We start from the raw sequence: 57,671 nt of genomic DNA on the forward strand, positions 1-57,671 counted from the left end.
TATAACGATGAGTGCTCCGCGTGGGCATGCAGCCCGTGACGCTCTGCGTCACATCAGCAGCGGACGCAGAGCTTCCTGGGCGGGGGGTCAAGCGCTGGCCGGGGCAACTTCCAGTTCGGCCACTTCTGGCCGCTTCAGCACCGCATACACCACGCCCGTCACCACGCTGCCTACCGCGATAGCCAACAGATAAAGCAGCGCATGGTTGATGGCGTTGGGGATGAGCATGACGAACAGGCCGCCGTGCGGGGCCATGAGTTTGCAGCCGAAGTACATCGACAGCGCACCGGTCAGCGCTCCGCCAACGACACTTGCCGGGATCACGCGCAACGGGTCCTTGGCCGCGAACGGAATCGCACCCTCGGAGATGAAGCACAGCCCCAGTACGAACGCCGCCTTGCCTGCCTCGCGCTCGCTCTGGGCGAACTTGCGACGCGCCAGAAGCGTGGCGATGCCCATGCCGATTGGCGGGACCATGCCCGCCGCCATCGCGGTGGCCATCGGCGCGTAGCTCTGCGAAGCCAGCAGGCCGACCGAGAACGCGTAAGACGCCTTGTTGATCGGTCCACCCAGGTCGACACACATCATCGCGCCCAGCACCACACCCAACAGGATGGCGTTGGTGGTGCCCATGCTGTCGAGAAACTGAGTCAGGGCTTCGAGCATGCCTGCAACCGGCTTACCGACCACGTAGATCATCACCAGACCGGTGAACAGGCTCGACAGCAACGGGATGATCAGGATCGGCTTGAGCGCTTCGACACTCGCGGGCAGACGTGCGTAACGATTGATCGCTGCGGCGCTGTAACCGGCCAGAAAGCCTGCCACGATACCGCCAATGAAACCGGCACCCAGTGTGCTCGCCAGCAAACCACCGATCATGCCCGGCGCAAGGCCCGGACGGTCAGCGATGGAGTACGCGATGTAACCGGCCAGCAGCGGCACCATCAGTTTGAATGCTGCCTCACCACCGATCTGCATCAACGCAGCCGCCAGCGTGCCCTGCTCCTTGAACGCAGTGATGCCGAACACGAACGACAGCGCAATCAGCAGACCACCGGCCACGACCATCGGCAGCATGAACGACACACCAGTCAACAGATGCTTGTAGACGCCGGTCTTCTCTTGCCTGGCAGGCGACTTGGCCGCCGTTGCATCGGATTCGACCTGACCTTCTGCCAGCGCTTTCTTAAGCGTGGCGTCGGACTGTTTGAGGGCAATGCCGGTGCCGCAACGATAGATTTTCTTGCCGACAAAACGATCGGTGTTGACCTCGATATCCGCAGCCAGCAACACCACATCGGCGTCGGCGATGGCCTGCGGGCTCAATGGATTGCGTGCGCCAACAGAGCCCTGCGTCTCGACCTGCAGGTCATAGTTCAGACGCTTGGCGGCCTGCTGGATGGCTTCGGCGGCCATGAACGTATGCGCCACCCCGGTCGGGCATGCGGTAATCGCGACGATACGCGGCTGACCACCCGCGCTGCCAGCTGCTTCAGGGGCGGCAGCTTCTTGTGCAACATGGACCTGCGCGTCCTTGTTGGCGCGTTGCAGGAAGCCATCGACATCCTGCAAGGCGTGAGACGGAGAATCCTGAAACAGACGCTTGCCGACAAAACGGCTCAGGTCCACAGGTCCGGTGTTGACGACCAGCACCAGATCGGCGGCCTCGATGTCCTGGGCCGACAGTTGGCGATCCGGCTTGTTGGGGTCGATGATCTCGACGCTGGTTTCCCAGCCCTGACGCATCGCCGCCGCTTCGAGCAATCGTGCACTGAGTACGCTGCTGACCTTGCCGTTCGGGCAGGCCGTTACTATGGCTAACTTCATGACGATCCTCTCTTATTGTTCTGTCAGGTTGCGCACGGAGACGCCGCCTTCGAGCCGCTTGAGTTGTGCGGTGTCGGTGATGCCGAAACCGATCTGGGTAACGGCCATGGCAGCGATCGCCGTGGCGGTGCGCAGTGTCGTGTGAGGTCCATCGCCACTGATCAGGCCATGAACCATGCCCGCCAGCAGTGAGTCGCCCGCACCGACGGTACTGGCGACAGTGACCTTGGGCGGCAGCGAGTGCAGCGCCAGCTTCGGGCTGAACCAGTGCACACCTTCCGAACCTTGGGAAATCACCACGTGCTCGATGCCTTGAGTGTGCAGACGCGCCGCCACTTCGGCCTGAGCGGCGATGGAGATGATCGGCGCGTCCAGCGCGTCGGCCAGTTCTTCCGTGTTGGGTTTGATCAGCCAAGGACCTGCCGCCAGACCGGCACGCAAGGCCAGACCGCTGCTGTCCAGCGCCACTTTAAGACCGAGGTCCTTGAGCATCACCAACAGTCTTTGCAGCCACTCAGGCGTCACGCCACGCGGCAGACTGCCTGCAACGACCACCACATCAAAGTCCGAGGCAATCTGCTGCACGCGGGCGAACAGCGCCTGCTGTGCTTCTTCACTGACCTGCGGGCCGGGGCCGTTCAAGTCGGTGATACGACCGCTGCCTTCGGCCAGCTTGATGTTGCTGCGGGTTTCGCCGGGCACGCGCACGAATTCGTCGACGAAGCCACGACGCTCGAACAACGCTTCGAACGCCTGCTGGTTGTCGACGCCCAGAAAACCGGCGACGGTCAGGTCATGCCCGAGGTCAGCCAATACCTGCGCCACGTTCAGGCCCTTGCCTGCCGCGTGAGTCAGCATCGCATTGCTGCGATTGACCTGGCCCAGTTCGATCTGGCCCAACTGCACCGTCAGGTCGAGCGCCGGGTTCATGGTCAGGGTAAGAATCTTCGCCATTACAAGGCCTCCACAAGCGCACGGACTTCAGCGGCGCTGCCTACTGTGAGCGCATTTTGCGCCAGTTGCCGAGCGCTGCTCAGCGTCAGTTCACGAACACAGGCTTTGACCTCACCAATACTGCGCGCTGAAACGCTCAACTCGTCAACGCCAAGGCCGACCAGTACCGGCACTGCCAGCGGATCTGCCGCCAGCTCACCGCAAACGCCCACCCACTTGCCATTGGCATGCGCGGCGCGCACGGTCATGTCGATCAGTTGCAGCACCGAGGGGTGCAAACCATCAGCCTGGGCCGACAGGGTCGGGTGACCGCGGTCGATGGCCATGGTGTATTGCGTCAGGTCGTTGGTGCCGATGCTGAAGAAATCGACTTCTCTGGCCAGTACCGGCGCGATCAGCGCGGCGGAAGGCACTTCGATCATGATCCCCAGCTGCAGGTCGCTGACCGGAATTTCTTCGCGCAGACGCTGGGTCATGTCCCGCGCCTGACGCCATTCTTCAACAGTGCCGACCATCGGGAACATGATTCGCAGCGGCCCGCTGTTGGCGGCTCGCAGCAAGGCACGAAGCTGGCTTTCCATGACGTCCGGACGCTGCAGGGTCAGACGGATGCCTCGCACGCCGAGGAACGGGTTTTCTTCCTTGTCGATGGGCCAGTACGGCAACGGCTTGTCACCGCCGACATCCAGCGTGCGCACCACCAGCGGACGTCCGCCCAAGTCTTCGAGCACGCGGCGGTATTCGGCTTCCTGTGTGGCTTCGTCCGGTGCCTGCGAGTGGGCCATGAACAGCAATTCGGTGCGCAACAGGCCGACGCCTTCCGCGCCCTGCTCCACCGCAGCCGGTGTGCCGGTGCTGTCGCCGATGTTGGCGAACACTTCAACCGCGTGACCATCGCGAGTCACCGCAGGCTCCATGCGCAGCGCAGCGGCTTCCTTGAGGCGCTGCTCGCGGGCATCACGGTCCTGAATCGCACGCTGCATGGTGGCTTCGTCCGGCGCAACCGTCAGACGGCCGCGCTGGCAGTCAAGCAGTAATGCCGTACCCGGCTTGAGCAGCAGCACCTCTTCGCCAGCACCGACCAGCGCGGGAATACCCAGCGCACGGGCAACGATGGCGCTGTGCGCAGTCGCGCCGCCGCGTGCGGTCAGAATGCCCGCGACTTGCGCCGGGTCCAGACGCGCCACGTCAGACGGGCCGACTTCGTCCATCACCAGAATGTAAGGTTCGTCCGGCGCGGCAATGGTTTCGACGCCACAGATCTGTGCCAGCACGCGACGACCGACATCGCGCAGGTCCGCCGCACGTTCGGCCAACAACGCATCCTGCAATTGTTCCTGCTGAACGGCAGCCGCTTCGATCACGCTCGCCCAGGCAGCAGCGGCGCTTTCGTCCTTGTTCAGGCGCAGTTCGACTTCGCTGGTCAGCTCCGGATCATCCAGCATCTCCTGGTGGGTGATGAAGATTTCGCGGATAGCCTTGGATTTGCTGCGCTGGATCAGGTTTTCGATGTCGCGGCGTACTTCGGCCAGCGCTTTATGCAAGCGCTCGCGCTCAGCGGCGACTGATTCGCCTTGCTGTGGGTATTCGAAAGCCTGCAACACTTGAACGTGCGCCGGGCCCATTGCGATGCCGGGCGAGGCAGGAACAGCCTGCAGCACGCTGCCTGCGGCCGGTGCATTGACGGGCTTGGCAACGACGGCGGCGGCTACGGGCGCCGCCTGGGTTTCGGATACGACCGGAAGCGGCTCGACCTCTTCGCCCAACCCCTGCTCCACGGCTGCGAGCAGCGCAGGCAGCGCGTCGGAAGCGATGGTCGGCTCAGCGATGAATTCCAGCGTCTGACCACGGCGTGCGCCCAGGCTGAGCAACTTGCTCAAGCTCTTGGCCGACACGGCGGTGTCGCCGGTTTCCACGATGCGCACACGAATCTCGCCGTCGAACTCCTTGGCCAGTTGCGCGAGGATCTTCGCAGGACGCGCATGCAAACCATGGGCGTTGGCCAGCTTGATCTGCTCGGTTGGCCACTCGGCGGGCAATTCGCCGCCCAGGGCTTGCAACACCACACGACTGTTGGTGGCATGGCCCAATTCGTGGCCGCGACCTTCGATCAACAAAAGGCACAAGCGCTCAAGCAAGGCCTGGTGGGCCTCACCGAGACTCGCCAGACAGAACAGGCCGGTCAGCGGCTGGCCCAGATAGCGAATCGGTTTGTCGGGAGTAACGAATGCAAGTCCAGGACGCTTGACGGTCTGCTCGCTGTGCAGCCACCACAGCCCATCGCCCAGCGACAGGGCTTCGACCTGCTGCAGCACGGCGGCAAAACCGTTACTCACACAATCGGCCTTGCGCAGCAGGCGGGCACCGCGCCAGACCAGTTCTTCGAAATCGTCAGCCGAGACGCCCAGGCTGATCATTTGGGCGTCGAGCGCCAGTTCCTGAGGTGCGCCTTGCAGCAGTTTGAGCAGGTCTTCGGGCGTTTTGGCCTCACGCAGGGCCTGGCCGAGGTCTTCCTCGCCCAATGCGCGGGTCAGCAGTTGCAGCAGGCGCAAATGCTCGTCGGACTTGGCCGCGATACCGATGGCCAGATAGACCATCTGGCCGTCGCCCCAGTCCACCCCTTCGGGGAACTGCATCAGGCGTACGCCAGTGGTCGAGACAAGGTCGCGGGTTTCAGGGGTGCCGTGCGGGATGGCGATGCCCTGACCGAGAAATGTCGAACCTTGCTGTTCGCGGTTCATCAACCCGGTGAGATAGCCTTCTGCAACCAGACCATCAGCGACCAGGTGGTCGGCAATCAATTCAAGTGCGGCATTTTTATCCACAGCCGACTGGGCCATGGATATTTGCTCCAGAGTGAGTTCGAGCATTGCCTTGACTCCTGTGCAGCGCCAAGGCGCCACCTGATTCTTGTTTTAATGACGATCTACGGGATCGACAGCTTGGGGGGATGAAGTGCTATCCATCGGACATCGCTTTCATCTCGATTGCAGCAGACAATGCGACTGCTGAAACGTTTAATCTACAATTGCCCGGCACGTTACTCGATTCTGTGGATTCATTGAAGCCCAGTCGGTCTGATCCTGTAGGAGAAGTCCCAAAATACTTGCAGTAGTTGGGGTTGTGCCACGGTCTCGTGTAAAGATGACCGTCATACAAAAGTTTTTTCGACTGTCGTAAGCCACGCCAATAACAAAAGGAAATTTGCGGTGAAACTGAGCGATATTGCGCGTCTGGCGGGTGTTTCCGTCACCACGGCCAGTTACGTGATCAACGGCAAGGCTGAACAACAGCGCATCAGCCCCGCCACGGTCGAGCGAGTGCGGGCCGTGGTCGAAGAACATGACTTCCGGCCTAACCCTCAGGCGGCAGGCCTGCGCAGTCGGCACAGCAAGACGCTGGGCTTTATCCTGCCGGACCTGGAAAACCCCAGTTACGCACGCATTGCCAAGCTGCTTGAGCAAGGCGCCCGGGCGTTGGGCTATCAGTTGCTGATCGCCAGTTCCGATGATGATCCCGTCAGCGAGCTGCAATTGCTGCAAGTGTTTCGCGCACGCCGCTGCGATGCGTTGCTGGTCGCCAGTTGCCTGCCGCCCAGTGATGACAGCTATCGCGAACTGCAGCTCAAAGGCCTGCCGATCATCGCCATCGACCGGGAAATGAACCCGGAGTTTTTCTGCTCGGTGGTCAGCGACGACCACGACGCCAGTCTGCAACTGACCCATAGCCTGCTGGAAACCAACCCACGGCATATCGCCCTGCTTGGTGCCCGTCCGGAACTGAGCATCAGTCGCGCCCGTGCGGCCGGTTTCGAACATGCCCTCAATGGTTTCGCCGGAACCACTATCGTGGAGCATGGCGAAGCCTTCAGCAGACAGTGCGGCCAACGTCTGATGACGGAACTGCTGCAGCGTCTCGGGCATTTCCCCGACGCCCTCATCACCACGTCGTATGTGTTGCTGCAGGGTGTGTTCGACGTTCTGCAAAGCCAGACGCTGAATTCGACTTCGCTGCATCTGGGGACCTTTGGTGACACCCAGTTGCTGGACTTCCTGCCGCTGCCGGTCAACGCCATGGCCCAGCAGCATCAGCAAATTGCCGAAACCGCCCTGCAACTTGCGCTGGCGGCCATCCAGAAAAACGAATATCAGCCCGGCGTGCATGCCATCGTGCGCACCTTCAAGCAACGCATTCACAAGGAATGAGTATGGCGCTGATCGACACCCACACCCACCTGGACTTCCCGGACTTCGATGCAGATCGCGCGCAGGTTCTGGACAGGTGTCGGTCGCTGGGCGTTCAGCGCATGGTGGTGCTCGGCGTCTATCAACGCAACTGGCAGCGACTGTGGGACCTGACCCTAAAAAATCCTGCGGTGTACGCAGCGTTCGGTCTGCACCCGGTCTACATCGATGAACACGTGCCCGAGCATCTGACGGAATTGAGTGACTGGCTGACGCGCCTCAAGGGTCATCCGCAACTCTGTGCAGTGGGCGAGATCGGCCTGGACTACTACGTCGAGGGTCTGGACAAGGCGCGACAGCAGCAGGTCTTCGAGGCGCAGCTGGAGCTCGCGGCGGAATTCGATCTACCTGCGTTGCTGCATGTGAGGCGCAGCCACGCCGACGTGATCGCGACACTCAAACGCCACAAGCTCAAACGAAGCGGCATCATTCACGCTTTCGCGGGCAGTCGGGAAGAGGCGCGGGAATACATCAAACAGGGGTTCAAGCTGGGTCTCGGTGGCGCAGCAACCTGGCCGCAGGCGTTACGCATGCACCGGGTCATTGCCGAACTGCCGCTGGACAGCGTGGTGCTGGAAACAGACTCACCGGACATGGCGCCTGCCATGTACCCCAACCAGCGCAACAGTCCCGAGCACTTGCCCGATATCTGCAACGCGCTGGCGGCGTTGATGAACGTCAGCCCGGAGCAGTTGGCACAGGCCAGTACGCGCAACGCGCATGACCTGTTTGGCTGGCCGCTTTAAGACAGGATCAGACCAACAGCGTCCACAGTGCAAAGCCCGCGTACCAGACGATGGCCGCACGGATCAGCAACTCCCAGAGCATGTCGAGACTGTTCACCCCTTCGGCACCCAGCACCGGCGACGGCACTTCGCTGGCCGCGCATCCGATACGCGTAATGAGTTGCGCTGCGCTGATGTTCCAGTTGAGCAGCTCGTGCAGCATCAAGCGGCTGACCGCCACGAAATTACCCACCAGAGCGAAGCTGGCTGCCAGCAGCCTGACCGGCACCCAGTCGAAGGCATGACGCAGTTGCGCGGCCCGCTCGACCAGCGCCGGCGTCGCACCGTGCTCGGCAGCCAGCGCCAGCAGCCGGTACGCCAGCGCCGCCACAGGGCCCAACAGGAAATACCAGAAGATGACCGCGAAGAAGCTCTGATGCGCCTGCCAGAGCATGTAGCTCTGCACGCCCTGCAGCAGTTGCTGGCTGTCATCGGCCTGCACGCCCATGTCCCGCTCGGCGACATGCACGGCCGCCTGAGCGTCGCCGCGTCGGCAGGCATCACGAAAGGGTCCCAACGCAGCAATCAGATCGCCGCGTCCCAGGCTGTAGATCAGCACCAGCAGGTGAATCGGCAGGGCCAGCCAGCCGTAGGCCACCGAGCCCACAACGGTCAGCACCAGTTGCAGCACGATAACCGGCAACAGCACCAACAGGGCCAGGATCAGCCAGGGTCGCGACGTGGTCCGCGGGCCCGATTCAAGTCGCGCCAGCTGCTTCAGAAAAGGACCATCACGCTGCACGCGCTGACGCAGCGCAGAAAACTTCTCTACCAAAACGGCCAGCAGTAACACCAGAAAACTCATTGTTCGCCCCTCACTTCAATCCTGCAAAGCCGCTTGAAATCTGCCCCAGTCAAAACAGGGTCCCGGATCGGTCTTGCGTCCCGGCGCGATATCACTGTGGCCACAAATACGCCCAGGGGTGATGGCGGTATAGGCCCGCCGCAGCTGACGTGTCAGCTTGATCAACGCAGCGTACTGCGCATCGGTGAAGGGCTGATCATCGGTCCCTTCCAGCTCGATCCCGATGGAAAAATCATTGCAGCCTTCACGCCCCTGAAAACTGGACACACCTGCGTGCCAAGCCCGATCAAGGCAAGAGACGAACTGAATCACGTCGCCATCACGTTCAATCAGAAAATGCGCCGAAACCGTCAGATGGGCAATGCCTTCGAAGTAGGGATGCTCGGTGGTGTCCAACTGATTCTGAAAGAAGGCCTGGACCTTACCGGTCTTGAACTCGGCAGGTGGGAGGCTGATGTTGTGGATCACCAGCAACGAGATTTCGCCCTCGGGACGCGAATTGAAGTTGGGCGAGGGGCAGTGCTCAACACCCTGGCACCAGCCACTGGCGCAATCGAGCTGCATGAAAGCTCCTTGAGCAGACACATGAATGACGTCAAGTATGCCCGCGATGGAAATGGATGTGGGGATTGAACAGCAGCCTGTGCCGTAAGAAATGGCTGTTTGGCGTGAAGCGCAAAACCTACGGAGAGACACTGTGCCTGCACGGGGCAGACGCCGTCACAAGAATCAGGCGCCCTTCTTGAGTTTGCGCAGGTTGCTGATCACCGACTCCAGCGCCCGATCGAACAGCAGCGCGTCGTCCAGAACACGGACAGCGCCGCGACGGAACTCGACGGCCAGCCCCACCCGGGTCTTCTCCAGCACCTTCATGCCGGTGCGATTGACGAACACATAACGCCCGCTCGGCTCGACAATCGCGGTCAGTTTGCAGCGCAGCTTATGCTCTTCGTCTTCCTGGATCTCGACCCAGCAACCGACGCGCAGCGTGTCCACCATGCGCAGGCCGGCATCATCCTCGGCCAATTGGACGGCAGGCTCTGCAAGGCCGGCTTCCTCGGGCGCGATGAGGACAATTTCTTCCATGACTTCCATCATGCTCGGCCCTTCGGAGACCGTTCCGGACGGCGAGTCGGTCTGAACGTCAGCGTCCTGCAAGCGGGAAAAATGCTGGAACGCCTGAACATGCAGCGTTTCCAGCTGGCTGAAGAATTCGCTGGTGGCGAATGGATCGAACGCCGCACTGGTCAGCCCGTCACGCAACGCCTTGAGCAGGCCGGGCACCAGATCCAGCAGTTGCTGGCGTGCCTCGGGATCGTCGTGCAACTCGACGCTCCAGATCAGCTCATCCATGGTCGCCAGTCCGGCGTGCCATTCGGCCGAGCCGTCACCGTGCTTGAGGCAGGTCAGCAGCAGCACTTTGCTCCAGGCTTCCTGAAGCAGACGCACCACCGCCTCCGGAAGGGTCTTGCCCAGCAGACGCTGATTCAGCTCCTGCTGCACACGCTGACGGGCCAGCTCCGCTCGCGCCCTCCCTTCCTCGGCATCGCGGGTGCGCTGCTCAAGCAGTTCGCTACGGCGCCGCTCGTCGCTGGTAAACGCGAGAAAGTCAGCCAGCAATTCGGAGAAGATCGCCGTGTCATCGACGAAGTCGTTGAGCAGGCGCTGAACAATCTGTTCAACCCGCAGGTAGAGCGAATCGCGCTGATAATCGTCACGTCCACCCCAGCCGAGCGCCGCAGTGGCAATCTCGTTGAGCAGACGACGGGCAGGATGGCTGCCACGACTGAAGAAACTCTTGTCGAGCACTGCCACCTTGAGCATCGGAATCTGCAGACGTCCGATCAGCGCACGCAGGGACGGCGGCAGGTTGCGATCATCGAGGATGAATTCGAACAGCATGGCGATCAGGTTGATCACATCCTCATCGCCCGAGCCCACGCTGCGGGATTTGCCGCTTCTGACACTGACACGCGTCAGTAACTGCTCCAACTGGTTACGCAGATCGAACTCATCGGTGGTTTCCTGGGACGGCACGTACTGCTGCAAATGAGAAAGCAGGCGCAGCAGGTCCTTGCTGGAGATCGGCCTTACCTCGTCATCGTCGAGCTTGTGACGTGGCGCCAGGCTGCCGCGAACCTGCAGCAGCAATTCTTGCAAGGCCGAAAAGACTTCCTGCACGCCCTTGTCGAGCTTGTCGGCGGCCTGTGCCAGAGCGGGATCGGACAACTCCGAGGCTACCGACCTTGCTGCCGGGCGATCCGAAGAGCGACGCGCAGGCAGGGCTTTCATGTCCGGCAGGATACCCGTGGCGATCAGCAACTGGTTGGCCTCGCCGTACAGGTGGTCCGTGTTGCTCAGCACGTAGCGCTCGAACAGCTTGAGGATGATCAGCTTGACCTTGATCTCGACCCCCAGATTGCGCGCAGCCTCAAGAAAGAGACGGCACAGAACCGCCGGGCCAAGCGGATTGGTTTCATCGGTAACCGGCTGAGTCAACAACGCATTGAGACGTGCCGTGAGCTGACCGAGGGCGAGACTGTCGCGACTCATGACCTTGGCGACCATGGCATCCACCGCTACGGTCTTTTCCAGGTCGTCGTTCTGAACCAGCGCCAGCTTGTCGAAAGAAACTGCAGCAGGAAGAACGGGCTCGGTGATCCGATATTGACCAAGAGACAGGAAGGACTCGTAAAACTTGTCGAGAAAGCCGCGTTCTATGCTTTTGCGCTTGAGACGGAGGTCGCGCATCGCTTCGAAAAAGATGCTCTGCTCGGTGTTGCTCCTGGCGCGGTCGGCCATCTCGAAAAGTGTGTCGTCAGCATTGTCGAACAGCGCCTGCAGCGCTTCCTTGAGTTGCTGTGCGGCCTTGTCACGCACTTGCAGCAACACCACAGGCAGCCGAGCCAGAGGTGCATTCGCCCCCAGCGCAGATGACATTTTGCTCAACGGCACTACTTTCTCGTCGTTCGGCATTACACCCTCTACAGGAAACGACCTGAACCTCGAACAGACCTTGATCTGGAAAAAGATTCCGATGGTCAAACGCCACGTCAAAGCTCTGACGTCAAATACTGGTCGGATTATGTTTCAAACCTGTATCCAACGCCAGCAGTCTCTTTTGCCCACGAAAGGGCGAAGCACCTGAACCGCTATGCGTGGGTAGACCGCGTGTTTTGCGTTACATCGCAAAGCTTTTTACAAAACCGACCAACAGCATGTCTCGACAGGCAGACATCGCGCCTGGCACGGGTGGGTTACACGAGAGCCGTGGCTTATACTCGTTCGACTTTGTGAGTGGAGCCCGCTATGCCGAATTTACGCCTTGCCGCCCTGACCGCCGAAATCGAAGCCAATGTGCGTCGCGCATTGCTTGAGGACGTCGGCAGCGGCGACATCACCGCCCAACTGATCCCGGCAGAGCGACTGGCCAAGGCCACGATCATCTCGCGTGATGCTGCCGTCATTGCCGGGACTGCCTGGGTCGATGCGGTCTTCCGTCAACTGGACCCTCGCGTGGCCGTGCATTGGCAGGTCAGCGACGGCGACCGCGTCAGCCCCGATCAGGCGCTGTTTCATCTGGAAGGCCCGGCCCGCTCGCTGCTGACCGGCGAGCGCAGTGCGCTTAATTTTCTGCAACTGTTGTCAGGCGTCGCTACCCGGGCGCAGTACTTTGCCGACATGGTATCGGGCACCCAGGTCAAGCTGCTCGATACGCGCAAGACCCTGCCCGGCCTGCGTCTGGCGCAAAAATATGCAGTCACCTGTGGCGGCTGCCACAACCACCGCATCGGTCTGTACGATGCGTTCCTGATCAAAGAAAACCACATCGCAGCCTGTGGCGGCATCGCCCAGTCCATTGAAGCCGCCCACAAAATCGCCCCCGGCAAGCCGGTGGAAGTCGAGGTGGAAAGCCTGGCCGAACTCAGGCAGGCACTGGATGCCGGAGCGGACATCATCATGCTCGACGAACTGAGTCTGGAAGACATGCGCGAAGCAGTGCGGCTGAACGCTGGCCGCGCCAAACTCGAAGCCAGCGGCGGTATCAACGACGATACGCTGCGGGTCATTGCCGAGACCGGGGTCGACTACATTTCCATCGGTGCGATGACCAAGGATGTAAAAGCCGTAGACCTGTCCATGCGACTGAGCATCTGACAACCTGCGCTGACGACTTCTCATCACTCATCAGGCCGGAAGGAGCAAACGCCTTGGAAGACTGGTATGTCATGAACGCGGGCAAGCAACTCGGCCCGCTGGATTCAGCGGCCGCACGACTCATCGCTCGCGAATCGCCCGGCGCCTGGTGCTGGAAACCAGGCATGGCGGACTGGAAGCCCATCTATCAGGTCGCCGAAGTACGCGCCATGAAGAAGGATGGTGTCACGCCGTTCCCCGCCCCGACACCGGACATGATCCAGCCAAAGCCTTCGGCGCTGCCTGCACAGGCAACGCCCTCCAGCGTCTCGGCACCGTCACAGGGTGGAGCGCCGCTGAAGCGTCCGTCCTTCACCCCCGATCCGAATGCCTCGGGCGGTTACGGCTCGGGGAGCGCAACCGATGGCGTGGACTTCAAGCTGTACGGCACGGAAACCCAGTTCGTCGAACTGGAACTCGATCGCGGGGAAAGCGCTGTCGCCGAGGCCGGAGCACTGATGTACAAGACCTGCGACGTGCAGATGGAAACCATCTTTGGCGACGGCAGCAACCAGTCATCGGGACTGCTGGGGTCGCTGTTTGGCGCAGGCAAACGCATGCTGACCGGCGAAAGCCTGTTCACCACGGTCTTCTCGCAACAAGGCTCCGGCAAGGGCCGCGTCGCGTTCGCCGCGCCCTACCCCGGCACCATTCTGCCGCTGAACCTGGGCGACTTCGGCGGCAGGCTGATTTGCCAGAAAGATAGCTTTCTGGCCGGTGCCAAGGGTGTCTCCATCGGCATCCAGTTTCAGAAGAAAATCCTCACCGGCCTGTTTGGCGGCGAAGGTTTTGTGCTGCAAAAGCTTGAAGGCGACGGCTGGGTTTTCGTGCACATGGGTGGCACCGTGCGCAAGATCGAACTGGCGGCCGGCGAAGGACTGGATGTGGACACCGGCTGCCTGGCGGCCATGACCAAGACGGTCGATTACGACATCCGCATGGTGGGCGGCGGCATCAAGTCGATGCTGTTCGGCGGCGAAGGCATGTTCTTCGCCAGACTCACCGGACCCGGCACCGTGTGGCTGCAAAGCCTGCCATTCTCGCGTCTGGCCGGGCGCATGCTGGCAGCCGGCCCTGCAGGCGTGGGCAGAAGCGAACGATAACCTCGAACATGTCACCCGGGGCGCATAGGCGCCCTCATCGCCAAGGAAGAAACATGCTTATCTCTCAAGGTCAACGCATCCCTCTTTCCACACTGATTCAAGGCACCGACCTCACGCTGTCCATCGCGATCAAGTCGGCGCATGTCATCGACTACGTGTGTTTCGGGGTCGATACCAACGGCAAGCTGTCGGATGACCGCTACATGATTTTCTTCAATCAACCCGCCAGCCCCTGCAACAGCGTCAGGCAGGTGAATGGCGGCGACTTCCAGCTCGCACTGTCCAGCCTGCCCGCTTCCATCGACCGTCTGGTGTTTACCGCCTCCATCGATGGCGCTGGTGCCATGAGCGACATTCAGGCCAGTCAGTTCAGCATCAGGGAAAACGGCACCGAGGTCGCCCGCTGCGAATTCTCCGGTGCGACCTTTGCCGCCGAGAAGGCGATCATGGTTGCGGACATCTACCGCAAGAACGGCGAGTGGCGCATCGCATCGAACCTGCAGGGATACAACGCCGGGCTCGACGCGCTGGTGGTGCATTTCGGAGGCGAAGTTGCTGAAGCACCTGCACCGGCCCCCGCAGCACCCGCGAAAATTTCTTTGGAAAAGAAGATCGCCGCAGCGGCACCTCAACTGGTGAGCCTAGCCAAGAAAGCGCAGGTCAGCCTGGAAAAAGCCAACCTGACCGAGACCAAGGCGCGAGTCGGTCTGGTGCTGGATGCATCGGGCTCCATGAACCCTCAATACACCCGTGGACACGTTCAGGAAGTGGTGGACCGGTTGATCCCGCTCGCCGTGCACTTCGATGACGACGGCGCGCTGGACTGCTGGGCGTTCGGCGCCAAACCCCAGCAGCTGTCGGCCGTCACGCTGGCCAACTTCAAGGACTTCATCAAGACCGATCACGGCGGATGGAAGAACTGGGAACTGGGCGCTCGCGTCAACGATGAGCCCAAGGCAATGCGCAAGGTCATCGACTACTACAAGCAGTCGGGTGACAAGACACCTATCTATATTCTATTCATCAGTGACGGTGGCGTGCATCAGGATCGCGAGATCAGCAAACTGATGGTCGAAGCCGCCAGACTGCCGATCTTCTGGCAGTTCGTGGGCCTTGGCGGACGCGGCTACGGAATTCTGGAGAAGCTGGACGACATGGACGGTCGAGTGGTCGACAACTGCAACTTCTTCGCCCTCGACAGACTGGACGAAGTGCCGGAAGAAAAGCTGTACGACTTGCTGATGGAAGAATTCCCGGACTGGCTCAAGGCAGCCAAGGGTGCGGGTATTCTGTAACGCCTGACAGAACGCCAATAAAAAACCCCCGCCATCGCTGGCGGGGGTTTTTATTGGGCGCGATGTTCGGGTTTAGCCGATCGACACACCGTGTGCTTCTGCCAACGACTTGAGACCGCCTGCGAAGCCTTGGCCGATGGCCTTGAACTTGAACTCTTCACCGTTGCGATACAGCTCGCCGAAGATCATCGCCGTTTCGGTCGATGCGTCTTCCGACAGGTCGTAACGAGCGATTTCCTTGCCGTCAGCCTTGTTCAGAACGCGGATGTAAGCGTTCTGGACCTGACCGAAATTCTGCTTGCGCTCGTCAGCCGAGTGGATGGTCACGGCGAACACCAGCTTCTTCACGGTGGCAGCCAGGCCAGTCAGTTTGACTACAGCAGACTCGTCGTCGCCTTCGCCAGCGCCGGAGCGGTTGTCGCCCAGGTGCTCAACAGAACCGTCGGCCGACTTCTTGTTGTTGTAGAAAATGAAGCCGCTTTCGTCCAGGACCTTACCGTTTTCACCGACGATGAAAATGGAAGCGTCCAGGTCGAACTCAGTACCGTCGGTAACACGTGGATCCCAGCCCAGGCCCACGGTCACTTCTGTCAGACCAGGAGCTTCCTTGGACAGGGAAACATTACCGCCTTTACTCAGACTTACAGCCATGTTCTTGATCCTTTTCTAAAAGAATGGAGGGACGAATCAGAAGTTCATGCCATACGAATTGGCGACGGCCTTGAGGCCACCTGCGTAGCCTTGGCCAATCGCACGGAATTTCCATTCGCCAGCGTTGCGGTAGAGCTCGGCGAAAACCATTGCCGTCTCGGTCGACGCATCTTCGGCCAGGTCGTAGCGAACAACCTCGGCAGAGCTCTTTTCATTCACCACGCGGATGAACGAACCACCTACCTGACCGAAGTTCTGCTTGCGGGCATCGGCTTCATGAATGGTCACGACGAAAACGATCTTATCGACATCGGCAGGTACACGCGTCAGGTCGACCTTGACCACTTCATCGTCGCCGTCGCCAGCGCCGGTGCGGTTATCACCGGTGTGCTCGACTGACCCGTCGGCGCTTTTGAGCTGGTTGTAGAAAATGAAGTCAGCTTCACTGCGGACCTTGCCATTGGCGCCCAACAGGAATGCGCTGGCGTCCAGGTCAAAGTCCTGGCCGTCAGTGGCACGCGGATCCCAGCCCAGACCGATGAGAACATTGGTCAGCGTAGGGTCGGTTTTCGACAGCGAAAGGTTGCCACCTTTTTGCAGAGTCAAAGCCATGATTCGGTTATCTCCTATATCCAGTGTTTTTACGCTTTTTCTTCAGCCGGCTCTTCTTTACCCGGGAACAGCAGGCTGGCGACGATACCAATGACCAGAACAACCACGACAACCAGCAGGCTGGCGTTGGCACTGATCTCGTAACCGTGATGGAAAATGTGGTTGGTTGCGTTCAGACCCAGCTTCAGGGCGATGAAGAACAACAGTGCGATAACTGCTTTCTCCAGGTGCACCAGGTAGCGCTTGAGGGCTTCCAGTACGAAGTACAGGGTACGCAGACCCAGGATCGCGAACAGCATCGCCGAGAACACGATCAGAGGCTCACGGCTGACGGCGATGATGGCCGGCACGGAGTCGAACGCGAACAGTACGTCGGAGATTTCAGCCACGACCAGACACAGGAACAGCGGCGTTGCGAACAGGGCACCCTTGGCAGCCAGGGTAATACCGGCGTTCTCAGGCTTCTTGACCTCTTCCTCCAGCACCGAGCGGCGAACGAAGAAGTTGCTGCCGTGCAGCTTTGGCCATACCGGGAACAGCTTCTTGGCGAAGCGGTAAGCCATGTGCTGGGAGTAGTCGATTTCTTCGTCATCGTCATCACCGGCACGCAGCATCATGATGGCGGTCCAGGCAACGATAATCGCGAACACCACTTCGACCCACGGACCCAGCGCCAACAGGCCGGTACCGATGGCGACGAAGATGCCGCGGAAGACGATGGCACCGATGATGCCCCAATACAGAACACGGTGACGCAGGCCATCCGGGATCTTGAACCAGGTGAACAGGGCCATGAACACGAACAGGTTGTCGACGCTCAGTACTTTTTCCAGCGCGTAACCGGTGACGAACAGCGTGGCGACTTCAGAGCCGTGCTGAACATACAGAAAACCGGCGAATGCCAGCGAAATGGCAACCCAGAAAACCGACCAGGCAGAGGCCTGAGCAAGTGTGATCGGCTTGTTCCCGCGGTGGGAAAACATGTCGATGGCCATGGCCGTAATGGCCAGACCAATGAACACGGCCATCGTGAGTGGAGGGAAGCCTAGAGAGGTGCTTTCCATTTAACTGCGTTCCTTAGGGTAAAAATTACAGGTCGAAATCGGACGGGTTCAGGCCAAGCTCACGACAGATCGTGCGGCAGACTTCCCGCTCTTTCTCGTCGAAGCTGCCATCTGCACCACCGATGGCACAGCAGACACGCACCAGCAGACGGGCGGCATCTTCTTTCTTCTTGATCTTGCCGATGGTTTTCAACGCTTCGGCGCGACCGATTTCAAAGTCGAATTCGAACTTGGAGCACGCTTCCTGAAAACCCTGGATAACGTCCTTCATGTCGAAAACTTTCAGTTCCTGAGAGTTCTGAATGAAGCCCGCCATCTTCTGCTTTTCGCTGGAACTGATATCGCCATCGGCGGCAGATACCAGAGCGCAACCGGAAACCACGGCATCCATGAATTCACGGTTCTTGAATTTCGAGACTTCGGTGGCCAGTTTGTCACGAGCCGCTGTTGCGTTTGTTTTCAACCAGTCCAGCATGTCCATCTCCTGTGAAGCGGCACGGCCAGCTTCAGAAATATCAGAATGTTGTTTACTTGGAACCGGCAGCCCAGCGCATGCCCCAGCCGTAGGCCTTGTCCATGTTGCTGTGACCGTTGTGGAAATCCACACGACGCGTCACCTTGACGGCACCATTGTCATTTTCCAGCAAGGCGATCGCACACATGCCCTGACGACCACCTTCTTCATTGAGGCGGACCTCGATGGGCGGCTGGCCCGGGGCGTGGATAGTGACAACTCCGTCGGTCTCTTTCCAGTTTGGCGCGCCTTCATAGATGAACGCGTAAACCAGAATCCGGCGAATCTTGCTCCAATGAGCGCCGTTGATGTGCAACCACTCGCCATCGCTGACAGAGCCGGTGCGGTCGTCACCCATCAACTTGATGAAGGGCTCGGTGTTGAGCGAACCAAACGAATTGCCCAGTGCCTGAACGGCACCTTTGAGGCCGTCCTGCAATTCGAACAGGCAGCCTACATCAAGGTCGATGGCATTGCTCTTCTTCATCGAGAAGAAGCCGCTGCTCTTGGCCTCGCTGCGACGGTTCCAGTTCAGGTTGACGCGAATCTCGCCAAATCCTGCACTGGTCTTTTCCAGACTGACCGAGGCGCGCGTCTTGTCCAGCGTGATCTTGCTCAGGCTCACCGTCGACTTGACCGGCGGCGGCGCTGCAGGTGCAGGTGCAGGTGCAGGTGCAGGTGCAGGTGCAGGTGCAGGTGCAGGTGCAGGCTGATCCTGAGGGGCTGCGACTTCAACACCAAAGTTTTTTGCCAGTGGCTCAAGACCGCCTGCAAAACCCTGCGCCACACAGCGGAATTTCCAGGCACCCTGCCGCAGATAGAACTCGCCCAGAATCAGCGCGGTTTCTTTCATGCCACTGGTGGGAATGTCCGATTCGATACCGCCGGTGATGGTCAGCGCCAGACGCGAAACGCTGTCGAAGCTGGCCTTGTTTTCATAAATGGTCGCGGTCAGAGCGACTTTCTCGATGACCGCGTCCAGACGGCTGGGGTCAAGGGTGAAAACGGCGCGACCCACCGACGTTTCCGTCAATTGGACCGCGCCGCCGTTCACGCTTTTCTGGCCGTAGAAGCACATGTCCTGATCGCCACGGACCTTGCCTGAACTGGTCAACAGGAACGCAGACACATCGATGTCCGCGCCCGCCAGAGGGGAGTAGCTGACATCAACCGTCAACGGCCCGGCAGCTACTGGCGCATTGGCGCCTGGGACAAGTTGGGTCATGCGCGTACGGCTCCGATGGCCAGATCGACCAGATCGTCAGCGGTACGACCATTGGTCGCCTGGCCCACGGCGGTGAAATCCCAGCCGCTTGGTGTACGCGACAGGTAAGACATCACGACGCCAGTGTGCTGACCCTTTTCGGACAGGTCGAAGCGGCCCAGCTCGTTACGCGTGCCCAGATCGACGATGCGGCAATAGGCGTTGGCGACTTTCTCGAAGTTCTGTCCAGTGAAGGAGTTGACCGTGAAGACCAAGTATTTCACGGTGGCGGGCAGCTTCTCAAGATCGACACTGATGGTTTCGTCATCGCCCGCGCCTTCACCGGTGCGGTTGTCGCCGGAGTGCTGAATGGCACCATCACGTGATTGCAACTGACGGAACCAGACCAGATCCAGTGGCTTCTTGTCAGCGTCGAGCATGATGCAGGAAGCGTCCAGATCGATGTCGCCACCGCCGCCGCCCAATAGCTTGCCGAAGAATCCACTGGCCTTTTCCGGGTCCCATCCCAGGCCCATGCTGACTTTCTTGAGGCCTGTACCAGCGGTTTTCTCAAGTGAGATCGTCTGGTTTTTCGCCAAAGTGAGTGCCATTTTTCGCTCCATGTGAACTACGGAAGTCGGATAAAAGTGTTACAGCCTTACCGTGTTGGCCCATCTTTGCCATCGGGATTGTGTAACTTGGCGTTAATGGGACCTTTGTAACGCCCTTTTCGCCAGGTCGGATGGAAGTGACGCCAGTGTGCATCCTGCGCTGCGGCGAGCAATTCGTGATCACCTCGCGTATCGCCCCAGGCACGCAGGCGGAATTTGTTGAGCGGTCCGTAAACACTTTCAAGTCGCGCAACCTTGGAGTCGCAACGGCAATTGCTGCCTTCGATCAAACCGGTCAGTTTGCCGTCGATCACTTCAAGATTGGTTCCGATCAGCTCGACTTTCAGCCGATCGGCGAACGGCTGCAGGACCATAGCAGGCGAAGCTGAACAAAGCGTGACAATGGCGCCCTTCTCCAGCTCGGCCGCAATAGACTCCAACGCGGCCGGACGCATCAGGCGTTTCCAGTAGAGTTCGCAGAACGCCTCGGCTTTCTGCTGGAGCCACTGCGCTTCGACGCCGGTCAGGAACGCCTTGATCAGACGGCCCTTGAGCTCGTCGCGCGTCACGCGTTTGGTCAGGTAACCGATGCTGGGCAATACCAGTCTGGCCATGCGCACGGAAAAGGCGCGCTGTCCAAAGGCGAATTTGAGAAAAGGAACGAAGCTGTCGTGTCGGGTAATGGTCCCGTCAAAGTCGAACACCGCCAGCAGGCGCTGTTCCACTTCGATTTCAAGGTCAGGTTCTATCATCTAGCTAACTGCCTCAGCGAGTCGAATGCTGGCATCCATGATCGAAGCGGGTGCGGGTAACACTCCATGCCATTTGGCGCGCTCCATGATGTGGGTTGCCCATTTGTAATGGGTCGCCGGTTCACACATCGCGTCGTTGTACTTGAACACAGCCGGCGCGACAGAGTTCAAAATCATCCGGGCCGAATTCATGTCTTCCAGGCTGACGCGAAGTGCATTCTGAATGATATTGACCTGCGACGGGTGAATTGCGGTCTTGCCGACCAGACCATTGGCAATATCCAGGGTCAATTCCTGCTGCAGGATGTCAGGCGTGGCCAGTTGTTCGAACACCGGAGCGGTAAGCGCGAACCCTTGCGAGCCCATCACACCAGCCAGCATTGGAATGACATACCCCATCGGCGTTCCGTACAGGGTCATCGCGGGGTTGCGGCGCAGCCCCAGGCAACCCATCAGGTCGTTACCACCAATGCGCAAGGCAATGATCCGCTCGTCCAGATTGGCTTTCAAGGCCTGCCCCAGTTCGACCATTGCCGTCGGGTTGAACACCTCCGGCGTCTCCAGGGTCGGCATCAGCGCCAGCGCCGGATTGGTCACGGCCTGCTCCCAACTGCTCAGGGTTTTCAGCGAAAGCTTGGGTACGACGAAGCCGTCCACATGGGCCATCAGCGGCCAGTCATTGAGGATGCGCGCCATCGCTGCGTCGCGCGGACGGACGAACAACAACGGACCGTTGGCCGGACGGCCGCCGCGATCCTGGATGCGGGTCAGTACCTGACGAAGGTTGAGCAGCGCCGTCTCGATGTCGATCAGTGCAACGGCGTCCTCCAGGCAAACGACCAGCGAGCGCAGTTCGGGCAGCTTTTCAGCGAACACCACATCCAGAATGTCGTCGCGGGTGGCGGGCATGTACAAGGTTGCCCCCAGTGCATAAGGCGAGAATAAGGCCATTAGCTCAGACTCCGGATGATGGTTACCGCCCTGTAGGGCCCAAGGGCACTGCCGACCTGCTCGACAGGGATGCCCGCTTTCTCGGTCAGGTGCATGAGCAACTGCACGTCGCTGTCGGAGGTGTCGCGGACCAGCACGTGGTCCGGCACACGGCGCATGACCGCACGCGTTGCTTCAGCAATGCCCGGTTTCACGCGGTTCAGGTTGCCGATTTCGAAACGCTCGGCCAGACGTTGAACCACCTCGGACGCAGCCGATTTGAGCTCAAGCTGTTGCTCGGCCGTCCATGGTGTCACCGTGACAGTAGAACCCTGGCCCCGCCGATGGTTCTCGATATGTTCGATGAACGACCGGGTAACGTCATGAGCCTGCAACTGATCGTAGACCACGCAGCCATGCAGCCCGCCTTCTGCCGGCCAGATCGAGCGCGACACCAGTCCGGAAACGGTCGCGCCTAGAATACCGGACGGGATCACCCAGTCCTCACTGGACGCCGCCAGCCAGGCGCTGCCGCAAGGATCGGCCAGCACCACAAGACGCGGCTGCTCAGGAAACCGGACATCACCTGCCAGACTGCGCTTGATCTCGCCGGAAATCGCACCCTTGCCGGTCCAGCCGTCAACGAAGACGATGTTCTGAGCGCCATGGGCCTTGATGATGGCTTCGAGCGCCACGCTGTCGATACCACGATCACGAATGATACTGATGCCGTAGTGATGCGCTTCACGCCCCAGGTCAACCAAGGCACGACGCAACAGCACACCGAGCGGTAGACCAGCGCGCACGAACGACACCAGAACAATCTCGGGTCCCCGGCATTCAAGGTCCAGCGCCTGCGCCAGGGATTGAACGTCTGTGGCCATACGAGCGCCATTCTGCGCCAGCGTGCGCTCGAACAAGGCCTTGTGCGCTTCGCTCGGGGCCGCTTCTTCGCTGATCATTTCCGAGTAGTGTTTTTGCTGCGTCTGAATCAGACGCTCTTTTTCCTGCACATCCGTCGTCTGCATCTCGACGCGACGCAGCAGGAAATGCACATCGTTTTCCAGATAACTGCCGCTCCCCACGGTATCCAGCCCGTGAACCGGATTACTCATACGCAGCCCCGACAAACATCCTGGCCAGCTGACTGCGGGCGGGCGTGGCCCACCAATGGCACTCATCCATGAAACCCAGGTCGGTAATGCTGTCGCCAAAACCCAGCACCGGGCGTTCGCCATTCACCGCCTTGTCGCGACGCAGCCATTCCTGGACGGCGTAGCGCTTGGCAAGACCGTTGGGCAGAAACGCAAGATTGTTGCCGTTGCCATGCACGTGCATGTCGTCGAGCAAGCCGCGGGCCTGCACCTCAGCCAGCACTCGGGTCAGAATGCTGTCATCGTTTTCATTGTGCTTGGTGACCACGTAATGAAACAGTCGGGCTTCTTCGACGACCCAACCCCGCAGTGACACACCCATGTCCTGACCGATGGCCAGCGTGGCGGCCGACAATTCATGAAGACGCGTCTGATAGGCCGCGAGCGTCTGCTTCATCTGTTCGTGCCAGTCCTTGTCGACGCGCCCCACCACGTCGAGCATGACGCCGCCGTGCGAGCAGATGGCCCCTGCGGTGAACGGCAGCTTGACCCGGCTGTACGCCTCGACGCTGCGCGCCGTCACTGGCACCACATCGGAATGCGCCAGCAACCAGTGGGCAAACGACTTCTGCACGTTGGTCATGTAGCCATTGGCATTACCGCTGATGTCGAGCGTGGCGACATGCTTTTCGATATCGGCAGGGGTTTTGCGAGCAGTCTGAAACAACGTGTCGTCCAGATCGACGAAGATCAACGGGCGGACATCATTCATCGCAGATAACCTCGGCATTCAACGCGTCAATCAACTCGGCAGGCACGGCCTGGCTCGGCGTTTCGGTGCAGATCAGTACCCGGTCGAACTGTCCGGGACGCACGTTGTAGAGAAAGTTGGGGATGCCCAGCCCGTAATTGTCGGAGAACGACAGCGCGTGATCGATGGCATGCCCCAGCGCAATCGGCGAACGGCTGGTCGAGCTGAAATGCACGTCGGCCCCGGCTTTTTCCAGACGCTCGGCCAACAGAAACGGTCGCCAGACGAACTCGCTGGTGCCCACCACAAGAACCCGTTCGCCCTTGGCAACCTGAATGTTCGGGGCCAGCGTGTCGTCCACCGACAGCACGCCCAATCGGCCCCAGTCATTGGCTGTGACCAGCGGCCAGTCGCCCATGGCGACGGTGCCGACTTCAGGCATCTCAGGCATGGGCGCGCTCAGGTCTTCATCGAACGAGTAGGAACCCTGCAACAGCGAGACCTGCTCAGCCACTGCGCCCATCGAGGTGCTGACCGCGCCTGCCGACCAATCGGTCAATACACAGGTCACGACGCGTTCGAGCTTGTCGAGCCCGGCATCGACCAGCGCACGGTGAAGGTTGATAAACGTCTTGCCGGTGGACGCCTCGTCATCGACCAGCACCAGCGAACGGGCATTGAGCATCATGTCGCGCAGCGCAGGGTCGGTCGGCAAATGGATCAGATGAGCACTGGCGTGGCTGTGCTCTTCCTCGAAGCGTGCAAACAGGTCGGTGCCTGTCGGGTGACGCGTGCTGACCAGATACAACGCATCCGCACGCGTGGCGCTGTAGGCACGATGCACACCGGCACCCAGACCGACAGCGGTTTCGGCCATGCCAATCACCAGCACCGGGCCGGGCAGATCGGCGGGGATCTTGTGCGCGAGGTCCTGAAAGCTTTTGAGCATCAGACTCGGGCGAACCGGTATGTGCCGCCCAAGCACTCGCGAAACGAACAGGAAGGCACGTTTGGGATTGCGGCGTTCAGCAAAGCCGAACAATGAGTCCGGGGCAATTGTGGACGCATTGACGCTCACGTTGAGGGAGCCCCGGAGCAGATCAGCACGAAGCCTGACGGGTGTGGAAGAAGCTGCGCTGCTGTCCATCGATAATTCCTGATTAGCGGGGTCGCAACCCCTGGCGCCTGCATGTCGAAAACGGCTTCTGAAGAGACCTTCCGACGTCACTCGCGTGAGGCTTCGACAAGCCACAGCGATGACTGGGCAGCACGCGTAATTTCTGTAGTGGTGTAGGTCCTTTCCGATCTGGCGTGCGGCGCATCGATGCGGCACGCCTGCAGAAAGGACAGAAGCAGTGCGGACTTGACCGCGAAGTTCATGTTTTGCCCGTCCGGCACCGTGGACGTCACCATCCCGATGACCGCCCCGCCGCTGTCGAACAGCGGGCTGCCACTGGAGCCGGGTTGAATGGGCGCCGTGAACTGGAACAGGCTGGCGTCGCTGTGCAGACCGAAGAGCCCGGATATGCCACCTTGCGTCACCTGCAGACCGCCGCCGGAAATGGAGGCCAGTGGATAACCCAGCACCACGACGTTATCACCTGGCTCGCAGCCAGGACCGTCGCGAAACGTAACAGCAGATAACGGCGAGGCTCCATGCACGCGCAGCAGAGCGATGTCATTACGCCGATCGATCACCACCGGCTCGGCCTTGTAACGGCCTTCCAGCGAGTTGATATAGAAGACGCTCATGTCTTCGATGACATGCGCACAGGTCATCACGTGCGCAGGTCCTACGACGAAGGCTGTTCCGGTCGCCGATTGATGATGCGAGCCGCCGCCGTTCGGAGCGCCCGCCGGACGCCGGGGATGACGATCATCGACCTCCAGCCCGATCTTGCGGCCGAAAGCAGACAGGCCATACGCCGAGCCTTCGCTCAACGCTCGGAATTTCCATTGCTCGTTGCGCTTGTAGAACTCGCCGATGATGATCGCCGCTTCGCCGTTGTCGCGAAGATCGATGCGATGCTCGATCTCGCCGTCCACCTGCAGATGCAGGCTGCCGATCTCGCGAACCGGCCCGGTGGCCGAGAACACGTACACCATCAACAACACCCGATCACTGCCGGCCGGGAGTCGATCCAGCTTCAGCGTACAGCCCACGTTCTGCGGGCCGCCGCTCCACTCCATCCAGCCCTGTTCCTGATGCAGCAGCGCCGGATCGCCCTTGGGCTGTCGCTTGTCATCGACAGCAAGTAGCGCGACTGCGGCATATTCGCCAAAAATCGAAGACCGGCCACTGTCCAGATTCCAGGTGCAAAGCGGATTTGCCAAAGCGGTATTTGCACCTGGCGCCAGAACCTTCATGCCCGATCCTCCCTGATAAGAGCGATTAGTAATAGCAAAAATCTATGGTGCGGATCATACAGTGGCCCGCACGGCAACGGTGATGGCCTTGACCCGAATATCGTCGAGCCAATGTGTTTCCGGTTCTTTCAAGCCCAGACGCCGCGTCGCGAAAATGCCCGGCAGATTGATGCCGGTTTCCCGCGTATATCCAATTCCGCCCGAATAGCGCGGGTTGATTTCGAGCAAGCGCGGCTTGCCGTCGGCATCGTCGCGGGTCTGCACATTGATCAGGCCGTCACAGGCAAAATGCTCTGCGGCGCGGACCGCCAGACGGACCGCCTCGCTGTCGCGCTCGAAGGTCTGGTTCAAGCCCAGCTTGCGCCGCCCGACGAACGCCACGACCTTGCCTTGCTCGCAGACCATGTCCACCGAACACTCGTTGCCGGGCATATAAGGCATCAGCAACATAGGCGGACGGTCTTCGGACTGACGATAGGCGTTCAGGTACGCGCTGAAGGTCGTCTCACGCGAATCGGGGTTGGCGAAACAACGAAAGTCGTCGACGCCCTCCTTGAAACGCCAAAAGCCCTGTCCGTAGATCCCGACCGTAGGCTTGATACACACCTCGCCCGAACCGGCCAGTGCGTCATAGGCGGCCTGTAATTCCTGGGCATTGCTTGCCAGTATGCCCGGGATGCAGGCCAGACCTGCCGCTTCGGCCGCAGCCGTGAAACGGTTCTTGTCGTCGACATCCTGAAAGGTCTTCAGCGACGTTCCGCCGGTGACGAGGTCCAAGCCTTCAGCGACAAAGCGCTCACGCTGTTCTTCGTAACGGCTGCCAACGCGACCGGCGACGATCACCTTCACGCCGAGTGAGCAAGCGGTCTCGATGACCCAGTCGATGCGCTCGTCGTTGTCAGTCGGTTCCTGCAGGGCCACATCGGCCTGCCCGGTAATCTCCGACCGCAACTGGCGATGGGATGCGACAATCTGCACGGAAGCAGGCAAGGCATCGCGAGCGCCCATGATCACTTCACGCTGGCTGGACTGCCCTTCAAGGAACCAAATCATGTAAATCTCCAAAGGACAGGTCCGCCTCAAACGGCCTTGTCGAATTTTGTAATAACTGTTTTGCTTCGAAATGTTCGGATTAAGGCAAAGTCACGCAATTTTAAACAGAGGACGCTGGTATGAAGTGGCTTAAAAGGTCGATTTGGCTTGTGGTATTCGTAGCATTAGGGATCGGCGCATTAAGCCTCTATTACGTCCTGCCGCGCCATGATGTCGTGATGATCACCGGTGTGGAAGTCAAAAGAATGGACGCCGACGGTGTCATCAATGCCGAAAACCCGGCCGACGGCCCGACCCGCGACGTGTACTTCATCAACACCGAGCACCCCGACAACAAGGACGTCGTGGTCTACCGCAACGAAGACACCGGCTGGAGCTTCCCGTGGTACTTCAAGTTCGACTCCGCCGACATCCAGGCCAAGGCCCAGGGCTACTCGCGTGACTCCCAGCAACTGGCACTCATCCGTTACTACGGCTGGCGCATCCAGATCCTCTCCATGTTCCCCAACGTGACCCAGGTCGAAGCCGTCACCACCCGTGACGAACCGTTCCCGGTGTTCAACGCGATCTTCTTTGGCGTGCTGATTGTGCTGCTGGTGCTGATCGTCGTCGTGATCCGCCGCCGCTTCCGCAGGCCGACGCAGCCGCGGGTGGATCAGGTGGTGAGGTAAGGCTCCAGTGCAACACCGAAATCCCGACCTTTTCAGGTCGGGATTTTTGTTTCCGGCTTCAATCGCTACAGGTCTTCACCTTCCTGCGATGCCAAAGCCTTCACATTCCTTCAATAAGACTCAGTCCGCCATGAACCAATACTGAAATACAGCGTCTGTTACGCACATGCAGGCCTTGCGCCACCCCTGGAGCGACAGTGCCTGCCTGCACGTACATCACAAGGACTTTGACCCATGAAGGACCACCGACGCCTGGCGCATTACGTTGCTTTTGGTTTACTGCTTTGCGCGACTACTTATGCGCAGGCAAGTCCGCCTCCTCCTCTCAGTGTCACGCTCGGCCAGAAGCACCTGCAGCTGATCGATCATCAAGGCCGCTGCGCCCTGTCGGAACCTGACCAGAGCCTGCGTGTGCTGGAAATGGCCTGGCCCTGCCAGTTCGGCCCCGACAAACACGGCAATGCCCGTGTCGAAATGTTCAATAACACCCCTATTGTTCTCGTGATGCGCAATGAGCATGAGCCAGCACCTGGCACCAATTGCTTGGCGCAGACCCAGGCCCTGCGCCTGATCAAGGGCAAACTTGAAGCGTCGGTGCGCATGGACACTGCGGGCTGCGGCTATGGCGCTGACCAGAAAGTCTACGTCGGCCTGTTCGACTGGTAACGCCCCCGCCGCACTCTTTTTAACACCCCTAAAACCTCATGGAAGGAAGAGAAAATTGCACTCAAGAAGTACGCTGGCTGCATTACTGGTTTCGCTGGGGCTCGCCCTGGCGGGATGCGACAAAGGCGATCCCCCCAAAAGCGCCTCGCACCCTGCCAACTCGACTCAACAAAGCGTGAGCACCGAGCAGGTAGAAATCGAGAAATACAACGCCTACGTTGATGCCGCAAATCAGGGCGAGGACTTCGGCGAACTACTGGAAAAGCGTGTCGAGCTCTACTCCGGCAAGCTGGCTCCAGGCAAGAAAGTGACTGATTACACGCTGTTCAGTCCTTACGACATCAGCACCCTGCAACGCAAACTGAACCAAGCGCTGGCCATCAGCTTCCCAATGCCGGAACTCGATGAGCCCGCAAAGAACACCTTGGCTGCACTGGCCAAACTGGAACCTATCCATGGCGAACTGGCCAACTACAGTGACTCCAAAGGCTATCTCGCAGACGACGGCAAAAAGGCACGGGAAATGGAACCGGCCCTGGAGGCGGCTATGAAAGACGTAGCCGAAGCCCAGGCCGTATTTTTTGACGGTATTCGCAAACGCGACGAGATCAACACCCGAACAGCCTTCGATAACGCTGAAAAAGACACCCTGGCCTACTACCGTGCCGGTATCGTCGTGTACGGCAAGGAGTCCGCACGGCTGGCCAGCGACTTCTTCGCAAGCGCGGGCAGCGAAGCGAAGGCCAAACCCCTCGAAGAAAGCCTTAACCATACTGCCCAAATGATCGAAGGCTGGGACAAGAAATCCCGCGAACAGAAACGTCCAGCCAGTTGTTCCATCGTACTGAGCGACCTTAACGGTTTCGTCGGGAAGGGACGCGAAGCAGTCAGCAACGCAAAAAACGGCCGCTACAAGCGCGAAAACTCCAGCGAGCTGAGCTGGAAGATCAGCAACCCGATCAAGCGAGATTCCGACGACCTGCAACGGGCGTTCAGCAAGCTGATCAACAGCATGAACCGGAACGATTGTATCTGAGGCCGGTTCGTCGAATACGACAAGGTAATTGAAAGCAAAAAAGCCTCGAAATCCGCAGGGATTCGAGGCTTTTTGCGTTCTGGTGCCGAAAACAGGAATCGAACCTGCGACCTTCGCGTTACGAGTGCGCTGCTCTACCGGGCTGAGCTATTTCGGCCTAGGAAATGGTCATGCATTCATTGCGTGCTTCAGACAGTAAAGCACGATAAAAAAGATCATGAGCGTTCCCAACGCCAGCGACGCTTTTAGCAGGACGCTCAACCCATCTCCTTGCTCCATGAATCACAGTAGCAACGAAATAATGGCGTAAAAAACCCGGTCATTGACCGGGTTTTTTCAGCCAGATAAACCTGGGTTAGTTTTTAACATAGCCGTTGGTTACGCACTGACCTGAGTAAGTCCACGTAACCGGAGCGCCTGCAACGATAGGGCCAGGTGTAAGCGTGCAAGTATCAGCCGCTACAATACCTTTAGTAGCGTTAGGGGTCGCTACGATCGCAGCCGTGTTTCCGGTAAGGACAATATTGTTCAATACGTTAGGCACTGCCAAACCCGTTGGCAATACAATACCAATCTCTGCGGCAGTGTCGCAGTCAACCAGTGCAGCCTGTTGTGAAAGACAAACCCCAACAGCTGTTTTCACAGCAGACATTGCAGACAGAACCTCGGTATAGGCAGCTTTTCTCGCATAGTTCTGATAGGACGGAATCGCCACAGCGGCGAGGATCCCGATAATCGCTACAACGATCATCAATTCGATTAACGTAAAACCTTTTTGTGCTTTCATCGCGTACTTCTCCGAGGCGTCAATTTTGTGTGCCTTGAAATGACTGAAGCACACGTCATGCCAATGTGACGTAGACCTTAATTCACTGCACCAAACCGTATCCAATGCACATTCCAACTTTTGGAAATCAGCAGAAACTGACAATTTTCGTCACATCCCGTCATGCCATTTGGCAGCACCCTCCGACTGCGCTATAAACCTCACACTGTCTGCGTCTGGTGGTTTTATGAGTGATGTCGTTGTCCTAACAGGTCTGGCCAAGCAATTGGTCGCCGCCGAGCTTCTTTCCGAAAAAGCCGCTCAACAGGCTTTCCAGCAGGCGCGACGCGACAAGATTTCGCTGGTCAGCTATCTGGTCCAGAACAAACTGGTCAAGAGTCTGACCCTCGCAGAAATGGCCTCGGAGCAGTTCGGCGTGCCGTTCATGGACCTCTCCAGCCTGGATAAAGAAAACCAGCCCAAAGGCCTGGTAAGCGAAAAGCTCGCTCGTCAGCATCACGCGCTGCCGCTATGGCGTCGCGGCAACCGACTCTTTATAGGCATCTCGGACCCGACCAATCATCAGGCTGTCACCGATATCCAGTTCAGCACTGGCCTGAACACTGAAGCGATTCTGGTCGAAGATGACAAACTCAGTGTTGCCATCGACAGGTTCTTTGACAGCGACAGCGGCTTGGGGTCATTGGCCGACATCGACCTGGATCTGGATATAGAACCGGGCGAAAGCGCCAAAGAAACATCAATCACCAGCCGCGACGATGCCGATGACGCTCCCGTCGTCCGTTTCGTCAATAAAATGCTGCTGGATGCCATTCGGCTGGGCTCGTCCGATTTGCACTTCGAACCTTATGAAAAGGTTTTCCGCGTACGTTTTCGTACCGACGGGATTTTGCACGAAGCTGCCCGACCGCCGATCAATCTGGCCAACCGAATTGCTGCACGTCTAAAGGTGATGGCCAGTCTGGACATTTCGGAACGGCGCAAGCCTCAGGACGGCCGGGTCAAGTTGCGTGTTTCCAAAACCAAATCCATCGACTTCCGGATGAACACGCTGCCGACGCTATGGGGCGAGAAGATCGTGATGCGGATTCTCGATCCGACCAGTGCACAGATGGGTATTGATGCGCTTGGCTACGAGCCGGATCAGAAAGAGCTTTATCTGGAAGCGCTCAAGCAGCCGCAGGGCATGATTCTGGTGACCGGCCCGACCGGCTCGGGCAAAACCGTTTCGCTGTACACGGGCCTTAATATTCTCAACACCGTGAATATCAATATCTCAACCGCCGAAGACCCGGTGGAGATCAACCTGGAAGGTGTCAATCAGGTCAACGTCAACCCGCGTCAGGGCATGGACTTCTCCCAGGCGTTGCGCGCGTTTCTGCGTCAGGACCCGGATGTGATCATGGTCGGTGAGATTCGTGACCTGGAAACCGCCGAGATTGCGATCAAGGCTTCTCAGACCGGCCACATGGTGTTGTCGACGCTGCACACCAACAGCGCAGCAGAAACGCTGACCCGCTTGCATCACATGGGCGTTGCGGCATTCAACATCGCCACGGCGATCAATCTGATCATTGCTCAGCGACTGGCGCGCAAGCTGTGCAGCCACTGCAAGAAGGAAGTCGACGTTCCCCATGAGACGCTGATCAAGGAAGGCTTCCCGGAGTCGAAAGTCGGCACCTTCAAACTGTACGGCCCGGTCGGGTGCGAACACTGCAACGGCGGCTATCGAGGCCGAGTCGGGATTTACGAAGTCGTGAAAAAAACGCCGGAACTGGAGCGCATCATCATGGAAGAAGGCAACTCGCTGGAGATTTCCAGGCAGATGCGCAAGGATGGTTTCAATGACCTGCGAACATCCGGCTTGTCGAAAGCCATGCAGGGCATTACCAGCCTGGAAGAAGTCAATCGCGTGACCAAGGATTAAGCATGGCCAGTAAAGCAGTCAAAGTCAGTGTTTTCACCTGGGAAGGCGTAGACAAGAAAGGCAGCAAGATCAGCGGCGAGTTGAGTGGCCACAATCCGGCGCTGATCAAGGCTCAACTTCGTAAGCAGGGTATCAACCCGACCAAAGTGCGTAAAAAAACAGTGTCGATCTTCGGCAAGGGCAAGAAGATCAAGCCATTGGACATCGCTTTTTTCTCTCGGCAGATGGCGACGATGATGAAGGCTGGCGTTCCGCTGCTGCAGTCGTTCGACATCATCAGCGAAGGTTCGGAGAATCCGAACATGCGCTCTCTTGTCGACTCCCTGAAACAAGAAGTATCGGCAGGTAACAGTTTTGCGACCGCCCTCAGACAAAAGCCAGAACACTTCGATGATCTTTTCTGCAACCTGGTGGACGCTGGCGAGCAGGCGGGAGCTCTGGAAAGCCTGCTGGACCGTGTTGCGACCTACAAGGAAAAAACCGAAAAGCTGAAAGCCAAGATCAAGAAAGCCATGACTTATCCAGCTGCAGTTCTGGTGGTGGCTATCATTGTTTCCGGTATTTTGCTCATCAAAGTGGTTCCCCAGTTCCAATCGGTTTTTGCCAGTTTCGGAGCGGAACTGCCTGCTTTCACGCTCATGGTGATAGGGCTTTCGGAGATAGTACAAACTTGGTGGCTTGCAATTCTTGGCCTTTTCATCGCGGGCATTTTTCTGTTCAAACGGTCCTATAAACAGTCACAGAAGTTTCGCGACAGTATTGACAGATTTTTGTTGAAAATCCCTATTATTGGGCCGTTGATCTTCAAGTCGTCGGTGGCGCGGTACGCTCGGACACTCGCAACCACTTTTGCTGCAGGCGTCCCGCTAGTCGAAGCCCTGGACTCGGTTGCGGGCGCAACCGGTAATGTCGTATTCAGAAATGCGGTCATGAAGATCAAGCAAGATGTCTCAACGGGCATGCAACTAAACTTTTCGATGCGCTCCACTGGCGTTTTCCCGAGCCTTGCCATCCAGATGACCGCCATCGGGGAAGAGTCCGGAGCACTGGACAGTATGCTCGACAAGGTCGCCACCTATTACGAAGATGAAGTCGATAACATGGTCGACAGCCTGACCAGCCTCATGGAGCCAATGATCATGGCGGTACTTGGGGTCATCGTCGGCGGTCTGGTGATCGCCATGTATCTGCCGATATTCAAACTTGGAAACGTTGTCTGACATGCCCCTCCTCGACTTTCTGGCCAGCTCAACGCTGGCCTTTGTTATTTTCATTGGCGTACTCGGTCTGCTGATCGGAAGCTTCCTCAACGTCGTGGTCTACCGCCTGCCCAAAATGATGGAGCACGACTGGAAAGCCCAGTCGCGGGAAATGCTCGGCCTGCCCGCCGAGCCTGAACAGCCCACCTTCAACCTGATCCTCCCCCACTCCCGCTGCCCCCGCTGCGCGCATCAGATCCGTCCTTGGGAAAACCTGCCGGTAGTCAGCTACCTGATGCTTGGCGGCAAGTGTTCGCAATGCAAGGCGCCGATCAGCAAGCGCTATCCGCTGGTCGAGCTGGTCTGTGCGGTGTTGTCGGCCTATGTGGCCTGGCATTTCGGCTTTGGTTGGCAGACGGCGGCAATGCTGGTGCTGAGTTGGGGCTTGCTGGCGATGAGCCTGATAGACGCCGACACCCAGCTGCTGCCTGACTCACTGGTATTGCCGTTGATGTGGCTGGGCCTGATCGTCAACGCGTTTGGCCTGTTCACGTCGTTAAGCGACGCTTTGTGGGGTGCCGTGGCGGGGTATCTGTCGTTGTGGTCGGTGTTCTGGCTGTTCAAGCTGATCACGGGCAAGGAAGGCATGGGCTACGGCGACTTCAAACTGCTGGCCATGCTCGGGGCGTGGGGCGGCTGGCAGATCCTCCCGCTGACGATCCTGCTGTCATCGCTGGTGGGGGCCATTCTTGGCGTGATCATGATGCGATTGCGCAATGTCGAATCCGGTACTCCGATCCCCTTCGGTCCTTATCTGGCCATCGCGGGGTGGATCGCTTTGCTCTGGGGTGGTCAAATAACCGACTCCTATTTGCAGTTTGCCGGTTTCAAATGACCCACCCTGATCAAAAACCCTGGATTCTCGGCCTGACTGGCGGCATCGGCAGCGGTAAAAGTGCGGCAGCGCAGTGCTTCATCGACCTGGGCATCCATACCGTGGATGCCGATCATGCTGCGCGCTGGGTGGTGGAACCTGGACGACCGGCGCTGGAACAGATCGTCGAGCACTTTGGCGCTGGCGTTTTGCAGGCCAGCGGTGAACTGGACCGGGGTGCGCTGCGTAAGCTGATCTTCGAACAGCCCGAAGAACGGCGCTGGCTGGAGTCACTGCTGCACCCGCTGATCAATCAGGAAATCAGCCGGTATCTGGCGCGTGCCACGTCACCCTACGCCATCCTGGTGTCACCGCTGCTGATCGAATCCGGTCAGTACCGCACAGTCCAGCGATTGCTGGTGATCGATGCACCCCAGGCACTGCAGATAGAGCGCACCATGCTGCGCGACAGCTCAAGCCAGGAGCAGGTCCAGGCCATCCTCAAGGCTCAGGTGCAGCGCGAAGAACGCTTGCGCCATGCCGACGATGTGCTGGTCAACGATCAGGATACGGCCTGGCTGAAAAGCGAAGTCGAGCGGCTGCACCACTTTTACCTTACTTTGCGTGGAGGCCAATCATGAGCCAACCAATGACCGTTCAATGCCCAACCTGCGGCGCGCCCGTGGAATGGAGCGCGGCCAGCCCCAACCGTCCGTTCTGCTCGGACCGCTGCAAACTGATCGACCTCGGTGCCTGGGCATCGGAAGAACACGCCATTCCGGTGAGTCCGGATGCAGAAGACGACCTGTTCTCGGGCGATCTGGAAGCGCCACACAGAGGGCACTGAGGCTTAAGCGGGTTCTTTTCTCAAGCAACTCCATCGCCTGATGATCGTTACCACGCACTGCGTCCGCTCAAGAATGTGGCGCAGAGCGTCCCGGGAGGCATGCCCACGCGCGATGGGCACGATCAGCGCGCGGTAAACCCTGATCGTTCCCAAGCCCCAGCGATCATCGTTTACCACAAGTCTTGCTGCAACCAACGGACTGTGGGAGGCGGCTTGCCGGCGATCCAGCCGACGCGGTATGTCAGGGAAATCGCGTCATCGTTCATCGCCGGCAAGCCGCCTCCCACGGTCCGGTGTTTGATGCGCGACAGCGCTACGTCGAAGACGTGGTGGCGCCTCCCACGGAGTATGCATTCAGTCAGATACTTTGGTTTTGCCCCGGCAGGATGATACCCCTCCGTTATGGCCTTTCCAGCGCCGCACGCAGCGTCTCGGCACTCCCGAACTGTTGCTGACTCACCAACTGCCCATCGCGCAATTGCAACCACAGGACTTTATCCTCGTCACCCGCGTACTGCGGCACGATGCGGGCTTCGCGGTCGAGCATGACGCGGTAGGTGTAGTCGCGCATTTTGGGGATGGCGAACATTTTGGCGATGATGGTCGGCATTTTCTGGATGTCGGCCACGAAGACGGTGTTGCGCGCTTCGAGAAAGCCCTTGGGTTTTTCCGCCAGCGCGGCGTTGACCAGTTTGGCGGCGTCCATGCTTCTGGCGACCAGCAGGGTTTGCGTCTGGTTGTTCAGGGTATAAGGCTGATCGTACTGATCGAGCAGTGTCCACGGCGCCAGGCGCTCGCCGGTTTGCAGGGCATTGGCCGTCAGCGGCAGCAGGGCCAGGAACAGCATGGGCAGAAATTTCAACGGGGCACTCCTCGAAAAGGTAATGTTTGCCAGAAGGCGCTTGCGGCAAGCCAAAATGAAAGCCAGTTTACACCCACACATTCTCTCTTCCAGTGACAGCGATTAGAACGCTAAGCTTGGGCCTATGGATGACTCAGACTACTTACGCCTGTTGACGATCCAGGCCGAACAAGCCAACGCCTTTCTTTCCAATGCGCGAAAGTGGGAGCGTGAGCGGTGGGTTTGTCAGCGCCTGCTGCAGGGCCTGAACATCCCGCATCGCAACGAAGACTTCACGCCTGCTGGCCAGGAGCCGCCGGACGTGCTGTTTCGTGATGCGTGCTTCGAGGTGTTTTTCGTGCTCGACGAGGGTCGCCGTCTCAATGACGAGTGGCGCGAGGAGCTGGAGCGACGACGCAGTGCCTTCTCCCTGAGCCAGCTGGTGCGCCGTGAGGCCAAGCCCAAGCGCATCCCGGCCTCCGAACTGCTGCGACGCCTCGCCCCTACCCTGCGCAAGAAATCCCACAACTACCGCGAACGGGGCCTGGACCTCGGCGAGCTGGACATCATTGCCTTCGCCAGCCTCAAGCGCGAAGTGCTGGACCTCAACAGCCATTTCCCGCCGCCCACCGAGTACCTGCGTCAAGGCTGGCGCTCGCTGTCACTGGTGGGGCCGACCTTTGCCCGTGTATTGTTCGCGCACCCGGATGCTCCGGACTTTCTGCGTACCAATCTGGGCCGCAGTGTCGTTTTCGATGTTGGAATCAGTTTATGAGCCCGTTACAGGAACTGCTGGCCGACGTCCCGCAGCACGGTCGTGTGCGCTGGATTGGCGTGCGCCCCGAATCACGTGTCGACATGATAGAACTGGATGCCGTAGAAGCGCGCCGCGAAGCCGGCCTGACCGGTGACCACTCGCGCCCTGGGCCGCGTAACGCCCGGCAGGTCACGCTGATTCAGTGGGAACATTTGGCTGTGGTCAGCTCTCTTCTGAACAGGTCGGCGGAAAATCCCATCGTGCCTCAGGACCTGCGCCGTAACCTGGCGATCAGCGGCATCAATCTGTTCAGCCTGAAGGGACGCCGTTTCAGGATCGGCCAGGCGATTTTCGAGACCACGGGCTGGTGTCAGCCTTGCGCGCGCCTTGAGCAACGGCTCGGCCATGGGACCTTTCAGGCGGTGCGCGGGCATGGCGGAATTACCGCCCGAGTGATACAAAGCGGAATCATCCGGCTGGACGACACGCTTCAGGTCGAACCGCTGGAAAGCACCGATTCATGGCCTCCTGTCAGGCAGTACACGCGAAACGAAACGTAAGACGAGACATAAAATGAGCAGCCGTCTGAACCCGGACGACCAACGGCGTGTCGAAGAATACCTTCAGACGCCCCAGCACCAAGTCGAGCGCAGGCCTTTCCGGCCTTGGCTGCTCCTGATCATGCTGGTGGTCGTGGTCATCGGACTGGGCCTGCTGAGCCGTTTTCTGAGCCATCTGACGCTATGAGCTGCCTTGCGCTCGCGAAGATCGAGCTCCTCCCGAATTCCTTAAACCTTCTGAGTAATCCTTATGACTCATCGTATTGTCATCGTTGGTGGAGGCGCTGGCGGTCTGGAGCTGGCTACCCGTCTGGGTAAAACCCTGGGCAAGAAAGGCACGGCCAGCGTCACGCTGGTGGACGCCAACCTGACCCACATCTGGAAACCGCTGCTGCACGAAGTGGCCGCTGGCTCATTGAACTCGTACGAAGACGAGCTCAACTACGTGGCACAAGCCAAATGGAACAACTTTCAGTTCCAGCTGGGGCGCATGACCGGTCTTAACCGCACCGGTAAACAGGTGCATCTGGCCGCTACACTGGATGAAAACGGTGCCGAACTGGTCCCTGCACGCAGCCTGGATTACGACTCACTGGTCCTGGCAGTGGGCAGCACCACCAACGATTTCGGCACCAAGGGCGCGGCGGAACACTGTCTGTTTCTCGACACCCGCAAGCAGGCCGAGCGTTTCCACCAACAGCTGCTCAACCACTACCTGCGTGCGCATGCCGGTCAGGCGGACGCTGCCCAGGAAATCACGGTTGCCATCGTCGGTGCCGGTGCGACAGGCGTTGAGTTGGCGGCCGAGTTGCACAACGCAGCCCACGAACTGGCCGCTTACGGGCTGGGTCAGATCAAGCCGGAAAACCTGCGCATCACCGTGATCGAAGCAGGCCCGCGGGTTCTGCCGGCGCTGCCCGAGCGCATCGGTAGCCCGGTCCACAAGACCCTGAACAAGCTCGGCGTGACGGTGCTGACCAACGCTGCCGTGAGCGAAGTCACGGCCGATAGCCTGATCACGGCAACCGGTGAAGTCATTCCTGCAACCCTGAAGGTCTGGGCGGCAGGCATTCGTGCCCCGGCGTTCCTCCACGAACTGGATGGGCTGGAAAGCAACCGTATCAACCAGCTGCAGGTGTTACCGACCCTGCAAACCACTCGCGACGAAAACATCTTTGCCTTCGGCGACTGCGCCGCCTGCCCGCAAAAAGGCACCGACCGCAATGTCCCGCCTCGCGCTCAGGCTGCGCATCAGCAGGCGTCATTGCTGGTCAAATCCCTGCGTCTGCGGATCGAAGGCAAGACGCTGCCGGAATACACCTACAAGGACTACGGCTCGCTGATCTCACTGTCCAGCTTCTCGGCGGTGGGCAACCTGATGGGCAACCTGACAGGCAGTGTCATGCTCGAAGGCTGGCTGGCGCGGATGTTTTACGTGTCGCTGTACCGCATGCACCAAATGGCGCTTTACGGCATGTTCCGCACGCTGATGCTGATGCTGGGCAGCCGGATCGGCAAAGGCACCGAGCCACGGATGAAGCTGCACTAACAGGTCGTGATCGGGCATGCCGATGTTCTGCATTGGCATGCCTTCCCGGATATCTCCGTGTCCTGCGAGCCTCCTGAACAGAACTCCCTGGCCTTGAATCACCGATTCAAGGCTGACCTTACCCGCCTCTTCTTCTCCCCTCACCTTCACCACACCGTTCAAGCTGCGTACAGCCAGTGCTTGCCATATTTGCCTGGCCAGCATGTTCTGTTGCCATCGAAGCGGTCCGGCCAAAATGTATCAAACCTGACACACGCCGGACGCTTGGCCCTACACGACGCACCTCACATTCTGGTTGATCCGCCTCTGTGCTCATAACGACAAGCCCCTCACGGGCATCTTTTTCAGAAGAGCGAACGACCTGCTGCCATGAATAACATGAACCCGTTGAAGACCTTCCAGAACGAGCCCTTGCTGGATGTGATGTACGGCCCGATGCAACCGGAGTTGCTGCGCGAGGAGGTGCTGGCCGATTTACTCGAAGCCACGGCGCAGCAATACCCCGAGCAGATAGCGCTCATTTTTGGCGAGCGTCGGCTCACTTACCGTGAACTGAACCGGCAGGCCGATCAGGTGGCGTCGGCGCTGATTCAGGCAGGCGTAAAGCCTGGCCATATCGTCGGACTCTGGTTGCCGCGAGGCATTGAGCTGCTGGTGATGCAGGCCGGTATTGCCAAGGCCGGTGCCGCCTGGCTGCCGCTCGACCTGGACACCCCAGTGGATCGCCTGCAAATCTGCATCGAGGACGCTGGCGCGACAGGTGTGGTCTGCAATCAATCCCTTGGCATCCTGTTGCGTGATACCGGGCTGACCGCATGGACTGCAGAAGCGTTGCTGATGCCAACCGATTCAGCCCCGATGCGCCGCAGCGGCGCTTTGCCGGATCATCCGGCCTACGTCATCTACACCTCAGGCTCTACAGGCAAGCCCAAGGGCATCGTGATTTCCCAGCGCAACATCTGCCACTTCCTGCGCAGCGAAAACGCGGTACTCGGCATCCGTGCGAGCGACCGCATCTACCAGGGCTTCTCGGTCGCGTTCGACATGTCGTTCGAGGAAATCTGGATTGGCTATCTGGTAGGCGCAACCCTATGGATTGGCCCCAAGGAAACCAGTGGCGATCCCGAGACCCTGCCGCGCCTGCTGAATGAACAGCAGATCACCGTTTTGCATGCGGTGCCGACGTTACTGGCCCTGTTCAGCGAAGACGTACCGAGTCTGCGGCTGATCAATCTGGGCGGCGAAATGTGCCCCGAGTCGCTGGTGGATCGCTGGTCAAAACCGGACCGGCAGATGTTCAACACCTACGGCCCCACCGAAGCCACGGTGTCCGCCAGTCTGGCGCGACTGTCGCCCGGCCGCCCGGTCAATATAGGCCAGCCGCTGCCCAACTACGGCCTGCTGATCATCGCCCATGATTCACAGGTTGGCAGCGAACACCCGCCCACGCTGTTGCCACGCGGACAGACCGGCGAGCTGTGCATCATCGGTCCCGGTGTTGCCGAAGGTTATCTCGGGCGCCCGGACCTGACCCGGGACAGGTTCATCCCCAACCCGTGGTCCATCGGCCATCATGACGCCCGCCTGTATCGCACCGGGGATCTGGCGCGTATTGACCATGAAGGGCAGGTGCATTGCCTGGGTCGTGCGGATGATCAGGTCAAGATTCGCGGTTTTCGTGTCGAACTCGGTGAGATAGAAGCCTTGATGGCGCAGGAACCCGGCGTTGGCACTGTAGCCGTGCTGTTGCGCAACGATAACGGGCTCGATCAACTGGTCGCCTATGTGGTGTGTGACGATGCGCCGCCAGCCGCATTCACGAGCCGTCTGCGCAAGGCGCTGCAGGCACAGCTTCCGCCCTACATGGTGCCGAATCAGTTCGAGCTGCTCGAGTCCATGCCGCGCCTGATGTCCGGCAAGATCGATCGCAAGGCGCTCAAGGCGCGTCCGTTGAAAGTCGATGATGCCGGAGCCGAATCCGATGTCGCTGAAACGCCCGGCGAAGTTGCGCTTTTCGCAGCGTTGGCCGCGTTGTTTCCAGGCGTGCCGATCCGTCGGCATGCCGACTTTTTTACCGATCTGGGCGGGCATTCCTTTTTTGCCGCCCGACTGGCCTCCGCACTGCGCGCCGACCCGCGCTTCGCGCACATTACCGTGCGCGACATCTATCAACAGCGGCGGGTCGACGCCATCGCTGCCGTTCTCGAACAGACGCCTCAAGCCAGCGTTGAATCCGCGCCATGGACGCCACCTTCAGCCTGGCGACGCTGGCGCTGCGGCGTAGCGCAGGCACTGGCGCTACCGGTGATGGTCAGCCTGCGCATGTCACAGTGGCTCGCGCCATTCTTCACGTATCACTACCTGACCGGTTCACCGGACGACTCCGTCGCCTTGGCCACGCTCGCGTCGGTCGTGGTATTCCTGATCGCCACCGTTCTGCAGTTCATGATCGCGCTGTCAGGCAAATGGCTGATCGCCGGCCGCCTCAAACCCGGCGTCTACCCGCTGTGGGGCATGACCTACTTTCGCTGGTGGGCCGCCGATCGCATGGTCGAGTCGGCACCGACCTACCTGTTGAGCGGGTCGTCACTCTACCCGGCATGGCTGCGTGCGCTGGGTGCAAGGATCGGGCGTGACGTGATCATTGGCGGCGCGGTAGTACGCAGCCCCGACCTGCTGCAGCTCGATGACGGTGTCAGCGTCGGCAACGGCGTCAGCTTTGAAAATGCACGCGTCGAACGCGGCCAGTTGCATCTGGGCCAGATCACGTTGCAGGCCAACGCCTGCGTCGGGTCCTACGTGATCATGGAAGGCAATACCGGCGTGGGCCCACTGGGTCATCTGGAGTCACAGTCTGCACTGGCAGAAGGCCGCGAAGTGTCCGCAGGTCGTATTTGGCAGGGCTCACCGGCGCGCGATGTCGGCTCGTTCGACACCCGGCACCAACCTCAGCGGCCTGCCGTGAGTAAAAACCGTCTGCGCGCAGAAACGCTGTTTTTCACAGCAGGCATTCTGTTGATCGCTACGCTGTTTTTCATTCCGGTTTTCCCCACCTTTTTCTTGATGGACTGGTTTGACGCACAGCACGTATTGCCCTGGCTGGCAGGCACCAGCGTAGGCAGCCAACTCGCCCGGTACTTCATGCTGGCCTTTCCGGCGAGCGCAGTGCTGATTGTCGCGACGGCACTCGCATCGGCTGCCTTGCGCTGGATTGCCCTGCCCCGACTCAAGCCGGGACGCTACGCCGTACACAGCAACACCTATTGCGCCAAATGGCTGATCAGCCACATTCAGGAGGCGAGCCTTAACGTGCTTTCCGGCATCTACGCAACGGTGTACGCGCCTTTCTGGTACAGGCTGTTGGGCGCAAAGGTCGGGCGTAACGCTGAAATCTCCAGCGCTCAGGGTGTGATCCCCGACATGCTGACCCTGGGTGATGAAACCTTCATCGCCGATGCCGTGATGCTGGGTGACGAACGCATCGACGGCGGCTGGATGACCCTGCAGCCGACCGTGATCTCCAACCGCAGTTTTGTCGGCAATGGCAGTTACATCGCGGACGGCACCGTGCTGCCCGAGAACGTGCTGATCGGCGTTCACTCAAGCACGCCGCCCAACAATGAACTGGCAGATGGCGACACCTGGCTCGGCTCGCCACCGATCAACCTGCCCGCGCGCGAGCAGGCCAGTGGTTATCCCGAGTCGCTGACGTTCAAGCCCTCGGTACTTCGACGTCTGGCGCGAGGTTTGATCGAGGGTATTCGTATCGTTACGCCAAATGCCGTGATGATTGCCGTCGGCTACACCGTCATGCTGGACCTGATGCCCCTCACCGAACAAGGCCGATGGGGCGCCGTTATGGTCTATCTGGCGCTGATCGGTCTGGCTTACAGCGTGGGCAACTTTTTACTGGTAGCTGGTTTGAAGTGGCTGCTCATCGGCAGGTACCAAAAGCGTGCCACGCCAATGTGGACTCCGTTTGTCTGGCTGTCCGAAGGGATCACCAGTCTTTACGAGGGCATGGCAGCGCCGCACTTCATGCGGTACCTGCGAGGCACGCCATGGCTGCCGCTGGCCTTTAACCTGCTCGGCTGCAGGATTGGCCGAGGCGTTTACATGGACACGACCGACATTACTGAATTCGACTGCGTGAACATTGGCGCGGACAGTGAACTGAATGCCGGTGCCTGCCCGCAGACCCACCTGTTCGAAGACCGGGTGATGAAAATCGACCAGGTGAACATCGGCGAGCGGGTGTACATGGGACCACGCAGCGCCGTGCTTTACAGCGCAGACGTAGGCAACGACGCCCACCTGGGCTCGCTGACGCTGGTCATGAAAGGCGAAAACATCCCCGCGCTCAGCCGTTGGGCGGGGTGTCCGGCGGCGCCTGCCAAGGCATGAGTCACTTGCCGGCCGGCGCTTTCAAGAGCAAAGGCTGGTTCGCTCACCCGCAGCCCGACCATCTGCCCCGTCGAAGACACTGCGAACAGGTGCTGTTGGTCAGCACTCTGGTCGAGCCCAGCGCTTCAAGAGCAGACGCAAGAGCCCGTATTCGCGGCCACTTGCGTCAATGCCTCGCCCAATGGCTGGGATTGCCGCACGATGCAATTACGCTGGCCAGCACTCCCGGCCACCCTCCTCGATTATGGATCGAAGGCCTGAAGGAGCCGGGCCTGTCGTTCAGCCATGAGACCGGGCTTTCAGTCGCCGCAGTGAACCTGAGTGGTCTGGTGGGGGTCGATGTGATGACTGTACAGAACGTGCCGGACTGGCAGACCGTAGCAAGGGATTACCTCGGCCCGACGGTGACGCACCGATTGCAGGAAACGCCTGAAGGGGCACGCAACCTCGCGTTGGCCAACGCCTGGTGCCAGCACGAAGCACTCTTAAAGCTGCACGGCAGACACCTCATCGAATGGACCGAGCACTCCAGGTCAGAGGGATCTCTGGTTGAGCTCGAGCTGCTGCCAGGGTTGGCGGGGGCATTGGCCATGCTCTGATCCTGACCACTCAAACGCTCTGACTGGCGATTCACTGCCTGTCCAGAATAACCTTCCTCTTTGTTATCGAGACGAATAAGAGATGAAATTGCTCCCTACACGTCACCTCACGATGCTTTTCGCTGCATGTGCTGCTTTCAGTGCAACCGCTCAGGCCGAAGCACTCAACGTGATGACCTCTGGCGGCTTTACCGCCGCATACACGTTGCTGGGTCCTCAATACACGGCCTCAAGCGGCGACACGCTGACAACGATCCTCGGCCCTTCGATGGGCAAGGCACCCGAAGCCATTCCCAACCGACTGGCGCGTGGCGAGCACGCCGACGTGGTCATCATGGTGGGCTATGCGCTGGATGAGCTGATCAAGCAGGGCAAAGTCGACCCTGCCTCACGCGTGGAGCTGGCTGATTCGCGCATCGGGATGTCAGTCAAGGCAGGTGCGCCAAAGCCGTCCATCAGCACTGATGCCGAACTGAAACAAGTGCTTCTGAATGCCAAATCTGTCGCGTACTCGGACAGCGCGAGCGGGGTTTATATCGAGAAAGAGCTGTTCAAGAAACTGGGTATCCAGGAGCAGCTCGTGCCAAAAAGCAAAATGATCGAGCGCATTCCCGTCGCGTCAGTGGTTGCCAAGGGCGACTACGAAATTGGCTTCCAGCAGGTCGCCGAATTGATGCCTGTACCGGGCGCAGCCTTCGTCGCCAAGATTCCGGAGGATGTGCAATCGGTGACTCGCTACGCCGCGGGCATTCCGGTCAATGCAGATCATCCGAAGCAGGCAAAAGCACTGCTCGCTTACCTGTCGTCACCCAAGGCGCAACCGGCCGTGCAGTCCACCGGACTGGATTCCGTGCCCCGCTAACACAAAGGATTTTTTGACTGGATGACGGCTTCACCAGTGTTTTGACGCCGGTGTGGTCGTCACTTGAGAGCGTTGGCCAGCGGCTGAGCAACCAAACCGGCTTTACGGAGAAACAAAAAAGGCGTCCCGAAGGACGCCTTTTTTGTTGGACTCAAGACCAATGTTCTTGAGTCCTGATCTTCAACCCTGATACAGCCGGGCGAAAATGGTCGGGGTAAGGGGATTCGAACTCCTGACATCCTGCTCCCAAAGCAGGCGCGCTACCGGACTGCGCTATACCCCGATGATGCTAAAAAGCACCTCTAAAGAGGCGCTTTTTATTTGGATGATGCTTATGGCATCACTCCCTAAGATCCAGCCAGATACAAACTAGCCAAAAATGGTGGGTCGTGTGGGATTCGAACCTACGACCAATTGGTTAAAAGCCAACTGCTCTACCAACTGAGCTAACGACCCAAATATGGTCGGGGTAAGGGGATTCGAACTCCTGACATCCTGCTCCCAAAGCAGGCGCGCTACCGGACTGCGCTATACCCCGACTGAAACATCATTGAACCTTGCGAAATCTGGCTCCACGACCTGGACTCGAACCAGGGACCCAGTGATTAACAGTCACTTGCTCTACCAACTGAGCTATCGCGGAACTATCGATTTCAGATTCAACGTTACCACTTGCCGCATTGAAATCACATCGCTGTTAACTCTTTGATTTCAATCTCAATGACGTTTGCGCTTCGTTTGTATCGTTGCGTTCACGTCTCTGAGGCGCGCTATTCTACAATTTTAAAAACACCTGTCAACCCTCTAAATTGCTTTTTAAGACAATGATTTGCGATTTTTTTTCAGATCGCCTTTCAGGGCTGATTTTGCTGCGCACATCACCCTCAACAAAAAGGGCTCCCACTCGGGGAGCCCTCCTTTATAAGGCAACAGGCCTGATCAGGCAAACACGATCTCGTCGTCGACTACCCGACCAGTGATGCCGGTGCCGGGCACGAAGCTGCCCGACAGGATGAGCTGCGCCAGCGGGTTTTCGATCCAGCGCTGAATCGCACGCTTCAGTGGGCGTGCGCCATAGACCGGGTCGTAGCCAACGGCAATCAGCTTGTCCAGCGCCTCAGGGCTCAGCGTCAGAGAAAGCTCGCGCTCGGTCAGACGCTTGCGCAGGCGATCCAGCTGGATGTCGGTGATACCGGCAATCTGATCACGCGCCAACGGCTCGAAGATCACCACTTCGTCGATCCGGTTGATGAACTCCGGCCGGAAATGCGTACTGACGGCATCCATCACGGCTGCACGCTGCGCCTCGCGATCCCCCACCAGTTCCTGGATCTGCGCCGAGCCCAGGTTGGAGGTCATGACGATCACGGTATTGCGGAAATCCACCGTACGGCCATGGCTGTCGGTCAGACGGCCGTCTTCCAGCACCTGCAACAGAATGTTGAACACATCCGAGTGCGCCTTCTCGACCTCGTCGAGCAGGATCACCGAATACGGTTTGCGACGTACGGCCTCGGTCAGGTAACCGCCTTCCTCGTAACCGACATAACCCGGTGGCGCACCGATGAGCCGCGCCACAGAATGCTTCTCCATGAACTCGGACATGTCGATCCGCACCATGGCCTCTTCGGTGTCGAACAGGAACTCGGCCAGCGCCTTGCACAGTTCGGTCTTGCCCACGCCGGTCGGGCCGAGGAACATAAACGAACCGCTTGGACGGTTCGGGTCGGACAAGCCCGCACGCGAACGGCGCACGGCGTTCGACACAGCGACCACGGCCTCTTCCTGACCGATCACCCGGTTGTGCAACAGGGTTTCCATCTTCAACAGTTTTTCGCGCTCGCCTTCCAGCATCTTGGAAACCGGGATACCGGTCCACTTGGACACGACTTCGGCGATTTCTTCCTCGGTCACTTTGCTGCGCAGCAACTGGTTCTCCGGTTTACCGTGCTGATCGACCATCTGCAGGCTGCGTTCCAGGTCCGGGATGATCCCGTACTGCAATTCAGCCATGCGGTTCAGGTCGCCACGACGGCGTGCCGCTTCAAGCTCCTGACGCGACTGCTCGATTTTCTGCTGGATCTGCGCCGAGCCGGTCACTTCGGCTTTTTCAGACGTCCAGATTTCCTCCAGATCCGCATATTCCAGCTCCAGGCGCTGGATATCGTCCTGAAGCTTGTCCAGACGCTTGATGGCCGCCTCGTCCTTCTCTTTCTTGAGCGCCTGGGCTTCCACTTTCAGCTGGATCAGGCGACGCTCAAGACGGTCGAGCACTTCCGGCTTGGAGTCGATTTCCATCCGAATGCGGCTGGCGGCTTCGTCGATCAGGTCAATCGCCTTGTCGGGCAGCTGACGATCCGTGATGTAGCGATGGCTCAGCTTCGCCGCCGCGATGATCGCACCATCGGTGATAGCGACCTTGTGGTGGACTTCGTAGCGCTCTTTCAGGCCACGCAGAATCGCGATGGTGTCTTCTTCGCTCGGCTCGTCCACCAGCACTTTCTGGAAGCGTCGCTCAAGCGCTGCATCCTTCTCTATATATTGGCGATACTCGTTGAGCGTGGTCGCACCCACGCAATGCAGCTCGCCGCGCGCCAACGCCGGTTTGAGCATGTTGCCCGCGTCCATCGAACCTTCGCCCTTGCCGGCGCCGACCATGGTGTGCAGTTCGTCGATGAACAGGATGATCTGGCCTTCCTGCTTGGACAGCTCGTTGAGCAGCGACTTCAGGCGCTCTTCGAACTCACCACGGTACTTGGCACCCGCAATCAGCGCGCCCATGTCCAGCGACAGCAGACGCTTGCCGCGCAGGCCATCAGGCACTTCGCCGTTGATGATGCGTTGCGCCAGACCTTCGGCAATGGCGGTCTTGCCCACGCCGGGTTCGCCGATCAACACGGGGTTGTTCTTGGTGCGGCGTTGCAGAACCTGAATCGTGCGGCGGATCTCGTCGTCACGGCCAATCACTGGGTCGAGCTTGCCTTCTTCGGCGCGCTTGGTCAGGTCAACGGTGTACTTGTCCAGCGCCTGACGTGACTCTTCGACGTTGGGGTCGTTGACCGCCCCGCCGCCACGCAGGTTGTTGATGGCATTTTCCAGCGCCTTCTTGCTGACGCCCTGCCCCAGCAGCAACTTGCCGAGCTTGCTGTTCTCGTCCATGGCGGCGAGCAGCACCAACTCACTGGAAATGAACTGATCACCCTTCTGCTGAGCCAGGCGATCAGCCTGATTGAGCAGGCGCGCCAGTTCCTGCGACATGTTGACGTCGCCGGTCGGGTTCTGGATTTTTGGCAGTTGATCGAGCTCTTTGCTCAATTCCTTGCGCAGGCTGTTCACGTCGAAACCTACCTGCAGCAGCAGAGGCTTGATCGAGCCGCCCTGTTGTTCAAGCAATGCCTGCATCAAATGCGCAGGCTCAATGGCTGGGTGGTCGAGGCCCACTGCCAGCGATTGTGAATCTGATAACGCTAACTGTAATTTGCTGGTCAATCTGTCGATACGCATAGTCACCTTCCTTTAGAGCAGGCCGGAGCAATGAACACACCTGTGACGAAAACCTGCTGAAACACTTATGGATGCGCAATAGATGCGGGCAATTCTGCGTGTTTCAAGACTGACTCGATTGATGTGGATCAGCCTCACGCTCAGGCAAGCCTAGCTGGCTTGCGCAAAAGAGCAGTGTCAGGCGTGATCGATCCAGATCAGCGAGGCAAATCGGCCGGTACGGGCTGCACGGCGATAGGAGAAGAAGCGCGAATCGGTGAAGGTATCGAACCCGCCACCATAAACAGAAGAGATGCCATGCGCCGCCAGCCGCAGGCGCGCCAGCGTATAAATGTCGGCCATGAATCGACCGGCTTTGGCACTGGCGATGAACGCTTCGGAGGTTTCAGGATGCTGACTGACGAAGGCTTCGCGAACCTCCGGACCGACTTCGAACGAAGGCTGACCGATTGCAGGGCCAAGCCAGACCATCACGTCCTCAGGCGCAACCTGCAGGCTGTCGGCAGTCGCTTCCACCACGCCTGCCGCCAGACCACGCCAACCCGCATGCGCGGCAGCAACCCGGGTGCCGTCACGCCGACAGAACAAGGCAGGCAGGCAATCGGCGGTCATGATGGTGCAGGCGACGCCGGGCGTGTCCGTCCAGCTGGCATCGGCTTCCATGACGCACGAAGGATCCGCATGCGCAACGACCACACCATGCACCTGGCGTAACCAGGCGGGCTGGACGTTGAGGGTAGAGGTCAGAGCAGAACGATTGCTGGCAACGGCCTGTGGGCTGTCGTCAACGTGATCGCCGAGATTGAAGGTATCGAACGGAGCCTGACTGGCCCCGCCCGAGCGGGTGGTGACGCAAGACTTGATCTGGGCTGGCGCGGGCCAGTCAGGTATCAGCCAGTCATTCACCCGATGAACGCCTCGCGGTCCTGTTTGAGCAGCGACAGCAGCCAGACGAAGTCGTCAGGCAGTGGCGATTCCCAGCTCATGCGCTTGCCAGTGATCGGGTGATCCAGCTCCAGGAAGCGCGCATGCAATGCCTGACGCGGGAAGGTCTTGAGCGAATCGACCATGGTCAGGCTGGCAGCAGGCGGAATGCGGAAACGACCACCATAGGCAGGGTCGCCGACCAGCGGGTAGTTGATGTGCGCCATGTGCACGCGAATCTGGTGCGTACGGCCGGTCTCCAGCTTGACCCGCACATGGGTGTGCGAACGGAAGCGCTCCAGCACACGGTAATGACTCACCGCCTGCTTGCCGCCTTCCATCACCGCCATGCGTTGACGCTGCTGGCCGTGACGGCCGATCGGCGCGTCGATCTTGCCGCCTGCGGTCACAACACCGATCACGATGCATTCATAAATACGGCTCACGCTGCGACTCTGCAACTGGGTGACCAGTTGGGTCTGCGCCTGAATCGTCTTGGCGACCACCATCAGACCGGTGGTGTCCTTGTCCAGACGGTGCACGATGCCGGCGCGCGGAACATTGATGATGTCCGGCACGTGGTGCAGCAGGGCATTGAGCAGCGTGCCGTCGGCGTGACCGGCAGCCGGGTGCACCACCAGGCCCGCAGGCTTGTTGATGACCAGGATCTGGTCGTCTTCGTAGACGATATCCAGCTCGATGTCCTGAGCGACCCATTCACCCTGGGCCTCCTGCTCGGCAATCAGTTCAAGAATGGCACCACCATGCACGATGTCACGCGGGCGCAGAACGCCACCGTCCACAGTCAGGCGGCCGTCCTTGATCCAGGCGGAAAGGCGCGAGCGCGAGTGCTCAGCGAATAATTGTGCGGCGACTTGATCGAGGCGTTGACCGCCCAATTCGGACGGCACCTCTGCGCGGAGTTCTATATTTTCGGACATGACCAGACTAGGTGGCGGCTAGCCTTTGGTTTCGGCAGCGCGCTTGTGGTTAAATACGGCGTCTTTTGTCCCGCCGGTATCGCGGGGCGCTCATCATAACAGGACGGCCCCGCCCAAGACAGCAGGCCGTTATAGGGACGCAAGCCGCCATGCAAGTGAAACACCTGCTGCTGATCGCCATCCTCGCATTGACTGCGGCCTGTTCGTCGAAGGAAGTCATCGACGAAAACCTCAGCGAAGTCGAGCTGTACCAGCAGGCGCAGGCCGACCTGGGCAATAACAGCTATAACAGTGCCACTGAGAAGCTCAAGGCGCTGGAATCTCGCTATCCGTTCGGTCGCTACGCCGACCAGGCCCAGCTTGAGCTGATCTACTCCAACTACAAGAACGGAGAACCGGAAGCAGCGAAATCTGCCGCCGAGCGCTTCATTCGTCTGCATCCGCAGCATCCGAACGTCGATTACGCCTACTACATGAAAGGCCTGACCTCGTTCGACCAGGACGTCGGCCTGCTGGCGCGCTTCCTGCCGCTGGACCAGACCAAGCGTGACCCGGGCGCTGCCCGTGACTCGTTCAACGAGTTCGCGCAACTGACCAGCCGTTTCCCGAACAGCCGTTATTCGCCCGACGCCAAGCAGCGCATGATCTACCTGCGCAACCTGCTGGCTTCGTACGAAATTCACGTGGCTGACTATTACCTGACCCGTCAGGCCTACGTCGCCGCCGCCAACCGCGGTCGTTATGTGGTCGAAAACTTTCAGGAAACGCCGTCCGTCGGTGATGGCCTGGCCGTCATGGTCGAGTCGTACCAGCGTCTGCACCTCGATGATCTGGCAGCGACCAGCCTCGAAGTCCTGAAAACCAACTACCCGAACCATCCGCAGCTGGACAACGGCGAGTTCACCCCTCGTCAGGCCGAAGCGGACAACCGTTCGTGGCTGTCCAAGGCGACGCTGGGCCTGATCAGCGGCAGTGCGCCGCTGCCACCGGGTGAAACCCGTGCCGATCAGGACATCAAGAAGCAGTATCAGGAAGCCAAGGACGCCATCCCGAAAGAGCTGCTGCCGGAAAACCAGGCAGAGCTGGATGAGCAGGCCGAGAAAGAAGCCGAAGAGAAAGGCACCAAGAGCCGTTCCTGGTTCAGCTACATGACACTGGGTCTGTTCGACTGATTCGAACACGACTCTCGAAAAAAGAGGCCTTTGCAAGGCCTCTTTTTTTATGCGCATTCGCCTCTGTCCGCCCGCCTGCTCCTTGGCTACACTGCGCAGACTCAACTCACTAAGCTGGTAGTCATGCTTCGGTTATTAATGTGGGCCGCGTTGATCGCGGTGGTGGTCTGGTTCATCAAGCGGCTGCTCAATCCCCCGAAACCAAAATCACGTCCGGCACCGCCCGACACCACCGCAGCGCCCATGGTGCGTTGCGCCCAGTGCGGCGTTCACCTTCCTCGTGACCGTGCATTGAGCCAGGAACAACAATGGTACTGCAGCGAGGCGCACAGGCTAGAAGGCCCGGCGGCACGTGACCGCTGAGCCTCTTTCGCTCGGCAGTGCCCAAGCGCAACGGATCCTGCGGCTTTATCACCTTTATCGCCTCGTCATCGGTGTCCTGCTGGTTTCGCTGATTTCCAGCAGCCTGGACACCGAACTGTTGCAGATGGCCAACCCGAACCTGTTTCGCGCAGGCTGCTGGCTGTACCTGGTGTCCAATATCCTGGTGGTGGTGCTGCTGGAGCGGCCGAGCCGCCAGTCTCACCTTTTCAGCCTGGCGCTGGCAGACGCGATCATGCTGTCTGGCCTTTTCTACGCGGCCGGAGGTCCTTCGAGCGGTATAGGCAACCTGCTGATCGCCTCGGTCGCGATCAGTAATGTGCTGTTGCGTGGCCGCATCGGGCTGCTGATCGCGGCCGTCTCGGCCATCGGCATCATCTACCTGACCTTCTACATCAGCCTCGGGACGCCATCGGTTTCCAGCGACTACGTGCAGGCTGGGTTGCTGGGCGCCATGTGCTTCGCTGCCGCCATGCTGGTGCAGGCACTCACGGCGCGCATGCTGAACAGCGAAGTGCTGGCCAAGCAGCGGGCTGCCGATGTCGATAACCTTGAAGAACTTAATGCGCTGATTCTGCAACGCATGCGCACCGGCATTCTGGTACTGGATGCGCGCCGTCAGGTGCTGCTGGCCAATCAGGGCGCGCTGAACCTGCTGGGGCATGAGCAACTGGTCGGCGAAGTGATCGACCATTACTGCCCGCAGTTGGTGGATCGCCTGCGCCACTGGCTGATCAACCCGGTCATGGTGCCACGCAGTCTCTCGACTTCTGCCATCGGGCCAGAGCTGCAACCCAGCTTTGCGGCGGTCAACCGAGGCGATCAGTTGCAGACCCTGATTTTCCTGGAAGACCTGTCGCAGGTCGCCCATCAGGCACAGCAGCTCAAGCTTGCCGCACTGGGCCGCCTGACCGCCGGCATCGCTCATGAAATCCGCAACCCGCTCGGCGCGGTCAGCCATGCAGCGCAATTGCTGAACGAGTCGGAAAAATTGACAGCACCGGACCGTCGTCTGGGGCAGATCATTCATGACCAGTCACGGCGGATCAATCTGGTTATCGAGAACGTGCTGCAACTGTCCAGACGACGCGAAGCCCAGCGCGAACTGCTTGACCTGAAAAACTGGCTGGAGAACTTCGTGGCGGAGTTTCGCAGCACCGCCCTGCCTGACCAGCGGGTCGAGACCGAAATCGGTGTCGGCATGCTGACCACGCGCATGGACCCCGAGCAGTTGAATCAGGTGGTCACCAACCTGCTGCAGAACGGCCTGCGCTACAGTCGTCAGGGCCACTCCACCGCACAGGTGCTGCTGAGGCTGTATCACGATCACAAAAGCGATCTGCCGACGCTGGAGGTTCTGGATGACGGCCCCGGCGTCAGCGAGAAGCACCTGAGCAGATTGTTCGAACCGTTCTTCACCACCGAAAGCAAAGGGACGGGCCTTGGCCTCTACCTGTCGCGCGAGTTATGCGAAAGCAATCAGGCCCACCTGGACTACGCCCCTCGGGAAGGTGGCGGCAGTTGCATGCGGATTACCTTCGCCCACCCGTTCAAACCGAGCTGAACATGACCCCACGGCAAAAGATCCTGATCGTCGACGATGAGCCGGACATTCGCGAACTCCTGGAGATCACTCTGGGCCGGATGAAGCTCGACACCCGCAGCGCCTGCAACGTCGCCGAGGCACGTCAGTGTCTGGCTCGCGAAGCCTTCGACCTGTGCCTGACGGACATGCGCCTGCCGGATGGCAACGGCCTGGATCTGGTGCAGCATATCCAGCAAAACTTCGCTCACGTCCCGGTGGCGATGATCACCGCGCATGGCAGTCTGGACACCGCTATCCACGCGCTCAAGGCCGGTGCGTTCGACTTCCTGACCAAGCCGGTGGACCTCGGTCGCCTGCGCGAGCTGGTCAACAGCGCGCTGCGCCTCACGCCCGTCGTGCAGCCTATGCGCGCTCTGGACAACCGCCTGCTGGGCGATTCGCCGCCCATGCGCATACTGCGCGGCCAGATCGCCAAACTGGCGCGCAGTCAGGCCCCCGTTTACATCAGCGGCGAGTCCGGCAGCGGCAAGGAGCTGGTGGCCAGGTTGATTCACGAACAAGGCCCGCGCGCAGAGAAACCCTTCGTGCCGGTCAACTGCGGCGCCATTCCTTCCGACCTGATGGAAAGCGAATTCTTCGGGCATCGCAAAGGCAGCTTCACCGGTGCCCATGAAGACAAGCCGGGGCTGTTCCAGGCGGCGCAGAACGGCACGCTGTTTCTGGACGAGGTGGCCGATCTGCCGCTGGCCATGCAGGTCAAACTGCTGCGCGCGATACAGGAAAAGTCCATCCGCAGCGTCGGCGGCCAGCAGGAACAGGTGGTGGATGTACGGATTCTCTGTGCGACCCACAAGGACCTGAACGTGGAGGTGGCCGCAGGACGCTTCCGGCAGGATCTGTATTACCGATTGAACGTCATCGAGTTGCGCGTACCGTCGCTGCGTGAGCGTCGTGAAGACATCGACCAACTGGCCGCCATCGTCCTGCAGCGTCTGGCGACCAACAGCGGGCTGCCCGCCGCCAGACTCGACGCCCAGGCACTGGATACGCTGAAAAACTATCGTTTTCCCGGCAACGTTCGTGAGCTGGAGAACATGCTGGAGCGCGCCTACACGTTGTGCGAGAACGACGAAATCCATGCGTCCGACCTGCGCCTGACCGAGTCTGCAAGACCACAGGAAAGCGACGGCCCGAACCTGGCCGACATCGACAATCTGGAAGATTACCTGGAAGGCATCGAGCGCAAACTGATTCTGCAAGCCCTGGAAGAAACCCGCTGGAACCGCACAGCAGCAGCCCAGCGACTGAGCCTGTCATTCAGGTCGATGCGTTATCGGTTGAAGAAGCTGGGGCTGGATTGAGCGGGAAGGCACAAGCGTTCATTGGCCTCTGACACAGTGCTGTGTCGCTGCGAATACCGATTGTGGGAGCGGACTTGTCCGCGAAAGCAGTATTTCAGCCACTGCATATGCGTCGGATGTACCGGCCTTTTCGCGGACAAGTCCGCTCCCACAAAACCGCGTTTATTCAGTGGCTTACAGGTTGTTTGATAAGAGGCGGCTTGTCGGCGATGGCGTCAGCTCAGTCACCCATATGGCGTCTGGAAAACCGCTTCGCCGGCAAGCCGCCTCCCACAAAAACCGCGTCTATCCAGCAAGCTATATTTTAGCGACGAAAGCGCAGCTCATGTCCGGGCGGGCGTCATACGCCCTTGCGGTGCATACGGCGCCGGATCAATGATCGGCTCATGCTCCAGTAATAAATCAGCGAGCAACTGGCACGACGCAGGCGCCAGCACCAGGCCGTTGCGGTAATGACCGCAGTTGAGCCACAGACCTTCGAAGCCGGGCAAGGGGCCAATGAATGGAATGCCTTTCGGCGAACCCGGACGCAATCCCGCCCACTGAGCAACTGGCTCGGCGTCCGCCAATGCCGGAATCAGCTCGACAGCCGAGGCTTTGAGGCTTTCAAGCGCCACCTCAGTCGTGGTCTTGTCGAAACCTGCGTGCTCCAGCGTGCTGCCAATCAAGATATGCCCATCACGCCGGGGAATCGCGTATCGCCCTTTCGCCAACACCATGCTGGGCAGGAAATCCGACGCGCACTTGTAGAGGATCATCTGGCCTTTGACGGGCTCGACTGGCAGCTCCAGGCCCAGGTATTTCAGCAGCTCACCGCTCCAGGCTCCAGCAGCGAGAATCACCCGGTCAGCGAGCACATCGCCCGACGTCGTCTTCACGCCTTCGATTCTATCGCTGCGACGCAGGAAGCCAGTGACCTCGCACTGCTCGCGAATCTCGACATTCGGCATCGCCAGCAAGGCAGCCTTGAGGGATTTGACCAGTCTGGGGTTACGCACATTGGCCACGTCAGCCATATGGATGGCGCGCAAGTAACCCTGCCCGAGCACCGGCACTGCATCATGCACCGCTGAGATATCAACGCTGCTCAGCGGCCGGTTTTCCCGTACCGCCCAGTCGAGCGCCTGCTGTTCGTCATCCAGGTCCAGCCAGTACAAACCGGTGGTATGGACTTCCGGATCAAGACCCGTCTGCTTGAAAAGCCGTTCGCCCAGATGCGGATAGAAATCCTGAGACCAGTGCGCCAGCGCGGTCACTGCCGGGCTGTAGCGCCAGGGGTACAACGGAGAGACGATCCCCCCGCCCGCCCACGAGGACTCAAGCCCTACGCCTGACCTGTCCAGCAGCACAACGCTCATGTGCGCCGATGCCAGATTGAAGGCCGTCAACAAACCGATCACACCACCGCCGACGATCACTACGTGTTGCTTGGGCATTTTGCTCTCTGGGCAAGTTGAAAAGGGTTATCGGCCCCAGCAGTCTTTCTTCGTCACACCGCTGGACGCGCCGGTGTTGCTGTACTCGCCCGTATTCTTGATGACGAAACTGCCGCACTTGTCGCCGTTCATCATCGCATTGCCGTTGGGCGTCGCCGTCAACGTGAAGTCGGAGGCGTTCGGCGTAAGGACAATACCGTAATACGTGTTTCCCGTGCTCAGGCCCGTAGCCCCTACGTAAGTACCGCTGCGGGAATAAAAGCGCTCCAGGGCCTGGGTCTGCTCGGACAGCAGGCTGGCAATTTCGGCGCGATGGGTGCGTCTCACGTACTCGGTGTAACTGGGGTAAGCCACCGCCGCAAGGATACCGACAATCGCCACGACGATCATGAGTTCGATCAGCGTAAAGCCCTTGGATATTGCTCTCATGGTCAGCTTCCTTATTGGATTTGTCGCCACATGATGCGTTGGAAGGCGGTTGGAACTGGATTACCTCGTTCATCAAGCCTTAAAATTTTGCCGCTGGAGTCGATCAGGATTTTTATGTCATTCGGCACCTTGGGATTGCCATTGGAGTCGGTTCCCGGACTCACGGTTCCTGTCAGAATGGATGCAAGGACCGGTATGCCGCTGCCTACCGCACGGCCCGAAACGCGCGTATCGAGTTCGTTTATGTCCAGATCGCCATTGGTGTCCAGCACTTGATAGTTGAGCATACTGCCGGTCGCTGCATCCAGTTCGAACAAACGCCCTGTACCCGTGCTCTCGCAAGGGTCCGACGAGTTGACGGCAGCGGTAGTGAAAATGATCCGTCCTCTGCTGTTTTGGGCAGGATAAATGATGCGCTCGCCGATGTAGGGCTCAATGGTGGACAACGGCAGAAACCATCCCTTTTTCGACGCCCAGTCAACATCGTTGGCGGTCGAAGTGAAATAGGTCGCATCTCTTCCGGAGACCGAACCTGTGACGGCCTGAGCCTGCAGGTTGCTTTCGACGTAGTTGCCGGACGCAGTGTCAGCGTCCCAGATCGCATAGAAGTCCTGTAGCGCAGTCGTTTGTTTGTCCGCCGTCTCGAGAAACTTGCCGGTGCCGAAGTAGATGATCTTGCCGTTCAGCGGGTGATCCAGAATCAAAGGCTGAACCGTGATGGGTTGATTGGCACCGCGTGGCGCAGTGAAAAGAGGCTGGCCGTTGAACGCTACCTTCCAGCTGTTCGCAGATGCGCCGCTCAGATCAAACTTCCACAAACGACCTTTCAAATCACCCGCATAGGCAGCCTGAACGACATTCTGTGCATTGACCCGCAGCCTGACCGAAGACAGCCCATTGTCCGTTTCACTGCCTGTCACAGGTGTGGGGATCTCAGCGATGAGTGCTCCGGTGTTGGCGTTCAGCACAAAGAGCGAGGCACGCCCCGTGAAGCTGCCGTAGCCGTTTCCAACGACAACAATACCCGTTCCATCTGCCATCCGCGCCGCTTCGGGCTTGGAATAGCTGAAGCCAAGATTGTTGAAACCATTTGCCGGAGTGGACACAGCCGGCGCCCTCACCTCCCACAATGCGCTGATGTTGTTGGCGGTGCCTTCAAACAATTTGATGGCGAAGAACGCCTTGCCGCCCGCTCCCAACCCGCTTACAGCCACAGTGCGCCATGATGCGCTGCTGCCAGCCTGGGTATCGAATACGGAAATCTGTCCATCAGCAGTGAACCTGTGCGCACCCAGGCCATAGTTGATCGCCGCAACGGTGGCCAGCGACGTCAAGGCGGTCGAAGGCATGTAGGCATAGGTTCGCCTGCCGTTATCGGCACCGATGACATTTAGGAAGCCGTCGTTGGCATTTGCCAGCAGGCTGTACGTCATGTTGCTGGCCTTGGTGGTCAGATAAGTGCTGTAAGACGTGCTGCCCGTCATATCGGTTGAAGTCTTTTCCGTTGGAAGTGCGACAGCCAGATTCGTATTGATCAAATCGCCCAGCAGTCGGGTACGGGTTCGCAACGCCGAGTTGGCGG

At 59.4% G+C, this 57,671-nt stretch carries 51 protein-coding genes and 5 tRNA genes (1 of these 56 running past the window's edge); 24 read left to right on the forward strand and 32 right to left on the reverse strand.

The window, feature by feature from the left end; genetic code table 11:
• Positions 1–87: 87 nt before the first annotated feature.
• Genes QRN20_RS18490 through ptsP form a run of 3 tightly spaced genes read right to left on the reverse strand, consistent with a single transcriptional unit; the run spans position 88 to position 5,654 of the window.
• Complete coding sequence (locus tag QRN20_RS18490) at positions 88–1,830, reverse strand: PTS fructose-like transporter subunit IIB (protein WP_025996023.1); 1,743 nt, start codon at positions 1,828–1,830, stop codon at positions 88–90.
• 12 nt (positions 1,831–1,842) lie between these two features.
• The gene (gene pfkB, locus QRN20_RS18495) at positions 1,843–2,784 is read right to left on the reverse strand and encodes a 1-phosphofructokinase (RefSeq protein ID WP_285360961.1); all 942 of its coding nucleotides are present in this window, start codon (positions 2,782–2,784) and stop codon (positions 1,843–1,845) included.
• Complete coding sequence (gene ptsP, locus QRN20_RS18500) at positions 2,784–5,654, reverse strand: phosphoenolpyruvate--protein phosphotransferase (RefSeq protein ID WP_029243857.1); 2,871 nt, start codon at positions 5,652–5,654, stop codon at positions 2,784–2,786. Before ptsP ends, pfkB begins: the two co-directional genes overlap by 1 nt.
• Positions 5,655–5,993: 339 nt before the next feature.
• On the opposite strand from ptsP, the gene cra reads away from it, so the two are divergent.
• Positions 5,994–6,989: a catabolite repressor/activator gene (cra, locus tag QRN20_RS18505; protein ID WP_029243856.1), complete on the forward strand. Its 996-nt coding sequence runs from the start codon at positions 5,994–5,996 to the stop codon at positions 6,987–6,989.
• Positions 6,986–7,774, forward strand: coding sequence for a TatD family hydrolase (locus QRN20_RS18510; RefSeq protein ID WP_122466868.1), 789 nt, complete (start codon positions 6,986–6,988; stop codon positions 7,772–7,774). Before cra ends, QRN20_RS18510 begins: the two co-directional genes overlap by 4 nt.
• 7 nt (positions 7,775–7,781) lie before the next feature.
• Here the strand turns inward: QRN20_RS18510 and ampE are convergent, their stop codons facing one another.
• The 3 genes from ampE to QRN20_RS18525 all read right to left on the reverse strand — a co-directional run bounded on the left by ampE (position 7,782) and on the right by QRN20_RS18525 (position 11,594).
• Complete coding sequence (gene ampE, locus QRN20_RS18515) at positions 7,782–8,618, reverse strand: regulatory signaling modulator protein AmpE (protein WP_058432318.1); 837 nt, start codon at positions 8,616–8,618, stop codon at positions 7,782–7,784.
• Between the two features lie 15 nt (positions 8,619–8,633).
• Positions 8,634–9,182 (reverse strand): 1,6-anhydro-N-acetylmuramyl-L-alanine amidase AmpD, encoded by a 549-nt coding sequence (gene ampD / locus QRN20_RS18520; RefSeq protein WP_029243853.1) that lies wholly within the window; start codon positions 9,180–9,182, stop codon positions 8,634–8,636.
• Positions 9,183–9,347: 165 nt separating this feature from the next.
• A complete protein-coding gene (locus tag QRN20_RS18525) occupies positions 9,348–11,594 on the reverse strand; it encodes a DUF1631 domain-containing protein (protein ID WP_122425443.1) in 2,247 nt (748 codons plus the stop codon).
• A gap of 333 nt (positions 11,595–11,927) precedes the next feature.
• Between QRN20_RS18525 and nadC the strand changes: the two genes are divergently transcribed.
• The 3 genes from nadC to QRN20_RS18540 are packed head-to-tail and all read left to right on the forward strand — an operon-like array spanning position 11,928 to position 15,213.
• Complete coding sequence (nadC, locus tag QRN20_RS18530) at positions 11,928–12,776, forward strand: carboxylating nicotinate-nucleotide diphosphorylase (protein ID WP_004887488.1); 849 nt, start codon at positions 11,928–11,930, stop codon at positions 12,774–12,776.
• A gap of 53 nt (positions 12,777–12,829) precedes the next feature.
• Complete coding sequence (locus tag QRN20_RS18535) at positions 12,830–13,918, forward strand: AIM24 family protein (RefSeq protein WP_285360966.1); 1,089 nt, start codon at positions 12,830–12,832, stop codon at positions 13,916–13,918.
• Between the two features lie 53 nt (positions 13,919–13,971).
• Complete coding sequence (locus tag QRN20_RS18540) at positions 13,972–15,213, forward strand: VWA domain-containing protein (protein ID WP_058432315.1); 1,242 nt, start codon at positions 13,972–13,974, stop codon at positions 15,211–15,213.
• 72 nt (positions 15,214–15,285) lie between these two features.
• Here the strand turns inward: QRN20_RS18540 and QRN20_RS18545 are convergent, their stop codons facing one another.
• From QRN20_RS18545 to QRN20_RS18605, 13 genes are all read right to left on the reverse strand, one after another.
• On the reverse strand, positions 15,286–15,864 hold the full coding sequence (locus tag QRN20_RS18545; RefSeq protein WP_004887482.1) for a TerD family protein: 579 nt from the start codon (positions 15,862–15,864) through the stop codon (positions 15,286–15,288).
• A gap of 36 nt (positions 15,865–15,900) precedes the next feature.
• Positions 15,901–16,476, reverse strand: a complete 576-nt coding sequence (locus tag QRN20_RS18550; RefSeq protein WP_029243849.1) for a TerD family protein — start codon at positions 16,474–16,476, stop codon at positions 15,901–15,903.
• 29 nt (positions 16,477–16,505) lie between these two features.
• Positions 16,506–17,540, reverse strand: a complete 1,035-nt coding sequence (locus tag QRN20_RS18555; protein ID WP_004887478.1) for a TerC/Alx family metal homeostasis membrane protein — start codon at positions 17,538–17,540, stop codon at positions 16,506–16,508.
• Between the two features lie 25 nt (positions 17,541–17,565).
• The gene (locus QRN20_RS18560; protein WP_004887475.1) at positions 17,566–18,015 is read right to left on the reverse strand and encodes a tellurite resistance TerB family protein; all 450 of its coding nucleotides are present in this window, start codon (positions 18,013–18,015) and stop codon (positions 17,566–17,568) included.
• A 52-nt stretch (positions 18,016–18,067) separates the two neighbouring features.
• The gene (locus QRN20_RS18565; RefSeq protein WP_285360969.1) at positions 18,068–19,279 is read right to left on the reverse strand and encodes a TerD family protein; all 1,212 of its coding nucleotides are present in this window, start codon (positions 19,277–19,279) and stop codon (positions 18,068–18,070) included.
• Positions 19,276–19,869: a TerD family protein gene (locus QRN20_RS18570; protein WP_004887472.1), complete on the reverse strand. Its 594-nt coding sequence runs from the start codon at positions 19,867–19,869 to the stop codon at positions 19,276–19,278. The genes QRN20_RS18565 and QRN20_RS18570 overlap by 4 nt, the downstream gene beginning before the upstream one ends.
• 47 nt (positions 19,870–19,916) lie before the next feature.
• The gene (locus tag QRN20_RS18575) at positions 19,917–20,621 is read right to left on the reverse strand and encodes an HAD family hydrolase (RefSeq protein ID WP_004887470.1); all 705 of its coding nucleotides are present in this window, start codon (positions 20,619–20,621) and stop codon (positions 19,917–19,919) included.
• Positions 20,622–21,572, reverse strand: a complete 951-nt coding sequence (locus QRN20_RS18580) for an HpcH/HpaI aldolase/citrate lyase family protein (protein ID WP_058432313.1) — start codon at positions 21,570–21,572, stop codon at positions 20,622–20,624. It abuts the gene before it with no gap.
• Complete coding sequence (locus QRN20_RS18585; protein WP_122429623.1) at positions 21,572–22,666, reverse strand: cysteine protease StiP family protein; 1,095 nt, start codon at positions 22,664–22,666, stop codon at positions 21,572–21,574. The genes QRN20_RS18580 and QRN20_RS18585 overlap by 1 nt, the downstream gene beginning before the upstream one ends.
• Positions 22,659–23,417: an HAD family hydrolase gene (locus QRN20_RS18590; protein WP_122429621.1), complete on the reverse strand. Its 759-nt coding sequence runs from the start codon at positions 23,415–23,417 to the stop codon at positions 22,659–22,661. The genes QRN20_RS18585 and QRN20_RS18590 overlap by 8 nt, the downstream gene beginning before the upstream one ends.
• Positions 23,410–24,543: a phosphoribosyltransferase domain-containing protein gene (locus QRN20_RS18595; protein WP_004887463.1), complete on the reverse strand. Its 1,134-nt coding sequence runs from the start codon at positions 24,541–24,543 to the stop codon at positions 23,410–23,412. Before QRN20_RS18595 ends, QRN20_RS18590 begins: the two co-directional genes overlap by 8 nt.
• Positions 24,544–24,620: 77 nt before the next feature.
• Positions 24,621–25,763 carry a trypsin-like peptidase domain-containing protein gene (locus QRN20_RS18600; protein WP_285360972.1) on the reverse strand — a complete coding sequence of 381 codons (1,143 nt, stop codon included), beginning with the start codon at positions 25,761–25,763 and terminating at the stop codon, positions 24,621–24,623.
• A gap of 54 nt (positions 25,764–25,817) precedes the next feature.
• Positions 25,818–26,816: an ATP-grasp domain-containing protein gene (locus tag QRN20_RS18605; RefSeq protein ID WP_285360973.1), complete on the reverse strand. Its 999-nt coding sequence runs from the start codon at positions 26,814–26,816 to the stop codon at positions 25,818–25,820.
• A 119-nt stretch (positions 26,817–26,935) separates the two neighbouring features.
• Here QRN20_RS18605 and QRN20_RS18610 point away from each other — a divergent pair, with 119 nt between their 5' ends.
• The 3 genes from QRN20_RS18610 (at position 26,936) to QRN20_RS18620 (ending at position 29,189) form a co-directional block, all read left to right on the forward strand.
• Positions 26,936–27,487 carry a DUF1523 family protein gene (locus QRN20_RS18610; protein ID WP_029243841.1) on the forward strand — a complete coding sequence of 184 codons (552 nt, stop codon included), beginning with the start codon at positions 26,936–26,938 and terminating at the stop codon, positions 27,485–27,487.
• 234 nt (positions 27,488–27,721) lie between these two features.
• Complete coding sequence (locus QRN20_RS18615; RefSeq protein ID WP_122417613.1) at positions 27,722–28,153, forward strand: hypothetical protein; 432 nt, start codon at positions 27,722–27,724, stop codon at positions 28,151–28,153.
• A gap of 55 nt (positions 28,154–28,208) precedes the next feature.
• On the forward strand, positions 28,209–29,189 hold the full coding sequence (locus tag QRN20_RS18620; RefSeq protein ID WP_122417612.1) for a YiiG family protein: 981 nt from the start codon (positions 28,209–28,211) through the stop codon (positions 29,187–29,189).
• Between the two features lie 80 nt (positions 29,190–29,269).
• Here the strand turns inward: QRN20_RS18620 and QRN20_RS18625 are convergent.
• Together QRN20_RS18625 and QRN20_RS18630 are read right to left on the reverse strand one after the other, a co-directional pair.
• Positions 29,270–29,346 (reverse strand) — tRNA-Thr (locus QRN20_RS18625).
• A gap of 198 nt (positions 29,347–29,544) precedes the next feature.
• Positions 29,545–29,976 (reverse strand): pilin, encoded by a 432-nt coding sequence (locus QRN20_RS18630; RefSeq protein ID WP_122417635.1) that lies wholly within the window; start codon positions 29,974–29,976, stop codon positions 29,545–29,547.
• A 226-nt stretch (positions 29,977–30,202) separates the two neighbouring features.
• Between QRN20_RS18630 and pilB the strand changes: the two genes are divergently transcribed.
• From pilB to yacG, 5 genes are read left to right on the forward strand one after another with little or no spacing between them, the layout of a single operon-like run.
• Entirely contained in the window at positions 30,203–31,903 is a 1,701-nt protein-coding gene (gene pilB / locus QRN20_RS18635) for a type IV-A pilus assembly ATPase PilB (protein ID WP_004887450.1), read from the forward strand.
• A 2-nt stretch (positions 31,904–31,905) separates the two neighbouring features.
• Positions 31,906–33,123 (forward strand): type II secretion system F family protein, encoded by a 1,218-nt coding sequence (locus tag QRN20_RS18640; protein WP_122417611.1) that lies wholly within the window; start codon positions 31,906–31,908, stop codon positions 33,121–33,123.
• A 1-nt stretch (position 33,124) separates the two neighbouring features.
• Complete coding sequence (locus tag QRN20_RS18645) at positions 33,125–33,997, forward strand: prepilin peptidase (protein WP_122417610.1); 873 nt, start codon at positions 33,125–33,127, stop codon at positions 33,995–33,997.
• Positions 33,994–34,617 (forward strand): dephospho-CoA kinase, encoded by a 624-nt coding sequence (gene coaE / locus QRN20_RS18650; RefSeq protein WP_025993968.1) that lies wholly within the window; start codon positions 33,994–33,996, stop codon positions 34,615–34,617. The genes QRN20_RS18645 and coaE overlap by 4 nt, the downstream gene beginning before the upstream one ends.
• Positions 34,614–34,823, forward strand: coding sequence for a DNA gyrase inhibitor YacG (gene yacG / locus QRN20_RS18655; protein ID WP_004887444.1), 210 nt, complete (start codon positions 34,614–34,616; stop codon positions 34,821–34,823). The genes coaE and yacG overlap by 4 nt, the downstream gene beginning before the upstream one ends.
• Before the next feature lie 400 nt (positions 34,824–35,223).
• Here yacG and QRN20_RS18660 read toward each other — a convergent pair whose 3' ends face one another.
• Positions 35,224–35,685, reverse strand: a complete 462-nt coding sequence (locus tag QRN20_RS18660) for a hypothetical protein (protein ID WP_057409622.1) — start codon at positions 35,683–35,685, stop codon at positions 35,224–35,226.
• A 124-nt stretch (positions 35,686–35,809) separates the two neighbouring features.
• Between QRN20_RS18660 and QRN20_RS18665 the strand changes: the two genes are divergently transcribed.
• The 7 genes from QRN20_RS18665 to QRN20_RS18695 all read left to right on the forward strand — a co-directional run bounded on the left by QRN20_RS18665 (position 35,810) and on the right by QRN20_RS18695 (position 44,395).
• On the forward strand, positions 35,810–36,439 hold the full coding sequence (locus QRN20_RS18665) for a DUF1780 domain-containing protein (RefSeq protein ID WP_004884092.1): 630 nt from the start codon (positions 35,810–35,812) through the stop codon (positions 36,437–36,439).
• The gene (locus tag QRN20_RS18670) at positions 36,436–36,981 is read left to right on the forward strand and encodes an MOSC domain-containing protein (protein ID WP_122417609.1); all 546 of its coding nucleotides are present in this window, start codon (positions 36,436–36,438) and stop codon (positions 36,979–36,981) included. The genes QRN20_RS18665 and QRN20_RS18670 overlap by 4 nt, the downstream gene beginning before the upstream one ends.
• Before the next feature lie 13 nt (positions 36,982–36,994).
• Positions 36,995–37,168 (forward strand): DUF3094 family protein, encoded by a 174-nt coding sequence (locus QRN20_RS18675; RefSeq protein ID WP_004884089.1) that lies wholly within the window; start codon positions 36,995–36,997, stop codon positions 37,166–37,168.
• 63 nt (positions 37,169–37,231) lie between these two features.
• A complete protein-coding gene (locus QRN20_RS18680) occupies positions 37,232–38,530 on the forward strand; it encodes an NAD(P)/FAD-dependent oxidoreductase (protein WP_122417608.1) in 1,299 nt (432 codons plus the stop codon).
• A gap of 369 nt (positions 38,531–38,899) precedes the next feature.
• Positions 38,900–42,934 (forward strand): Pls/PosA family non-ribosomal peptide synthetase, encoded by a 4,035-nt coding sequence (locus QRN20_RS18685; RefSeq protein WP_285360978.1) that lies wholly within the window; start codon positions 38,900–38,902, stop codon positions 42,932–42,934.
• The gene (locus tag QRN20_RS18690; RefSeq protein ID WP_050575459.1) at positions 42,931–43,533 is read left to right on the forward strand and encodes a 4'-phosphopantetheinyl transferase family protein; all 603 of its coding nucleotides are present in this window, start codon (positions 42,931–42,933) and stop codon (positions 43,531–43,533) included. The genes QRN20_RS18685 and QRN20_RS18690 overlap by 4 nt, the downstream gene beginning before the upstream one ends.
• A gap of 82 nt (positions 43,534–43,615) precedes the next feature.
• Positions 43,616–44,395, forward strand: a complete 780-nt coding sequence (locus tag QRN20_RS18695) for a substrate-binding domain-containing protein (protein WP_029243829.1) — start codon at positions 43,616–43,618, stop codon at positions 44,393–44,395.
• 206 nt (positions 44,396–44,601) lie between these two features.
• Here QRN20_RS18695 and QRN20_RS18700 read toward each other — a convergent pair.
• The 7 genes from QRN20_RS18700 to rluD all read right to left on the reverse strand — a co-directional run bounded on the left by QRN20_RS18700 (position 44,602) and on the right by rluD (position 49,764).
• Positions 44,602–44,678, reverse strand: a tRNA-Pro gene (locus tag QRN20_RS18700).
• A gap of 97 nt (positions 44,679–44,775) precedes the next feature.
• Positions 44,776–44,851, reverse strand: a tRNA-Lys gene (locus QRN20_RS18705).
• 5 nt (positions 44,852–44,856) lie between these two features.
• Positions 44,857–44,933 (reverse strand) — tRNA-Pro (locus tag QRN20_RS18710).
• 29 nt (positions 44,934–44,962) lie between these two features.
• Positions 44,963–45,038 (reverse strand) — tRNA-Asn (locus tag QRN20_RS18715).
• Positions 45,039–45,334: 296 nt separating this feature from the next.
• On the reverse strand, positions 45,335–47,899 hold the full coding sequence (clpB, locus tag QRN20_RS18720) for an ATP-dependent chaperone ClpB (protein ID WP_004884076.1): 2,565 nt from the start codon (positions 47,897–47,899) through the stop codon (positions 45,335–45,337).
• 177 nt (positions 47,900–48,076) lie between these two features.
• Positions 48,077–48,805 (reverse strand): peptidoglycan editing factor PgeF, encoded by a 729-nt coding sequence (gene pgeF / locus QRN20_RS18725; protein WP_285360980.1) that lies wholly within the window; start codon positions 48,803–48,805, stop codon positions 48,077–48,079.
• Positions 48,802–49,764, reverse strand: a complete 963-nt coding sequence (gene rluD, locus QRN20_RS18730) for a 23S rRNA pseudouridine(1911/1915/1917) synthase RluD (protein WP_004884074.1) — start codon at positions 49,762–49,764, stop codon at positions 48,802–48,804. The genes pgeF and rluD overlap by 4 nt, the downstream gene beginning before the upstream one ends.
• Positions 49,765–49,913: 149 nt before the next feature.
• Between rluD and QRN20_RS18735 the strand changes: the two genes are divergently transcribed.
• From QRN20_RS18735 to QRN20_RS18750, 4 genes are all read left to right on the forward strand, one after another.
• Positions 49,914–50,936 carry an outer membrane protein assembly factor BamD gene (locus tag QRN20_RS18735; protein ID WP_004884073.1) on the forward strand — a complete coding sequence of 341 codons (1,023 nt, stop codon included), beginning with the start codon at positions 49,914–49,916 and terminating at the stop codon, positions 50,934–50,936.
• Between the two features lie 123 nt (positions 50,937–51,059).
• Positions 51,060–51,299 carry a PP0621 family protein gene (locus QRN20_RS18740; protein WP_080665289.1) on the forward strand — a complete coding sequence of 80 codons (240 nt, stop codon included), beginning with the start codon at positions 51,060–51,062 and terminating at the stop codon, positions 51,297–51,299.
• The gene (locus tag QRN20_RS18745) at positions 51,289–52,881 is read left to right on the forward strand and encodes a sensor histidine kinase (protein ID WP_122413751.1); all 1,593 of its coding nucleotides are present in this window, start codon (positions 51,289–51,291) and stop codon (positions 52,879–52,881) included. Before QRN20_RS18740 ends, QRN20_RS18745 begins: the two co-directional genes overlap by 11 nt.
• A 2-nt stretch (positions 52,882–52,883) precedes the next feature.
• The gene (locus QRN20_RS18750) at positions 52,884–54,224 is read left to right on the forward strand and encodes a sigma-54-dependent transcriptional regulator (protein WP_122413750.1); all 1,341 of its coding nucleotides are present in this window, start codon (positions 52,884–52,886) and stop codon (positions 54,222–54,224) included.
• A gap of 323 nt (positions 54,225–54,547) precedes the next feature.
• On the opposite strand, the gene thiO is transcribed toward QRN20_RS18750, so the two are convergent.
• The 3 genes in view from thiO to QRN20_RS18765 are tightly spaced (at most 27 nt apart) and all read right to left on the reverse strand, a layout consistent with a single transcriptional unit that may run on beyond the window.
• Positions 54,548–55,660, reverse strand: coding sequence for a glycine oxidase ThiO (gene thiO, locus QRN20_RS18755; RefSeq protein WP_122417605.1), 1,113 nt, complete (start codon positions 55,658–55,660; stop codon positions 54,548–54,550).
• A gap of 27 nt (positions 55,661–55,687) precedes the next feature.
• On the reverse strand, positions 55,688–56,089 hold the full coding sequence (locus QRN20_RS18760; protein WP_122413747.1) for a type IV pilin protein: 402 nt from the start codon (positions 56,087–56,089) through the stop codon (positions 55,688–55,690).
• Between the two features lie 11 nt (positions 56,090–56,100).
• Positions 56,101–57,671: the final stretch of a pilus assembly protein gene (locus QRN20_RS18765; protein WP_122413746.1), read on the reverse strand. The gene runs 1,687 nt beyond the window's last position; only the last 1,571 of its 3,258 coding nucleotides appear in the window; the start codon falls outside the window, past its right edge — the gene reads right to left on this strand; it ends in the stop codon at positions 56,101–56,103.

Source organism: Pseudomonas sp. fls2-241-TYG-175, assembly GCF_030209155.1.
Lineage (GTDB): Bacteria > Pseudomonadota > Gammaproteobacteria > Pseudomonadales > Pseudomonadaceae > Aquipseudomonas > Aquipseudomonas viridiflava.

Coding starts and splice junctions, on each gene's coding strand:
- pfkB (WP_285360961.1), bottom strand. CDS start 2,784: ATGGCGAAGATTCTTACCCTGACCATGAACCCGGCGCTCGACCTGACG.
- QRN20_RS18685 (WP_285360978.1), top strand. CDS start 38,900: ATGAATAACATGAACCCGTTGAAGACCTTCCAGAACGAGCCCTTGCTG.
- QRN20_RS18545 (WP_004887482.1), bottom strand. CDS start 15,864: ATGGCTGTAAGTCTGAGTAAAGGCGGTAATGTTTCCCTGTCCAAGGAA.
- clpB (WP_004884076.1), bottom strand. CDS start 47,899: ATGCGTATCGACAGATTGACCAGCAAATTACAGTTAGCGTTATCAGAT.
- QRN20_RS18580 (WP_058432313.1), bottom strand. CDS start 21,572: ATGGCCTTATTCTCGCCTTATGCACTGGGGGCAACCTTGTACATGCCC.
- QRN20_RS18695 (WP_029243829.1), top strand. CDS start 43,616: ATGAAATTGCTCCCTACACGTCACCTCACGATGCTTTTCGCTGCATGT.
- yacG (WP_004887444.1), top strand. CDS start 34,614: ATGAGCCAACCAATGACCGTTCAATGCCCAACCTGCGGCGCGCCCGTG.
- QRN20_RS18570 (WP_004887472.1), bottom strand. CDS start 19,869: ATGGCACTCACTTTGGCGAAAAACCAGACGATCTCACTTGAGAAAACC.
- QRN20_RS18595 (WP_004887463.1), bottom strand. CDS start 24,543: ATGGACAGCAGCGCAGCTTCTTCCACACCCGTCAGGCTTCGTGCTGAT.
- QRN20_RS18585 (WP_122429623.1), bottom strand. CDS start 22,666: ATGAGTAATCCGGTTCACGGGCTGGATACCGTGGGGAGCGGCAGTTAT.
- QRN20_RS18605 (WP_285360973.1), bottom strand. CDS start 26,816: ATGATTTGGTTCCTTGAAGGGCAGTCCAGCCAGCGTGAAGTGATCATG.
- pilB (WP_004887450.1), top strand. CDS start 30,203: ATGAGTGATGTCGTTGTCCTAACAGGTCTGGCCAAGCAATTGGTCGCC.
- QRN20_RS18640 (WP_122417611.1), top strand. CDS start 31,906: ATGGCCAGTAAAGCAGTCAAAGTCAGTGTTTTCACCTGGGAAGGCGTA.
- rluD (WP_004884074.1), bottom strand. CDS start 49,764: ATGTCCGAAAATATAGAACTCCGCGCAGAGGTGCCGTCCGAATTGGGC.
- QRN20_RS18760 (WP_122413747.1), bottom strand. CDS start 56,089: ATGAGAGCAATATCCAAGGGCTTTACGCTGATCGAACTCATGATCGTC.
- QRN20_RS18565 (WP_285360969.1), bottom strand. CDS start 19,279: ATGACCCAACTTGTCCCAGGCGCCAATGCGCCAGTAGCTGCCGGGCCG.
- QRN20_RS18690 (WP_050575459.1), top strand. CDS start 42,931: ATGAGTCACTTGCCGGCCGGCGCTTTCAAGAGCAAAGGCTGGTTCGCT.
- QRN20_RS18490 (WP_025996023.1), bottom strand. CDS start 1,830: ATGAAGTTAGCCATAGTAACGGCCTGCCCGAACGGCAAGGTCAGCAGC.
- QRN20_RS18615 (WP_122417613.1), top strand. CDS start 27,722: ATGAAGGACCACCGACGCCTGGCGCATTACGTTGCTTTTGGTTTACTG.
- ptsP (WP_029243857.1), bottom strand. CDS start 5,654: ATGCTCGAACTCACTCTGGAGCAAATATCCATGGCCCAGTCGGCTGTG.
- QRN20_RS18540 (WP_058432315.1), top strand. CDS start 13,972: ATGCTTATCTCTCAAGGTCAACGCATCCCTCTTTCCACACTGATTCAA.
- QRN20_RS18735 (WP_004884073.1), top strand. CDS start 49,914: ATGCAAGTGAAACACCTGCTGCTGATCGCCATCCTCGCATTGACTGCG.
- QRN20_RS18645 (WP_122417610.1), top strand. CDS start 33,125: ATGCCCCTCCTCGACTTTCTGGCCAGCTCAACGCTGGCCTTTGTTATT.
- QRN20_RS18555 (WP_004887478.1), bottom strand. CDS start 17,540: ATGGAAAGCACCTCTCTAGGCTTCCCTCCACTCACGATGGCCGTGTTC.
- QRN20_RS18510 (WP_122466868.1), top strand. CDS start 6,986: ATGAGTATGGCGCTGATCGACACCCACACCCACCTGGACTTCCCGGAC.
- QRN20_RS18630 (WP_122417635.1), bottom strand. CDS start 29,976: ATGAAAGCACAAAAAGGTTTTACGTTAATCGAATTGATGATCGTTGTA.
- QRN20_RS18560 (WP_004887475.1), bottom strand. CDS start 18,015: ATGCTGGACTGGTTGAAAACAAACGCAACAGCGGCTCGTGACAAACTG.
- QRN20_RS18665 (WP_004884092.1), top strand. CDS start 35,810: ATGGATGACTCAGACTACTTACGCCTGTTGACGATCCAGGCCGAACAA.
- QRN20_RS18600 (WP_285360972.1), bottom strand. CDS start 25,763: ATGAAGGTTCTGGCGCCAGGTGCAAATACCGCTTTGGCAAATCCGCTT.
- coaE (WP_025993968.1), top strand. CDS start 33,994: ATGACCCACCCTGATCAAAAACCCTGGATTCTCGGCCTGACTGGCGGC.
- thiO (WP_122417605.1), bottom strand. CDS start 55,660: ATGCCCAAGCAACACGTAGTGATCGTCGGCGGTGGTGTGATCGGTTTG.
- QRN20_RS18750 (WP_122413750.1), top strand. CDS start 52,884: ATGACCCCACGGCAAAAGATCCTGATCGTCGACGATGAGCCGGACATT.
- QRN20_RS18575 (WP_004887470.1), bottom strand. CDS start 20,621: ATGATAGAACCTGACCTTGAAATCGAAGTGGAACAGCGCCTGCTGGCG.
- QRN20_RS18525 (WP_122425443.1), bottom strand. CDS start 11,594: ATGCCGAACGACGAGAAAGTAGTGCCGTTGAGCAAAATGTCATCTGCG.
- QRN20_RS18610 (WP_029243841.1), top strand. CDS start 26,936: ATGAAGTGGCTTAAAAGGTCGATTTGGCTTGTGGTATTCGTAGCATTA.
- QRN20_RS18740 (WP_080665289.1), top strand. CDS start 51,060: ATGCTTCGGTTATTAATGTGGGCCGCGTTGATCGCGGTGGTGGTCTGG.
- ampE (WP_058432318.1), bottom strand. CDS start 8,618: ATGAGTTTTCTGGTGTTACTGCTGGCCGTTTTGGTAGAGAAGTTTTCT.
- ampD (WP_029243853.1), bottom strand. CDS start 9,182: ATGCAGCTCGATTGCGCCAGTGGCTGGTGCCAGGGTGTTGAGCACTGC.
- QRN20_RS18590 (WP_122429621.1), bottom strand. CDS start 23,417: ATGAATGATGTCCGCCCGTTGATCTTCGTCGATCTGGACGACACGTTG.
- QRN20_RS18680 (WP_122417608.1), top strand. CDS start 37,232: ATGACTCATCGTATTGTCATCGTTGGTGGAGGCGCTGGCGGTCTGGAG.
- QRN20_RS18675 (WP_004884089.1), top strand. CDS start 36,995: ATGAGCAGCCGTCTGAACCCGGACGACCAACGGCGTGTCGAAGAATAC.
- QRN20_RS18670 (WP_122417609.1), top strand. CDS start 36,436: ATGAGCCCGTTACAGGAACTGCTGGCCGACGTCCCGCAGCACGGTCGT.
- QRN20_RS18550 (WP_029243849.1), bottom strand. CDS start 16,476: ATGGCTTTGACTCTGCAAAAAGGTGGCAACCTTTCGCTGTCGAAAACC.
- nadC (WP_004887488.1), top strand. CDS start 11,928: ATGCCGAATTTACGCCTTGCCGCCCTGACCGCCGAAATCGAAGCCAAT.